The 57,671-nt window shown below is 44.4% G+C and carries 53 protein-coding genes and 1 tRNA gene (1 of these 54 cut by a window edge); 41 read left to right on the top strand and 13 right to left on the bottom strand.

Translation table 11 applies throughout. The annotated features are described in order from the left end of the window. From KSZ58_RS13825 to KSZ58_RS13820, 3 genes are all read left to right on the top strand, one after another. A protein-coding gene (locus tag KSZ58_RS13825) for a tetratricopeptide repeat protein (protein ID WP_233104395.1) crosses the window boundary here: on the top strand, positions 1 to 264 show its 3' end. The gene continues 396 nt to the left of window position 1, outside the view; the window shows 264 of its 660 coding nt (coding positions 397–660); its start codon lies off the left edge, out of view; its stop codon occupies positions 262 to 264. A 150-nt stretch (positions 265 to 414) separates the two neighbouring features. Continuing rightward, positions 415 to 540: a hypothetical protein gene (locus KSZ58_RS23230; protein ID WP_257269167.1), complete on the top strand. Its 126-nt coding sequence runs from the start codon at positions 415 to 417 to the stop codon at positions 538 to 540. A 400-nt stretch (positions 541 to 940) separates the two neighbouring features. Next, positions 941 to 1,996: an ABC transporter ATP-binding protein gene (locus KSZ58_RS13820; RefSeq protein ID WP_009270904.1), complete on the top strand. Its 1,056-nt coding sequence runs from the start codon at positions 941 to 943 to the stop codon at positions 1,994 to 1,996. Positions 1,997 to 2,112: 116 nt separating this feature from the next. Here KSZ58_RS13820 and KSZ58_RS13815 read toward each other — a convergent pair. Then, positions 2,113 to 2,188: transfer RNA gene (locus KSZ58_RS13815), tRNA-Ala, on the bottom strand. A 287-nt stretch (positions 2,189 to 2,475) separates the two neighbouring features. After that, positions 2,476 to 2,715 (bottom strand): hypothetical protein, encoded by a 240-nt coding sequence (locus tag KSZ58_RS13810; protein ID WP_040014112.1) that lies wholly within the window; start codon positions 2,713 to 2,715, stop codon positions 2,476 to 2,478. A 196-nt stretch (positions 2,716 to 2,911) separates the two neighbouring features. Between KSZ58_RS13810 and KSZ58_RS13805 the strand changes: the two genes are divergently transcribed. Then, the gene (locus KSZ58_RS13805; RefSeq protein ID WP_009270903.1) at positions 2,912 to 3,601 is read left to right on the top strand and encodes an AzlC family ABC transporter permease; all 690 of its coding nucleotides are present in this window, start codon (positions 2,912 to 2,914) and stop codon (positions 3,599 to 3,601) included. After that, the gene (locus tag KSZ58_RS13800) at positions 3,598 to 3,930 is read left to right on the top strand and encodes a branched-chain amino acid transporter permease (protein WP_009270902.1); all 333 of its coding nucleotides are present in this window, start codon (positions 3,598 to 3,600) and stop codon (positions 3,928 to 3,930) included. The genes KSZ58_RS13805 and KSZ58_RS13800 overlap by 4 nt, the downstream gene beginning before the upstream one ends. 343 nt (positions 3,931 to 4,273) lie before the next feature. On the opposite strand, the gene KSZ58_RS13795 is transcribed toward KSZ58_RS13800, so the two are convergent. Continuing rightward, a complete protein-coding gene (locus KSZ58_RS13795; RefSeq protein WP_054344390.1) occupies positions 4,274 to 5,152 on the bottom strand; it encodes a LysR family transcriptional regulator in 879 nt (292 codons plus the stop codon). A 245-nt stretch (positions 5,153 to 5,397) separates the two neighbouring features. Between KSZ58_RS13795 and serC the strand changes: the two genes are divergently transcribed. The 3 genes from serC to KSZ58_RS13780 all read left to right on the top strand — a co-directional run bounded on the left by serC (position 5,398) and on the right by KSZ58_RS13780 (position 10,317). Continuing rightward, positions 5,398 to 6,483, top strand: a complete 1,086-nt coding sequence (gene serC / locus KSZ58_RS13790; RefSeq protein ID WP_009270901.1) for a 3-phosphoserine/phosphohydroxythreonine transaminase — start codon at positions 5,398 to 5,400, stop codon at positions 6,481 to 6,483. An 11-nt stretch (positions 6,484 to 6,494) separates the two neighbouring features. Next, complete coding sequence (locus KSZ58_RS13785) at positions 6,495 to 7,661, top strand: phosphoglycerate dehydrogenase (protein WP_008816881.1); 1,167 nt, start codon at positions 6,495 to 6,497, stop codon at positions 7,659 to 7,661. Between the two features lie 442 nt (positions 7,662 to 8,103). Further along, positions 8,104 to 10,317: a DNA topoisomerase gene (locus KSZ58_RS13780; RefSeq protein WP_008816880.1), complete on the top strand. Its 2,214-nt coding sequence runs from the start codon at positions 8,104 to 8,106 to the stop codon at positions 10,315 to 10,317. A gap of 81 nt (positions 10,318 to 10,398) precedes the next feature. Here KSZ58_RS13780 and KSZ58_RS13775 read toward each other — a convergent pair whose 3' ends face one another. Further along, on the bottom strand, positions 10,399 to 10,560 hold the full coding sequence (locus KSZ58_RS13775) for a hypothetical protein (protein WP_008816879.1): 162 nt from the start codon (positions 10,558 to 10,560) through the stop codon (positions 10,399 to 10,401). Positions 10,561 to 10,667: 107 nt separating this feature from the next. On the opposite strand from KSZ58_RS13775, the gene KSZ58_RS13770 reads away from it, so the two are divergent. The 8 genes from KSZ58_RS13770 (at position 10,668) to KSZ58_RS13735 (ending at position 19,890) form a co-directional block, all read left to right on the top strand. Further along, complete coding sequence (locus KSZ58_RS13770) at positions 10,668 to 11,438, top strand: HAD-IIB family hydrolase (RefSeq protein WP_002609439.1); 771 nt, start codon at positions 10,668 to 10,670, stop codon at positions 11,436 to 11,438. A gap of 387 nt (positions 11,439 to 11,825) precedes the next feature. Next, the gene (locus KSZ58_RS13765; protein WP_008816877.1) at positions 11,826 to 12,164 is read left to right on the top strand and encodes a PadR family transcriptional regulator; all 339 of its coding nucleotides are present in this window, start codon (positions 11,826 to 11,828) and stop codon (positions 12,162 to 12,164) included. Next, positions 12,154 to 12,837, top strand: coding sequence for a hypothetical protein (locus KSZ58_RS13760; protein WP_008816876.1), 684 nt, complete (start codon positions 12,154 to 12,156; stop codon positions 12,835 to 12,837). Before KSZ58_RS13765 ends, KSZ58_RS13760 begins: the two co-directional genes overlap by 11 nt. 667 nt (positions 12,838 to 13,504) lie before the next feature. Continuing rightward, positions 13,505 to 14,905, top strand: a complete 1,401-nt coding sequence (gene cdaA / locus KSZ58_RS13755) for a diadenylate cyclase CdaA (RefSeq protein ID WP_008816875.1) — start codon at positions 13,505 to 13,507, stop codon at positions 14,903 to 14,905. Next, positions 14,905 to 16,287, top strand: a complete 1,383-nt coding sequence (locus tag KSZ58_RS13750; protein WP_002609444.1) for a YbbR-like domain-containing protein — start codon at positions 14,905 to 14,907, stop codon at positions 16,285 to 16,287. Before cdaA ends, KSZ58_RS13750 begins: the two co-directional genes overlap by 1 nt. A 19-nt stretch (positions 16,288 to 16,306) precedes the next feature. Beyond that, positions 16,307 to 17,641 (top strand): phosphoglucosamine mutase, encoded by a 1,335-nt coding sequence (gene glmM, locus KSZ58_RS13745; RefSeq protein WP_009270900.1) that lies wholly within the window; start codon positions 16,307 to 16,309, stop codon positions 17,639 to 17,641. Between the two features lie 189 nt (positions 17,642 to 17,830). After that, on the top strand, positions 17,831 to 18,490 hold the full coding sequence (locus KSZ58_RS13740; RefSeq protein ID WP_002609458.1) for a response regulator transcription factor: 660 nt from the start codon (positions 17,831 to 17,833) through the stop codon (positions 18,488 to 18,490). Further along, a complete protein-coding gene (locus KSZ58_RS13735; protein ID WP_002609460.1) occupies positions 18,490 to 19,890 on the top strand; it encodes a HAMP domain-containing sensor histidine kinase in 1,401 nt (466 codons plus the stop codon). The genes KSZ58_RS13740 and KSZ58_RS13735 overlap by 1 nt, the downstream gene beginning before the upstream one ends. A 446-nt stretch (positions 19,891 to 20,336) precedes the next feature. Here the strand turns inward: KSZ58_RS13735 and KSZ58_RS13730 are convergent, their stop codons facing one another. Together KSZ58_RS13730 and KSZ58_RS13725 are read right to left on the bottom strand one after the other, a co-directional pair. After that, positions 20,337 to 21,794, bottom strand: a complete 1,458-nt coding sequence (locus KSZ58_RS13730) for an arylsulfatase (RefSeq protein WP_008816872.1) — start codon at positions 21,792 to 21,794, stop codon at positions 20,337 to 20,339. Between the two features lie 142 nt (positions 21,795 to 21,936). Beyond that, complete coding sequence (locus KSZ58_RS13725; protein ID WP_008816871.1) at positions 21,937 to 22,338, bottom strand: hypothetical protein; 402 nt, start codon at positions 22,336 to 22,338, stop codon at positions 21,937 to 21,939. A 555-nt stretch (positions 22,339 to 22,893) separates the two neighbouring features. On the opposite strand from KSZ58_RS13725, the gene KSZ58_RS13720 reads away from it, so the two are divergent. The 8 genes from KSZ58_RS13720 to KSZ58_RS13685 all read left to right on the top strand — a co-directional run bounded on the left by KSZ58_RS13720 (position 22,894) and on the right by KSZ58_RS13685 (position 31,400). Then, on the top strand, positions 22,894 to 24,228 hold the full coding sequence (locus KSZ58_RS13720; RefSeq protein ID WP_008816870.1) for a carbohydrate ABC transporter substrate-binding protein: 1,335 nt from the start codon (positions 22,894 to 22,896) through the stop codon (positions 24,226 to 24,228). A gap of 73 nt (positions 24,229 to 24,301) precedes the next feature. After that, complete coding sequence (locus KSZ58_RS13715) at positions 24,302 to 25,183, top strand: carbohydrate ABC transporter permease (RefSeq protein ID WP_002609468.1); 882 nt, start codon at positions 24,302 to 24,304, stop codon at positions 25,181 to 25,183. A gap of 12 nt (positions 25,184 to 25,195) precedes the next feature. Beyond that, positions 25,196 to 26,062 (top strand): carbohydrate ABC transporter permease, encoded by an 867-nt coding sequence (locus KSZ58_RS13710; protein ID WP_002609469.1) that lies wholly within the window; start codon positions 25,196 to 25,198, stop codon positions 26,060 to 26,062. Between the two features lie 13 nt (positions 26,063 to 26,075). Then, entirely contained in the window at positions 26,076 to 28,247 is a 2,172-nt protein-coding gene (gnpA, locus tag KSZ58_RS13705; RefSeq protein ID WP_009270899.1) for a 1,3-beta-galactosyl-N-acetylhexosamine phosphorylase, read from the top strand. Next, entirely contained in the window at positions 28,247 to 28,417 is a 171-nt protein-coding gene (locus KSZ58_RS13700; protein ID WP_002609472.1) for a hypothetical protein, read from the top strand. Before gnpA ends, KSZ58_RS13700 begins: the two co-directional genes overlap by 1 nt. Positions 28,418 to 28,432: 15 nt before the next feature. Further along, a complete protein-coding gene (locus tag KSZ58_RS13695; RefSeq protein ID WP_009270898.1) occupies positions 28,433 to 29,524 on the top strand; it encodes an ABC transporter ATP-binding protein in 1,092 nt (363 codons plus the stop codon). A gap of 340 nt (positions 29,525 to 29,864) precedes the next feature. Beyond that, on the top strand, positions 29,865 to 30,320 hold the full coding sequence (locus tag KSZ58_RS13690) for a hypothetical protein (RefSeq protein WP_009270897.1): 456 nt from the start codon (positions 29,865 to 29,867) through the stop codon (positions 30,318 to 30,320). 462 nt (positions 30,321 to 30,782) lie between these two features. Further along, positions 30,783 to 31,400 carry a GNAT family N-acetyltransferase gene (locus KSZ58_RS13685; protein ID WP_008816866.1) on the top strand — a complete coding sequence of 206 codons (618 nt, stop codon included), beginning with the start codon at positions 30,783 to 30,785 and terminating at the stop codon, positions 31,398 to 31,400. A 63-nt stretch (positions 31,401 to 31,463) separates the two neighbouring features. Here the strand turns inward: KSZ58_RS13685 and KSZ58_RS13680 are convergent, their stop codons facing one another. Continuing rightward, the gene (locus tag KSZ58_RS13680) at positions 31,464 to 32,258 is read right to left on the bottom strand and encodes a MerR family transcriptional regulator (protein WP_009270896.1); all 795 of its coding nucleotides are present in this window, start codon (positions 32,256 to 32,258) and stop codon (positions 31,464 to 31,466) included. A 63-nt stretch (positions 32,259 to 32,321) separates the two neighbouring features. Here KSZ58_RS13680 and KSZ58_RS13675 point away from each other — a divergent pair, with 63 nt between their 5' ends. Then, on the top strand, positions 32,322 to 33,656 hold the full coding sequence (locus KSZ58_RS13675; protein WP_009270895.1) for an MATE family efflux transporter: 1,335 nt from the start codon (positions 32,322 to 32,324) through the stop codon (positions 33,654 to 33,656). A gap of 352 nt (positions 33,657 to 34,008) precedes the next feature. On the opposite strand, the gene KSZ58_RS13670 is transcribed toward KSZ58_RS13675, so the two are convergent. Together KSZ58_RS13670 and KSZ58_RS13665 are read right to left on the bottom strand one after the other, a co-directional pair. Beyond that, positions 34,009 to 34,827 (bottom strand): sugar phosphate isomerase/epimerase family protein, encoded by an 819-nt coding sequence (locus tag KSZ58_RS13670; protein WP_008816863.1) that lies wholly within the window; start codon positions 34,825 to 34,827, stop codon positions 34,009 to 34,011. A 13-nt stretch (positions 34,828 to 34,840) separates the two neighbouring features. Beyond that, positions 34,841 to 35,596 carry a DeoR/GlpR family DNA-binding transcription regulator gene (locus tag KSZ58_RS13665; RefSeq protein WP_008816862.1) on the bottom strand — a complete coding sequence of 252 codons (756 nt, stop codon included), beginning with the start codon at positions 35,594 to 35,596 and terminating at the stop codon, positions 34,841 to 34,843. Positions 35,597 to 35,843: 247 nt separating this feature from the next. Between KSZ58_RS13665 and KSZ58_RS13660 the strand changes: the two genes are divergently transcribed. From KSZ58_RS13660 to KSZ58_RS13610, 11 genes are all read left to right on the top strand, one after another. Then, the gene (locus tag KSZ58_RS13660) at positions 35,844 to 36,266 is read left to right on the top strand and encodes a PTS sugar transporter subunit IIA (RefSeq protein WP_009270894.1); all 423 of its coding nucleotides are present in this window, start codon (positions 35,844 to 35,846) and stop codon (positions 36,264 to 36,266) included. Continuing rightward, positions 36,250 to 37,377, top strand: coding sequence for a 4-hydroxybutyrate dehydrogenase (locus KSZ58_RS13655; protein WP_227761364.1), 1,128 nt, complete (start codon positions 36,250 to 36,252; stop codon positions 37,375 to 37,377). Before KSZ58_RS13660 ends, KSZ58_RS13655 begins: the two co-directional genes overlap by 17 nt. Before the next feature lie 10 nt (positions 37,378 to 37,387). Continuing rightward, positions 37,388 to 37,873, top strand: coding sequence for a PTS sugar transporter subunit IIB (locus KSZ58_RS13650; RefSeq protein WP_008816859.1), 486 nt, complete (start codon positions 37,388 to 37,390; stop codon positions 37,871 to 37,873). A gap of 15 nt (positions 37,874 to 37,888) precedes the next feature. Next, positions 37,889 to 38,698, top strand: a complete 810-nt coding sequence (locus tag KSZ58_RS13645) for a PTS sugar transporter subunit IIC (protein WP_009270892.1) — start codon at positions 37,889 to 37,891, stop codon at positions 38,696 to 38,698. After that, positions 38,695 to 39,525 carry a PTS system mannose/fructose/sorbose family transporter subunit IID gene (locus tag KSZ58_RS13640; RefSeq protein ID WP_002609500.1) on the top strand — a complete coding sequence of 277 codons (831 nt, stop codon included), beginning with the start codon at positions 38,695 to 38,697 and terminating at the stop codon, positions 39,523 to 39,525. Before KSZ58_RS13645 ends, KSZ58_RS13640 begins: the two co-directional genes overlap by 4 nt. Positions 39,526 to 39,569: 44 nt before the next feature. Beyond that, positions 39,570 to 40,211, top strand: coding sequence for an aspartate/glutamate racemase family protein (locus KSZ58_RS13635; RefSeq protein WP_009270891.1), 642 nt, complete (start codon positions 39,570 to 39,572; stop codon positions 40,209 to 40,211). Positions 40,212 to 40,233: 22 nt separating this feature from the next. Continuing rightward, complete coding sequence (locus tag KSZ58_RS13630) at positions 40,234 to 40,614, top strand: cupin domain-containing protein (protein WP_008816855.1); 381 nt, start codon at positions 40,234 to 40,236, stop codon at positions 40,612 to 40,614. A gap of 11 nt (positions 40,615 to 40,625) precedes the next feature. Continuing rightward, entirely contained in the window at positions 40,626 to 41,468 is an 843-nt protein-coding gene (locus tag KSZ58_RS13625) for a class II fructose-bisphosphate aldolase (protein ID WP_009270890.1), read from the top strand. Positions 41,469 to 41,569: 101 nt separating this feature from the next. Further along, on the top strand, positions 41,570 to 42,820 hold the full coding sequence (otnK, locus tag KSZ58_RS13620; protein WP_009270889.1) for a 3-oxo-tetronate kinase: 1,251 nt from the start codon (positions 41,570 to 41,572) through the stop codon (positions 42,818 to 42,820). Then, positions 42,813 to 43,427: a class II aldolase/adducin family protein gene (locus KSZ58_RS13615; RefSeq protein ID WP_009270888.1), complete on the top strand. Its 615-nt coding sequence runs from the start codon at positions 42,813 to 42,815 to the stop codon at positions 43,425 to 43,427. Before otnK ends, KSZ58_RS13615 begins: the two co-directional genes overlap by 8 nt. Before the next feature lie 13 nt (positions 43,428 to 43,440). Next, positions 43,441 to 44,121: a hypothetical protein gene (locus tag KSZ58_RS13610; protein ID WP_224727308.1), complete on the top strand. Its 681-nt coding sequence runs from the start codon at positions 43,441 to 43,443 to the stop codon at positions 44,119 to 44,121. Positions 44,122 to 44,277: 156 nt separating this feature from the next. Here KSZ58_RS13610 and KSZ58_RS13605 read toward each other — a convergent pair whose 3' ends face one another. Continuing rightward, positions 44,278 to 44,760: an HD domain-containing protein gene (locus tag KSZ58_RS13605; RefSeq protein WP_065531964.1), complete on the bottom strand. Its 483-nt coding sequence runs from the start codon at positions 44,758 to 44,760 to the stop codon at positions 44,278 to 44,280. Between the two features lie 99 nt (positions 44,761 to 44,859). Then, positions 44,860 to 45,060: a cold-shock protein gene (locus tag KSZ58_RS13600; protein ID WP_002609517.1), complete on the bottom strand. Its 201-nt coding sequence runs from the start codon at positions 45,058 to 45,060 to the stop codon at positions 44,860 to 44,862. A 302-nt stretch (positions 45,061 to 45,362) separates the two neighbouring features. On the opposite strand from KSZ58_RS13600, the gene KSZ58_RS13595 reads away from it, so the two are divergent. Together KSZ58_RS13595 and KSZ58_RS13590 are read left to right on the top strand one after the other, a co-directional pair. After that, on the top strand, positions 45,363 to 46,808 hold the full coding sequence (locus KSZ58_RS13595; protein WP_021420468.1) for a leucine-rich repeat domain-containing protein: 1,446 nt from the start codon (positions 45,363 to 45,365) through the stop codon (positions 46,806 to 46,808). 430 nt (positions 46,809 to 47,238) lie between these two features. After that, positions 47,239 to 48,210 carry a serine hydrolase gene (locus KSZ58_RS13590; RefSeq protein ID WP_009270884.1) on the top strand — a complete coding sequence of 324 codons (972 nt, stop codon included), beginning with the start codon at positions 47,239 to 47,241 and terminating at the stop codon, positions 48,208 to 48,210. A 191-nt stretch (positions 48,211 to 48,401) separates the two neighbouring features. Here KSZ58_RS13590 and pepF read toward each other — a convergent pair whose 3' ends face one another. Both pepF and KSZ58_RS13580 read right to left on the bottom strand, forming a co-directional pair. Next, entirely contained in the window at positions 48,402 to 50,171 is a 1,770-nt protein-coding gene (pepF, locus tag KSZ58_RS13585) for an oligoendopeptidase F (protein ID WP_009270883.1), read from the bottom strand. A 79-nt stretch (positions 50,172 to 50,250) separates the two neighbouring features. Continuing rightward, positions 50,251 to 53,070, bottom strand: a complete 2,820-nt coding sequence (locus KSZ58_RS13580; protein WP_009270882.1) for a glucosaminidase domain-containing protein — start codon at positions 53,068 to 53,070, stop codon at positions 50,251 to 50,253. Between the two features lie 344 nt (positions 53,071 to 53,414). On the opposite strand from KSZ58_RS13580, the gene KSZ58_RS13575 reads away from it, so the two are divergent. From KSZ58_RS13575 to KSZ58_RS13565, 3 genes are all read left to right on the top strand, one after another. Then, positions 53,415 to 53,678, top strand: coding sequence for a metal-sensing transcriptional repressor (locus KSZ58_RS13575; RefSeq protein WP_008816846.1), 264 nt, complete (start codon positions 53,415 to 53,417; stop codon positions 53,676 to 53,678). A gap of 16 nt (positions 53,679 to 53,694) precedes the next feature. After that, positions 53,695 to 56,322: a heavy metal translocating P-type ATPase gene (locus KSZ58_RS13570; RefSeq protein WP_009270881.1), complete on the top strand. Its 2,628-nt coding sequence runs from the start codon at positions 53,695 to 53,697 to the stop codon at positions 56,320 to 56,322. 198 nt (positions 56,323 to 56,520) lie between these two features. Beyond that, positions 56,521 to 57,159 (top strand): hypothetical protein, encoded by a 639-nt coding sequence (locus KSZ58_RS13565; RefSeq protein ID WP_009270880.1) that lies wholly within the window; start codon positions 56,521 to 56,523, stop codon positions 57,157 to 57,159. Positions 57,160 to 57,671: the final 512 nt, after the last annotated feature.

Here is a 57,671-nt window from a genome sequence, read left to right as displayed (position 1 = left end):
ATTCCGAAACTTAGCGATTCTAATCTTCGAAAATCCCCCATAAACTTAAGAGTGATGTATAAGTATTTTACACTTCCATCTACTGTACCTGCTTTTGTAAAACAAAATTATATATTCAAAAAAGTGTTACCATATTTATATGATGATGAAATAATAGATATTTTTAGATTTGAAGTAACGAAATTAATAGAGGTTACAAATCAATATAAGCAATTACATATATTTGATGTAAGAATTAGAGAAAATAAAGCAAATGTAAGTTGATGCTTTTGTTAAAAAAACTGTTTTATCACAATATTTTTTGTTTTCAATTAACTCAATTCTATTTTATTGAAACCTTCTCTTAATTCGTTTATCATATGCATGTCCTAGATGATATGCATATGATCAAATGATTTAACTGTAGGTTATAAAATGAAGAAATTTTTAATAGCTGGTATTTGTGGTTTGAGTTTAGTTTGTTCATGTTTTTTCGCACTTGATACAAAACCAAATCCTAAAGTTGCCGGTTCAGGCGGAAATGTAAATGTGAGAGTATAAGAAAACTACTTCTTTTCATAAGAAGTTTTTTCTTTTACAGCCCGAGTTGACGATTTTCTTGAAAAACTGTGATAATCGCCAAAATTTTTATTAAATGTCAACTTACATGAAATCCATTGTATAAATTCACTATTTCTAGTAACATATAGGTGTCTTGAAGAGGGTGGGCTTCGAGACACTGGGGATCACTTCGGTGATCATATGGGAATCGTATTGATGGAGATTGTGAAAATGGTCTTCCCCAAGCCCGTTTATTCTCATGTACACTCTTAGTAAATAAACTGATACTGTTTACAAAATCAATACGAATGGGGGATTACAAGAACAGCAGCTTTGCTCGACAAGGTTGCTTTTTTTGTTTTCTTCGGCTACACTTAATGTGGAATATGGAGAGATGTGCATGAGTAAACTCTTATTGAAAAATATAACAAAATCCTATGGGGATATTAAGGCAGTACGCGATTTTCATCTCGAGCTCTCGGAAAAAAGCTTTATTGTGCTTGCAGGTCCATCCGGGTGTGGGAAAACGACATTGCTTCAGCTTGTCGCAGGATTTCTGACTCCGGATTCAGGAGAAATATATATTGATGATCAGCTTGTCAATCAGAAAACACCTGCTCAGAGAAGTATCTCCATGGTATTTCAGGAAGCTGCATTGTTTCCTCATATGAGTGTTTTGGAGAACATAACCTTCGGTCTTGCTCACAGCGGAATGAAGCAGCAGGATATAAAGGAAGCTGTCTATCAGATATGTGAAGTGCTGGGTATCTGTGACTTACTGGAACGCAAAGCGCGTGATTTATCAGGTGGGCAAAAACAGCGTTGTGCGATTGCCCGTGCACTCATAAGAAAACCATCGTTGTTTCTGATGGATGAGCCTCTGAGTTCTCTGGATGCGAGACTTAAGACACAGCTTCGAATTGAAATTGCGCAGCTGTATCAGAAAAACAGTGCCACCTTTCTCTATGTAACACATGATCAAATGGAAGCAATGACACTGGCGGATATTCTGATTATTATGAAGGATGGAGAGATTCAGCAAATGGGAAATCCGATTGCCATTTATCAAAATCCAATCAATCTGTTTACTGCCTCTTTTTTAGGTGTATATGATATCAATCAGTTTACAGCAGTCCTTGCACAAGGGGAGCTTTTCTTTCATGAGCAGAAGATACCATGGCTGTCAGATGATAAAAATCTTTCCGTAATACTGGCGGTGCGTTGTGAACATGTCATTGAGGTATCAACTGGTGGTATATGCGGCAGCATTGTATTGGTTGAACAGTCCGGTGAGCAGGTGTATTATCATATCCAATATGAAGAGGGAGTCGTTATTATGAAGTCAGATACTTCCCATATCCATCAGCGCATGGAGAATATCCGGTTCTGGATTGACTGGGAATATGTACTTCTGTTTGATGCCTGTACGCAAAATCGTATATATAAGATGAAATAAAAAAGCCGTATTCCCGTATTTTCTCCTGTTGAAGGATGTGGAATCGGCTTATTTTTTTATACCATTTAAACAAAGCACAAAAAAAGATTCCGTTAGGAATCTCTTCTGATCTATCATGGTGGAGCGTATCGGGATCGAACCGATGACCCCCTGCGTGCAAAGCAGGTGCTCTCCCAGCTGAGCTAACACCCCATCTCGATTGCTTAATAAATATATCATGCAGCAGATAGCCTTGTCAATGCTTTTTTTGATTTTTTTGATAAAATGATAAACGGAATCGTATCGATTACCAAGGAATCCCTGAAAGTCAAAGCGATCCTTTACTTGCAAGGAAGCTTTGTTTTTTTGTTTTTATCTATATGCTCTATCATTAAATAAAAGCAGTTTTTCACATAAAGTTATTATGGATTATTTGAAGCTTTGATTTAATTTTTTATTTCCTCCAGTGTATGACAGTAAACATAAGGCTGAAGATTTGTTCAATCTGCTCTGCTGTAAGGTATACAGCCGCGGTAAGCGGATATCATGAAGCTTGGTTTCCAACTGTCGGCTTCGAAAGTAACATGAGCCTTCCACTCTGCTTTTTTGATTCCTCTTTTTCCCTTCCTCTCTACCTTCTGCTTAAAACCTTTTATGATTCCTTCTTCCATCTCCTCTTTAAAGCTGTCCTCCAAGCCATAGCGGTAACGTGTATGCAAAGGTAGGTATGTAATCTGCATTCATAAGCATACAGCTTCCATGCTTTATACGATTCGTGATAGTTTGGCTACCATCCAGTCAGTGTGTTCCCTGCAAGACGGACAACTGTAAATAAGCAGACTGCATGCTTATGATATATCCGTAAAAAGAATAGGGGATTGCAAGCGAAAGAGAAATCGTCTAAAATATAAGAAAACTTTTGAGGGGTGATGTTGTATGAAAATAGCAAAGGAGGCACTGCGGCTCAGCTTTCCTGTGATGGTCGGCTATGTATTCCTGGGAATCGCTTTCGGTATTCTCTGCCAGCAGCAGGGCTATTCCATGCTCTGGGCGTTTTTGATCAGTCTGAGTGTGTATGCCGGAAGTATGCAGTTTGTTTTACTGACATTCTTTCATGCCGGATTTTCACTTGTGGAGGTAGCACTGGTTGCACTTACCGTAAATGCAAGGCAGCTGTTTTATGGTCTTTCATTTCTGAAGAGCTTTCCGGCGATGGGAAAGAAACGCTGGTATATGATGTTTTCCCTGACAGATGAAACCTATTCCTTATTGTGTGCAATTCCGAATAAGGAAAGCAGAGAGGGGAAACAGCTGATGTTCTGTATATCGTTATTTGATCAGCTGTATTGGATAATAGGTTCCGTACTCGGTGCAACCATCGGCTCTCTGCTCGCCTTTGATACCACGGGAATCGATTTTGCAATGACAGCTTTGTTTACTGTCATCTTTGTGGAGCAGTGGCTGGCAGCGAAGCAGCATGGTGCTGTCTATATCGCAATAGCCGCGATTCTCATTTCCACTGCGCTGTTTCAGTTATCTAACTTTCTGCTGCCGGCGCTCATACTGCTGGTCATTCTGCTTGTCATCTTTCAGGACAAGGTGGAAAAAAAGGAGGATGTATCATGATAGGTATTACGGATAGCCTGCTGATTATCGCAGTTGCGGCAGTTTGCACCTTTCTGACACGTGCGCTTCCCTTTATGATATTCAAGAACGCAGAAGCACTCCCACGGAAAATTGTATATCTGGGGAATGTGCTGCCTATGGCGATCATGCTCTGTCTGATTATCTACTGTGTACGCAATACGAGTTTTTTTCAATATCCGTACGGTCTGCCGGAGCTGCTGGGAATCGGGAGTGTCGTACTTCTTCATGTGTGGAAACGCAATAATATGATCAGTATCATCGGGGGAACCCTGCTTTATATGGTGCTGGTACAGCTGGTGTTTGTATAGCTTTGAAGGATGCTTTGAACCACTAAAAACGTAATGATAAGGAAAGGCGTGTTCCGTATTGATGGATTCTGTACAGGGACACCCTTTTTCCGTGAAACAGTGAAAGCTGTGTGTGCTTTAGAAATGGGACACAGACACATCACATTTTACAGTTATAAGCCGCAGATCTTCAGGGAAATTTCTTATACCGCGCTTTGTTTACGCAGTTTTACCACACAGAGCAGTCTGATCTTTTGGCTTCTGGATATCCGTCACGGTATGAAAATTCTGTCAGGTAACGAAGCACGGTGTCAGGGTGCTGAGCAAGTATGAAAAACTCAAATAAAAAAAGCCATGACAATCATCATGGCCGGCACACAGATGCAAAGAAGGCGTCATATTGTTCCTTGAATACCGAATCCTTCAGTGTAATGTAATTAAATTCATGGAGAATATGGAAATCATACAGGTCGATCACTTCCAGTTCTCCTTTTTCTATCTCTTCTCTTGCGGCGGCTTCATACAGAAAGCTGATTCCCTGATTGTTTCTGACGAGCGTTTTGATAGCCTGTACATTGCCGATTTCAATCACCCTCTGAAAGGAGGCAATGGATAAATTGATTTCCTGCATGCCGCGCTCCAGTATTTCTCTGGTACCACTGCCATCTTCCCGAACAATCAGTGTTTCCTGCACCAGATCCTTCAAACAGCGTACCTCCTTTTGCAAGGTATAATGCTTTCCTTTTACCGCAACATAGCGCTCCTGCGACAGCAGCTTCCAGTCATAGGTCTGCTTTGGAAAATATCCCTCAACAAAGGCGAAGCCGATATCCCCGCTGTTCAGCATCTGTAAAAGGGTTGCTGTGTTTTCCACAATCATGCACAAAGAGGTCTCCGTATGCTCAGCGAGAAAGCTGTTCAAGCGCTGTGGCAGGATAAACTCCCCAATCGTCAGCGTGGCACCAAAGCGCAGGGCGGGTGTTTTCTGATTCTGCTTCAGCAGACTGCGGATCATTTTCTCATCCGCAACCATGGTACGCACTTTCTCAGCCAGCAGCTTACCCTGAGCCGTCAGATTCAACTGCTTTCCGTCATAAAAAAACAATTTGCAGTCATATTCCTTTTCCATATATTTGATATGCTGCGAAACCGCAGGCTGTGTAATGCATAAGATATCCGCAGCCTTCGTATAATTTAATGTTTCAGACAGCGTAAGGAATGTATATAAACGAAAATCCAGCATGTTCTCATCTCCCAATTTCTGTAAGGTAAGTATACCACGAATAAAAGAAGAGCGAAAGAAAAACAGGTGTCTTTAATATGTGTACAGATGTACTTGTTTTGTTTACGTTGAGAAAACTCTTTCATAAATGTTACATCAATTTTTCATTTTAACTTTCATTTTATTTCATTTGTGCTATAATAGTGCTTACTAACAGAAAAACATGCTGTTGGATGAAGTATAAGAGGAAAGGAAGGTGCCTGATTATGGCCGAAAACAGAATTTACAATTTTTCAGCTGGTCCATCCATGCTGCCACTGGAGGTGTTGAAAAAAGCGCAATCGCAGATGCTGAATTACGAGGAAAGTGGCATGTCGGTTATGGAAATGAGTCATCGATCCAAAGCCTATGATGCGATAATTACAAAAACACAGGAACGAATGCGTTCCATCATGAATATACCGGATAACTATAAAGTTTTGTTCCTGCAGGGAGGAGCAACCTCTCAGTTTTCCATGGTTCCCCTGAATCTGCTGCAGAAGGGTACGGCAGATTATATCGTGACCGGATATTTTGCAAATAAGGCGTATGCGGAAGCAAAAAAATACGGGGAAATCGTTCTTGCAGGATCCAGCAAGGATGCGGATTATTCCTATATACCCGCACAGCAGGAGCTGCAGCTGAATAAGGATGCAGATTATGTATATCTGTGTGCGAACAATACGATTTACGGTACCGAATGGAAATATGTTCCGGAAACGAACGGTGTGCCGATTGTTGCCGATATGTCCAGTGACATCCTGTCCAAGCCGGTGGATGTATCCAAATTCGGCATCATTTTTGCCGGAGCACAGAAAAATATGGGGTGTGCCGGTCTGACAGTCGCAATCGTTCGTGAAGATTTGATCGGACATGCAAAGGATTTCACACCGGTGATGATGGACTATGCTCCCCTTGCCGACAAGGATTCCATGTACAACACACCGCCGACCTATGCAATTTATATTTTGGGGCTGGTGCTGGAATGGATTGAACAAATGGGCGGACTCGAGGTCATGCAGAAGCGAAATGAAGAAAAGGCGAAGCTGCTGTATGACTATCTGGATAACAGTGCTTTCTATACAACCACCGTACGCAGGGAGGATCGCTCTTTGATGAATGTAACCTTCCGTGCACCGAATGCAGAGCTGGATGCGTTGTTTGCCAAGGAAAGTGCCGCAGCCGGTATGAGCAATCTGAAGGGGCACCGTGCAGTTGGCGGAATGCGTGCATCTATCTACAATGCCATGCCGCTGGAGGGTGTGCAGACACTGATTGCATTTATGAAAAAATTTGAAGAGGAACATAAATAAGGGAGATAATTATGAAAATAAAGCTGTTTAATAAAATTGCGGATGCCGGAATCAATCAGTTTGATCCGATTGCATATGAATTTTCTGAGGATTTTGACACGTATGATGCCATTATGGTGCGTAGTGCGAAGCTGCACGATGTGGAATTTCCCGCCGATCTGAAATGTATAGCCAGAGCCGGAGCAGGGGTAAACAACATACCGCTGGATCGCTGCAGTGAACAGGGAATTGTCGTTTTCAATACGCCGGGGGCCAATGCCAATGCCGTGAAGGAGCTGGTAATGGCAGGACTGCTGATGTCCTCCCGTAAGATTACAAAGGGCATCGAATGGGTCAAGACTCTGGAGGGTGACGATATTTCCAAGGCTGTGGAAAAAGGAAAAAGCAATTTTGTCGGTCCGGAAATTGCAGGTAAAAAGCTGGGCGTTATCGGACTTGGTGCGATTGGCGTACTGGTTGCCAATGCCGCAGCCGCTATGGATATGGAGGTTTTCGGATATGATCCGTTCATCTCTGTAAAAGCCGCCTGGACCTTAAAGGCAAGGGTGCACCATGTACAGAATCTGAAGCAGATTTTTGAGGAATGCGATTATATAACCGTACACGTTCCATTCAGTGATAAAACCGCAAATATCATTGATGCGGAAGCGATTGCGGCAATGAAGAGCGATGTGCGTGTGCTGAATTTTGCACGCGGCGGTCTGATCGATGATGAGGCGATGATGAAGGCGATGGATGAAGGAAAGATTGCAGCCTATGTAACGGATTTCCCGACAAAGGAGCTGTTGCAATATGAACAGGTGATCGGAGTTCCTCACCTTGGGGCCTCCACTCCGGAAAGTGAAGAAAACTGTGCGGTTATGGCTGCCAATGAAATCATGGAGTATCTGGAAACGGGAAATATTACCCATTCTGTGAATCTTCCGGATATGCAGCTTGCACAGGAATGCAAATACAGAATCTGCATTATCAATAAGAATGTGCCGAATGTGGTCGGTGCCATTACCACGGCACTTGCCAATGTCGGTGTGAATATCGAAAATATGGCAAATAAGGGGAAAAAGGATTATGCATATATGATCCTTGATACCAATGATGAAGTCAGTGAAGAACTGATGGAACGACTGCGCAGCCGGGAAGGCATTATCAATGCGCGTTTGATTACTGCAAAGGCATAACGCAACGAAAAGCACCTCAATGAAATGAACCCCAAAGCTTGAACAGTCAAAGGAAAGGGATTCGCTTCACAAGGTGCCTTTTTTTTAGTTTCTTTTAAAAGGTATAAACAGAAAAAAATATGATTTTCGTTACAGGAGATGTCAGTACAGACTATCGATGACCTCACTGTAAGCTTTCATAGGCTGTCAAAGTATACAGGGAGTGTAGCATACTGGAGATGACGTTCGCTGATTACAGGAGATATCCTGCTGATAGCAGCTGCTTTTCCATACGAATTGCTGATGAGCTTGCTTGCTTTTCTTATTATATATACAGATTATCTTTTATGTACAGGTTATCGTCTCATTGCCAGTCACCCTGATTTGAAAAATATTAGAAATTTTCAGAGAATTCTGATATAATTCTATGTATTTGTTTAGGATCGTGCAAAGGAGGAATTCGATGCGTTCTTTGATCATTGCGGAAAAGCCGGAGCTGGGTAGAGCGATTGCGGCTGCGATTGACGGCAGCGGTAAGGAAGTCCGCGGCGTCATACGTAAGCAGAATGTCATTATCACCTGGGCATACGGACACCTTCTGCGCCTGTGTGAACCGGATGAGTATGATGGGAAATATAAAAAATGGAAAAAAGAGGATCTTCCGATCTGCTTTGAAAACTGGAAGCTGGTTCCCGATGGAAATAAAAAGGACCGTGTGGAACAGATTATGGCACTGATGCAGGAGTGTGACCAGATCATCCATGCAGGTGACCCGGATGATGAGGGACAGTTTCTGATTGACGAAATTCTGGATTACGCACAAAATGAAAAGCCGGTCAAACGGGTATATATCAATGACAATACGCCGGCAAATATCAAAAAGGCCTTTCATGATCTGATCGATAATGATGAAAAACTGCGTGCTGTGGGTAGAAGCGCCTATGCCCGTGCAGTTGCGGATTATGTAGTGGGAATCAATTATTCCCGCCTGTTTTCCCTGCTTTTGCGAAGAAAAGGCATGAGCGTGGGACGTGTGCAGAGTCCAACGCTGGGATTGATCGTCATGCGTGATGAGGCCATTGATCATCATGTGAAGCAGAAATATTATGAGCTGCATACCGGTGGACATATCGCAGAGCCCGATACATCCATCCGCTTTCAGCTGAAGCCGAAAAGTGATCTGCTGGATGATGGAAAGCATATTCTGCATCGCAATATCATGGAGGATATGGAACGTGATATCATGGCCAAGCCGGATCAGAAGGTGAAAATCGATGAGAAATTCATGGATGTGAAGCCGCCGCTGCCCTTTAACCTTGCGAAGCTGCAGGCACATATGAATGCCAGATATGGCTTTGATCTGAGCAAAACGGACCAGATTACCCAGACACTGCGTGACCGCTATCAGGCCATTACCTATAATCGAAGTGACTCTCAGTATTTAAAGGAAGAGCATTTTCAGGAGGCTGACAAGGTGCTGCCGCATGTCATGAGCAAGCTGAATGAGCAGTATCCGGTGGATTACAAGCTGCATTCCGAATGCTTTAACGACAAATATGTGACGGCACATCATGCCATTATTCCAACCATGTCGGATTTCAATATCGCGCAGCTGCTTCCGGATGAGCGAAGGGTGTATGAGGAAATCTGCCGGTACTACATCATGCAGTTTCTGCCGCCGATTCGTAAACGGCAGCTGAGTGCGATAATCAAAACGGAATATGGGGATTTGCGAGCGACCAGTACCTATGTGCTGGATGAGGGCTATAAGAAATATTTTACGCCGGAGAAGGAGGACAGCCAGGAGGAGGAAGAGGATGACAGCCGCTTCGATTTGCCGAAGGGCACCTATCCGATACAGCTGGTAAGCAGTGAACTACAGGAAAAGGAAACCAATCCGCCGAAGCGCTATACCCAAGCCAGTCTGATCCGGGATATGACCAGTATTGCCAAATATGTACAGGATAAGGAAATCAAGGATATTCTGAAGAAGAAGGATAAGGATAAAAAGGGAGAGAACGGATCGATCGGAACAAGTGCGACCCGCTCACAGATCGTGGAGACGCTGATCAAACGCCGGTATGTGGAAATGAAGGGGAAAAACATTATCTCTACTCAGCTGGGAAAGGACTTTTACCACCTGCTGCCGGAGGAGATCAAAAAGCCGGATCTGACCGCAAAATGGTGGGTGATTCAGGAGGATATCAAGGAAGGCAATGCCGATGTGAAAACCCTGGTGGACAGTGTGCTGGAAGCCTTTGTGCCGCATTTGAAAAAGGATTACTCCCATCTTCGTGTATCCGGTGAGGTGGAAATCGACGATGATCGCAAGGCGGTCGGTATCTGTCCTGTCTGTGGGAATAAAATTGTTGAAAACAGCAAGGGCTTTGGCTGTGTGAATTATCGCAACGGCTGTAAATTCGCTTTGTGGAAGGAGGACCGTTTTTTTCAGTCGATTGAAAAAGAGGTAACCCTACCCATGGCGGAAAAGCTGTTGAAGGATAAATATTGCCTGGTGAAGCTGAAAGAGGGCGAGCAGGAAATCATTAAGGTGCTGCAGCTGGGTGTCAGAAACGGACGGGCAGTCTACCGTCTGGTGGATGTGCCGAAAAAGGATACGTCCGCAAAACAGTCCGATGCAGAAGCAGCCCTTCATGCGGAGCAGAAGAAGACATAAAAAAATTCCCACAATCTCATAAAGAGAATGGGAATTTTTTTTCTTATACCATTGTATAAGTTCTACAGAGCCGAACAGATACTACTGTTCTTCGTAGTAGCATCCTTCTTCCTGTGAAGGAGGAAAACGTCTGCCCTTTTCAACGTCTACGTCACCGTACATTTCATTGCCATCTTTGTCATAGCATGTGTATTTGCCGGTTTTTTCGCAGTTCATTCCTGGGCGGTATTTCTTCTGTGCCATTTCTAACACCTCCTGATAGTAGTATGGGAAAAGCTTATGAATCTTATACATAAACATTGTTTTTTTATTGAAACTTGGTAAAATGAATGTAGATGGAGGATATGCGTATGAAAATTCTGGCTAGTGATTATGATGGGACTCTTCGAACAGAGGAGCTGGTTGATATAAATGATGTCCATGCGATACATGAATTTCGTGCAGCGGGAAACATGTTCGGTCTGGTTACGGGAAGAAGTATGGAGTCCATACAGACGGAGATTCAAAAAAATAAGATAGAATTTGATTTCATTGTGGCAAATAACGGCGGTGTGATCTATGACCGTGATTTTCAACGTCTGCAGGTGCTGTATATGGATTTCAACAAGGCGCTGGATATCATCGCATATATCAAAACCCTGGATTGTGTATCGTATGTTATCAATGACGGCTTCCACCGGTTTAAATTTTCCGTGGATGAGAATCAGATTGATCATAAATACGGCAATATGCCGGATACAAACGAGCATGAGGAGGAGGTATTGGACCGCGGGAAGATATCCCAGCTGGTTGTTTCCCTGAACGACACCATGCTTGCGGAGGAGATCAGTCATTACATCAATACGAACTTTAAGGGCTATGCTGTTGCCTATGTGAATGTGAACTGTGTGGATATCGTGCCGGAGGGTGTTTCCAAGGCAGAGGGACTGTATTTCATCGAACAGCATCTTGGTCTGGAGCATGATGCCATCTATGCCATCGGAGACTCCTTTAATGATATTCCCATGATTGAGGAATTTCACGGCTGTGCCATGATGCATGCAAGAAGTGCAATCGTGGAGCCGGCAGAGCATGTGTTTATCAGTATTGAGGAATGCATTGCATTTCTGATGAAGCTGTAACAAGAAGACAGCGGCAGGAGCTTTCTTTATATTATATATAAGACAATTGCTTGCATCTGAAAGGGCATCTCATATGCTCTTTTTTTGTGGACTATGGATGATGTTATAGGATTGATACTGTGCAATCTCTGCCTTTACAGCGTAAAAATATAGCAGGGGGAAGACGGTATGATCTGCATTTCTCAATTTGACAATAAAACTTGTACCTATGCTAAATACCCATATGTAGGTTATGAAAATGTATATGTAACTTTCCTAGTGGAATAGGAATGCATATATGCATGCATAGAGATGCTTCTGCCTTCACGATTCCTGTTGACTCTCCACTACCTTGTGGTACAATATAGATGAAGGAAGTACCTTGTGTCGTAAAGTAGAGGTGAGTCCATGTACGATAAAACACAGCTCATGCGAGGGAGTCTGGAGGGCTGTATCCTGAAAATCATTGAACAGCATATGACCTATGGCTATGAAATCCTCATGAATATGAAGGAAGCCGGCTGGATTGATGTCACAGAAGGAACGCTGTATCCGATTTTGCTGCGGCTGGAAAAGCTGCACTATATCCGTGCGGAAAAAAGGGATTCTCCACTGGGACCCAGGCGCAAATATTATCAGATCACAGCAGAAGGCCGCGTGTATCTTCGGGATTTTTATACGGAATGGAGTAAGCTGGCAAAAACGATCGACAAGCTGTTTGAAGGAGGTGTGAACGATGACCGGTAATGAATATAACGACAAAGCAAATCTCAACCATGAATACATGATCGTATATCAGGATATGCTGCGCTATCTGAGCAGTAAGGACATTTCCCTGCTGGTCGCAAGGGATATTCGAGACGATATTCTGGCTATGGCACTGGAAAGTCAAACGCGCGGACTCAAGGTAGAGGAGGCATTTGGCGATTATCAGAAATTTTGTGATGCCGTCTGTGCGAATGCGGTACAGGAAACACGGCTGGAAAAGCTGCTGCGCTGGTGGAGGCTGCTGTCCTCCCTTTTGGTATTGTGGGCGCTGCTTGATGTTATCGGAATCGGAATCGATGAGAGCGAATATGTGAAAAACGGTATGCTGTTTGTGTCATGGAAGACCATCATGTTTTATATCATGCTCATTCTAGGAAGCACTGTGCTAGTACAATGGCATAACCGGCGCAGCTTTCATCGTATTCTGGGCGCATGGTACACATATTTGATCGCATATGGCGTTTTAGCTGTGGGTTTCAAATTTGTTCTCTACCTACTCAGTTCCTGCTTTCATGTTTCCACAGGGATGCTTTCCATACCACTGTGGCTGCTTGCGCTTCTGGCGATTAGCTGTATTCTATCCTGGATTGCCTATCATTTTCTATTAGAAAAGCAGTTTCGTTTATATCGGGGGATGCAGGAGGAAGCGTAACGCTGCACAACCTCAAGCCATGCGTGAATTGCTGCATGTCAATATGTATGACAGCAGGAGTATGTATCCAAAGAAAAAAGGGTACGCTTTCTGGTGGATACGCAAAGCTTAAGGATCATAATAAATGGCGCCCGATAATCAGCGGTACCGTGTTTTGCAGCGGAGGGCTTCACAGAGGATCATAAGTTTTGGGGGTGTCCGATGCAGCAATCCACCGGGTGAGGCAGAAGGTAGCTGCAGGTTTTTCGGCGTTGCGCTTAGGGATTGTAAACTGTGTCTTTCTGAAGGTGTGCTACACCTTGGATTATGATGCTACAGAGCACTGTACCAGTTTCATGAGGGATGCAGTCCTCCTTGATGATTTTAAAGCAGTTTTTCCTACATGGTATAGGATACATCCTGTATCTGATACGGTATGCGATCGAGAGCGCCCTGTGTCTTTCTTACAGTCAGGAATATAAGGCGGCTGTATGATGGTGTCAGGTTGTGTCGAGGAAGTATGCATTCCGTATCAGATTTTTCTGTTTTTATTCCAGCTTCTTTTATATCAATAAAAAACGGGCCTTTCAGAACGGAAAATGCTTCTGAAAGGCTTAACCAACATCAGAAAACTATAGGTAGACGAAGCACTTTGTGCTATAATATAAAATACGAGAGGAGTGTTTTTATGCTCAATTATTTCACTTTGAACAATTTACGGGAATTGATTCAGCAGCTGCTGGACATTGCCTGTGTCTGGGCACTTGTCTATTACTGCCTGAAAATCGTGAAAAACAATTCGCGTACCATCCAGATATTCAAGGGGGTACTGCTCATAGTCATTATACGTTCCGCTGCCAGCTTTCTGGGACTTCACACCGTCGCAAATCTTGCGGATTCCATCATGAATTGGGGTGTGGTTGCGGTCATCATTATCTTCCAGCCGGAAATTCGTAGTATTCTGGAGAAAATCGGTAAAACCAATGTGTTTTCCCGTATTTCCACGCTGACGATCAATGAACGTGAAAATCTGGTGGATGAGCTGGTCAAGGCCTGTGCGGAAATGTCGAAGACTAAGACCGGTGCCCTGATATCCATCGAACAGGGACATTCTCTCAGTGACTATATCAAAACCGGGACACCGATGAATTCCGTTGTATCCAGCGAGCTGCTCTGTTCCATTTTCCAATACGGAACGCCGCTGCATGATGGTGCCGTGATCATTCAGGGTGTGAAAATCGCCTGTGCGGCTGCCTATTTTCCACCAACGACCAGAGAGCTTCCGACAAGCTACGGAGCAAGACATCGCGCTGCGGTGGGAATCAGCGAAATCACCGATTCCATCACCATTGTCGTGAGTGAGGAAACAGGTAATATTTCCATAGCGGAGGGTGGTAAGCTGACCGTAATTTCCGAAGCGAGTCTGCGGGAATTCTTAATGAATGTTGTCTGTAAGCAGCAAAGCACTGCCGTGCATGACAATCAGGAGGAGCCTGCCGAGCAGGTCAGCACACCGCCGCCTTACGACGGTAAGAAGCCGGGCGTATTTGCGCATTACTTTAAGGGGAAAAACAAGCGGACAAAGAAGGAAGCGGCAGACAAGCGTTATACAAAAAAGAAAAAGAGCGAAGAACAGGATAAGAAGGAAAAGGATGTTGTTGTCGTTGAACAGGAAGTGGATCGACTGCATATCGAGGACCTCACACAGAAACAGGATGAGAAGCTGGACGCCCTGTTTGAAAATATCGTAACCGACTCGGAGAAGAAGGAAGAATCGGCTGCGGAAGCGGATGAACCAAAGCCGAAGAAGCGAAAAACGGCAGTAAGGAAAAAGCCGGCTGCCGCTGTAAAAGAGGAATCACAAAAAGCGGCAGAGGAAACGAAGCCTGTGAAAAAAACACGCCGTAAGAAAAAAGCAGAACCGAAGAAGGAGCCGCCGAAAGAGCAAACAGGGAAAACCATTATGACGAATATGGCAAGTGATCTGTTTAATGATGTTATTGAACCTGAGGCGATCGTTCTGCATTATGTGAAAGCGGATGAGGATGAAGAAACTCCTGAGAAAGCTAAAGAAAGGAGAGATTCCTAATGGCAAAGAAAAAAAAGAAAACACAATTAAGCTCGGAAGGTAAGACCGAACTGGCCAAGGCGATTGCCGAAAAGAGTCAGACGTTTGCCAGAACCTATGCAAATGTGGAAATCAAGGTCGGCAAGTTCTTTCGCTGGATCAGCGGATGGCTGGATAAGCTGCTGTTTAATCAGAAGCACGGCAAGGTCGTTGCGCTGATACTGGCTATTTTGTTTTACGTGACCTTTAATTCCCAGGGGGCGAACTTTCTCGAGAATGTGAAGAGTGCTGAGGATCTGGGCGAATTTCCGGTATCTCAGGTCTTATCAAATCAGGCCTATGAGGTAAGCGGTCTGCCGGAGACGGTCAAGGTGCGCATCATCGGAGATCTGACGGATATCAAGAGCGTTAAACAGCAGAAGAATTTCAAGGTGATAGCGAATATGACCGATCTGACCGAGGGCACGCATGAGGTGAAGCTGACAACGGAGGCGATGCCTGCGCGTGTGGAGGTTGTGCTGGAGCCTTCCACCGTCGTTGTTACGATAAAGAAGAAATCCATACGGCGTTTTACCGTCGGCTATGACTTCGTCAACCGCCAGCAGATGGATTCCATATATGACCTGGGGGAACCGCAGCTGCAGCAGGGTGAGGTTCTGGTTCGCTCCGATAGCGATACCCTGGATAAAATTGCATTTGTAAAAGCACTGATCAAGGTGGATAAGGATGTGAAAACAGATTTTGAAACCAAAGCGAACATCGTTGCATATGATGCAGATGGAAACCTTATGAAGGTGGACATTATACCGGATACACTGAAAGCCAGTGTCAAGGTAACCAAACCAAGCAAAGACGTACCGATCACACTGAATCCAACCGGTGTGATTCCAAATGATAAATCAATAGAATCCTATAAGCTGGATAAGGATCATGTGACAATCTATGCGAAGCAGTCTGTGCTCGATAACATTAACGAGATACCGATTACCATACCGGCCTCTACACTGACGAGCGATCGTGAGATTTCCATGCCGATCATTATGCCGAACGGTGTAACGAAGATTTCCAGCAATATTGCCAACATCTCCATCAAGCTGACGGATACGAAGGAGCGGGTCATCAGGGATGTGCCGATTGCCTTTAAAAACAGCATTGACGGACTGAATTTCACGGTTGCGCAGGGAAGCTCCTCCAGTGTAGATGTAACGGTCAAGGGAGCGAAGGATATCATCAGCAAAATCAAGAAAGAGGAGCTGCAGGTGTATGTCGATCTTTCAAAGATTGAGAAGGCAGGTACGTATGAACAGCCTTTGATCGTAGAGGGCAAGAACAAGCTGGCAACCTACGTATTGAAGAATGGTAGTGTTAAGGTGACTGCGACAGGCAGTGTAGCCGACGAATAGGAAAGGATGAGTAACACATATGGGAAAATATTTTGGAACAGATGGTGCCAGAGGACGCGCCAATGATACGCTGACACTGGATATGGCGGTAAAAATCGGACAGTACCTGGGATGGTACTATGGAAAAAACCGTCATGCGAAAATTCTGATTGGAAAGGATACACGGCTTTCGAGCGATATGTTTGAAATGGGTCTGGCAGCTGGTGCCACATCCTGCGGAGCAAGTGTATATCTGCTGGGAGTCTGCCCGACTCCTGCGGTTTCCTGTCTGATTCAGAAGGAGCATTTCGACTGTGGAATCATGGTTTCCGCCAGTCATAATCCATTCCATGACAACGGTATTAAGCTGTTTAATGGAGACGGCTGTAAAATGAATCCAGAGATTGAGGTGGAGGTTGAGAAATATATCGACAACGAAGTGTCAATCGAAGTTGCACACAATGAGAAAATCGGAAGTGTGATCGAATGGGAGGAAGGTCTGGAGCTGTACGAATCCTGGCTGAAGGAAATTGTTCCGATGGATCTAACTGGCATGAACATTCTGCTGGACCTTGCCAACGGAAGTGCAACAAGCTGTGCTGCGGAAACCTTAAGCGAGCTGGGGGCAACCGTTGAGGTGATTCATTCTGCGCCAAACGGTATCAATATCAATACCAAATGCGGTTCCACACATCCCGAGGAGCTGCAGAGTATGATGAAGGAAGGCAATTACCATGTCGGTTTTGCCTTTGACGGAGATGCGGATCGTCTGATTGCTGTTGATGAGGACGGAAACCTGATTGATGGCGACCACACGATGTATATCTGCGGATGCTATATGTACGATAAGGGAATTCTGCACGATGATGTCGTTGTGACCACGGTGATGAGCAACCTTGGTCTGTATCACGCACTGAAGGCCAAGGGTCTGAAATATGAGCAGACGGCTGTCGGTGACAAATATGTGTTTGAATGTATGAAGGAGCATGACTATTCCATCGGCGGTGAGCAGAGCGGACATATCATCTTTCATGCTCATGCGAATACCGGAGACGGTCTTCTGACTGCGATGAAGCTGCTGGAAATTATGGTGGATACAAAGAAATCCCTGAAGGAGCTGTGTGCAGATCTGTTTATCTATCCGCAGCTGCTGATCAATACGCCGGTACATGACAAGCATGCCGCTCTGGAGGATAAGGAGCTGCTTGCGGCAGTGGATGCAGTAGCGCAGGAGCTTGGTGACGAGGGAAGAATCCTTGTTCGTCCTAGTGGGACAGAACCGCTGGTGCGCGTTATGGTGGAAGCCAAAACCGATGCACTGTGTGCGGAATATGTAAACCGTATTGTGGATTTCATTAAAGAAAAAGGACTATAACATATTGTGTGAAAGGCTCTTCCCTTTGGGGGAGTCTTTTTACGTTTCCCGGGAAATGTCGAGAAATGTCGGAAATTGAGTGGAAACACAGCGGCAAATGTGAGAAATCCATGTGAAAAGCAGCTACTTTGAAAAATAGCTTTTTTTTTCACATAATTTAGTCTAAAATAGGGGTATGAGGTGATGTTAATGAAGAAAGTAATCTGCGTTGTCGAGGATGAAAAGGCCATCAACGACCTGGTGAATCAGTATTTAAAAAAGGAAGGCTATGAAGTACGTTCTTATTATACATATGAAGAAGCAAGTGCGCATGTAATGGATGATGATGTGCATTTATGGATTCTGGATATCATGCTGGATGACAAGAGCGGTTTTGATCTGATTGAGGAAATCCGCCTTCAGGGGAGGGATATCCCTGTTATTTTCATGTCTGCCAGAGATAAGGAATTTGACCGTATCATCGGTTTGGAAAAAGGAAGCGATGACTATATCACGAAGCCCTTTTCCCCAAAGGAGCTGGTGCTGCGCGTAAACAATGTCATCAAGCGCGTCTATAAGGATGACAACAACCGGATTATGGTGGACGGCTATGAGCTGGATGAGGAACAGCGCAAGGTGTTTGATCACGGTGTGGAAATCGATCTGACAACCAAGGAATTTGATCTGCTGATGCTGTTTATCAAAAACAAGGGAATGGCGTTCAACCGGGATAAGATTCTGACCAGTGTATGGGAGGAAAATTATTTCGGAAGTGACCGTGTTGTGGATGATACGCTGCGAAGACTGCGTAAGAAGCTTCCGAATCTGAACATTCATACCATTTACGGTTACGGATACCGTTTAGGATAATGAAGCGTTTTAATGAATTTGTCAAGCGGCTGTCACTGACACAGCAGCTGTTTGCCCTAATCTTTTTCTTTGTCACATTTTTTGCGGTCTTCTTCTTTGTCTACATCAACGGCAATGTGACCACCGTGATACGTGAACAGATGTATGGTACTCTGGATTCGACGCTGCAAAGCTGGGCTATGAGTGATAGTACCAATGATGAACAGCGCCAGCTGATCAACTCCGCAGCCGGTATCGATATTTTTATGGTGCGGGTGGATAAGACGCTGGATGGTGCCACGCATGTTACGCTGGCAGGTAAAAACACCTCGGATATGGATTTGAACAGCTCCGAATGGAAAGCCATTGCACAGGACATTCTGAGTATCAATGCCCGTTATACGGCAGGCGATAAGATTCATCACGGGATCGTGAAGAAGGTCAGCGGAGATCGGGATTCCTACTACAGTATTTACAAGGTGGCAGATGACCAGCTGCTGGTTAGCAAGATGTACAGCGACAATATGGGCAAGCTGGAGAACTCACTGATTAACAGCGTTGTCTATATCACGGTGATAGTTGTCGGCTTCTTCTTCATCATTATGATGATGTGGGTACTGACGCTGATTCACCCCCTGAATCAGATACGAAACTATATCGAACGTGTCAAGCTTGGCAAGGATGCGGACCTGCGTGTAAACCGGCGGGATGAGATCGGTGAACTGGCGGATGCACTTGTAAGCATGCGGGAAGAGCTGCGCAAGCAGGAAAAGACGAAGGAAGAAATGATTCACAATATTTCCCATGACCTGAAAACACCGATTGCGACGATCAAAAGCTACGGCGAAAGTATTAAGGACGGTATTTATCCGTATGATACACTGGAGAAAAGCGTCGATGTTATTATTGAAAATGCCGACCGGCTGGAACAGAAGGTACATTCCCTGCTGTTCATGAACCGCGTGGAATATCTGATTTCTCAGGATTGTGAGGGAATCGGCTCCAATATGGAGGAAATCGTGGAAACGGTTGTGCAGAACACCAGATTCATCCGCTCGGATATTCAGATCCTGACAAATCTGGAGGAGGTTTACTTTGATGGACTGGCAGAGCCGTGGCGCGTAGTCGTGGAGAATATTATTGAAAATGCATTGCGGTATGCGAAAACAACGATTGATATCCATCTGAGTGAGGAAGAGGGTCTGACCATTTCCAATGACGGACCTTGTATGGATGAGGATCGCCTGAAGGTGCTGTTTAAGCCGTATGAGATGGGAAAGGGCGGAAAATTCGGTCTGGGTCTGTCGATTGTGGCAAAGGTTGTCAGTGCCAATGGCTATGAGGTTGTCGGAGAGAATATGGCAGAGGGAGTTATCTTCCGTATTTACAAGCCGAAAAATCCGGTGAAAAAAGGACGGTAGAAACGCTCGGATACCATGTGCTTCAGTTTTCATGCGTAGGAAAGCTGGAAAATGTCTGTGATGATATCGAAGTTCTTACTCAATTGAGGGTAAATTTAAAACAGGGAGAATGTAACACTATTGTAATTATCAATAGAAGTTGAATTCTCCCTTTTCCAACACCTAAAGTAAGAAGGAACCCATATCGGCGCAGACCTTCTTGGTTGTTATCCGTACAATGGAATACCCTACTCTTGTCTACTCATGCTTTGTACAGGAGGCTGCCTGTGCTTTCCATTCATATGCATGCCGCGCCTGTTTTTTTATTGTGGCTGCTTTGGCTCTTGGACTTTATCATGAGGGTGAGGTCTTCAAGGTAAACAGATATGCAGCACGTTATCCATCATACCGCTGTATGTATCAACAGCAAGTTGCCCAGGGCATAAAAAAACCGCAGTTTCCTGCGGTTAGTAATCATGCACATTCTGTAGAATGTCCTGTGCCTTGCGGCAGATCAGTCTGGTGCCGTCGCTAAACCCTTCCTCTCGATTCTCTAGTGTTTGAATGAGGATGCCACGAAGCTCGCTTATACGTGACTGATACTCCTCATCCAGGATGGCGTTGTGTGTTTCCTGCGGATCCCGGCTCAGGTCAAAATACTGTTCCTCGCCTGTTTCACTGTACCAGATAAATTTATCCTGTTGAGTGACGATATAATGATTGGAGAGCTTATCGTGAAAGCTGTGTTCTCCGTGCAGATAGCTTCGCACAGATTCGGCTTCCTGCAGGATACAGCCTTTCAAAGAGCATCCATCCACCGTATCAGGGATTTGCAGCCCGCACAGATCCAGCAGCGTCGGCATGACATCGCGCAGCTCCGTAATGCCATTGATAGTATGTGGTACGATATCCGCTATATGCTTACCGATATGCACAAGGAACGGAATATGGGTGCTTCCTTCATATGGAAAGACCTTGCGCCATAAATTATGGTCAAACAGCATCTCTCCGTGATCACTGGTAAACAGGATGATGGTATCGTCATAGACGCCGTCTTCCTTCAGCGTAGTCAGGATGCGGCCCAGCTGATGGTCGACATGGGTGATTGCCGCATAGTAGCCGGCCATGGCATCCTTTCGCATAGCAGCATCACAGCAGCCGTATATGGAGTCTGAAATTCTGCCAGCCGCACCTGCTCCGTTTTGCGGATCCCAGTCACCGCTAGCCGGTGAGCGCAGCTCTTTATCCTTATACATATCAAAATATGCTTTAGGAGGATCTAATGGCTGATGCGGACGAACAAAGGAGGACATGAGGAAAAACGGCCGGGTGCGATCCCGTGTTTTTAAAAAGCGAATACTTTTATCTGCAACCCAGTTGGTCGGATGCAGGCGCTCTTCATAAATCCAGGGATGCGTTACCCAGGAATTGCATTCCGCTCCGCTGGTATTGATGTCTGCATCTTCTCCCAGCACATTGCGCAGATCCTGCAAATAATCATCACTGACATCCTGATGCATCCAGTGCGGGATATTCAGGCTGCGATAACAGCCCAGATAACCGTCGTGGAGCTGCAGATTCTGAAAGCCGCAGGTCAGTCTTGGAGGATGTACATGCATCTTGCCTATGCACTGCGTCTGATAGCCGCTGTTTGAAAATTCCTCAGCCATATAATGCTGATAACGCCACTCCACCTCGTCAAGATAACCGACGCGTCCATGCCGCTTTTGACTTCTTCCCGTCATCAGGGCGGCCCGTGCGGGGATACAGCTTGGCGTGGCTGAATAAGCATGGGAGAAAAAGACACCATCCGCAGCCAGGGAGTCCAGATAAGGGGTTTTAACATCCGGATGGTTCGCAAAGGATAAAGCATCCCCGCGAAACTGATCACAGACAATCAATAGTACGTTCACATTCTGTTTCATAATTTCACCTTCTAACGTTCATTATATAGGAAAGAGTGGAAAAAGGAAATGTGTAACGTTCTTTGTGGCAATTATATGAAAAAACTGGACAAGAAACCTGCAGGTTGAAAAAGGTATCCTCTGCGGATACCGTATGATAATACTATGAAACAGGATGAATTTTTGAAATGGCGCCTTTGATAACATCACAGAGAGTAAAGCCGGCGTACACCATGGTCAATCCCCGAGCAAAGTCACTGACCAGAAGGATGGAGAATACCGGGAGAAGCTGATTCCCACTGAAAAAGCTGTAAACGTACGAGCCGAAAAGAATGAGGTTTACAAGCTCAATTCCATAGCGTATACGGGGCTGTATCGCTTGATAACAGTGATACAGGAGGAATACGGAGATACCAGTCAGAAGAAATACAGTGCTGAAGACGAGATAGTACTCGGTGAAATCATATGTTTGCATCATGTTCTTATAGGCGGTATGAATAGGATATTGAGATAACAGCATCAGATACGGATATAGAAGATAATAGAGATAGCTGGCGTACTTCATGAAAATCCCTCCTCTCTATCTATAGTATAGCACGATTTTGACACAAAAATAAAAAATGGGAAAAATGGAAACCGGAGGGTGTGGAATGTCGTGCGAAAAAGCGGCTATGCTTTTGTGCAGCCTGCTGACTGTATGTTTTCTGACAAACAATTTGTCACCTGATTTCTGATTGTTGCTAGCCTGCTCTTTCATCATGTACAGCTATTTTATAAGTACTGACTTCATATACAGCATCAATAAAAAGGAATTTAATTTATATGTAGTTCTTGTAAATTGGTATTTCTTGTTAAAATTTCTTGTATTTTTGTTTGTATCGAAGAATAACTGTATGAATACTATTTATTTTCTTCGATTTATCTTATATAATGATGGTTGTCTTTGAATGTAAAGAAATGTAAAAAACGTGATTTCTGAAAAGATTTACAGTTTCTTGCATTTTATTGTTTGAAAAGCAATATCTATAAAAAACAGAACAATATATGCATTGCATAAAACGCTTACATTCAGTAATATTTAGGTATGGAAAACATATCCAGATGAAGGAGGAAATTCATTATGAAAAAAATGGTAGCACTTGCTTGTGTAGGGTTAATGGCCGCAAGCGTTGTTACAGGCTGCAGCAGCAAGAAGGATGATGCATCTTCTGGCAGTGACGGCGAAAAACGTATCGTTAAATTTGATGCGTTCTCTGGAGGAAACGGTGAAGAAGTTTGGAAGGAAATGGCGAAGGCATTCGAAGCAAAAAATAAAGATGTCAAGATTGAGCTTCGTTTTGAGAAGGACTTACCAGCAGTTCTGAACAAGGAAAACAGCAAAGGGGAATATTCCGATATCGTTTATTACAACCTGGGACAGCAGAGCCAGTTTACAGAAACGCAGCTGAACAGCAAGAAGGTGGAAGACATCTCTGATGTATTCGCAGATGAAAATGTTAAGAAAAACATCAATCCGGATTTCGTAAACAACCCGGTATCTCAGTTCTATGGTGACGGCAAAAATTATCTGGCACCAATCATGTATACACCTGGTGGTTTATATTACAATGCAAACCTGGTTGGCGAAGGAAAGAAATATGAAATTCCTCAGACCTGGGATGATATGTTCAAGCTTGGTGACCAGCTGAAAGAAGAAGGCAAGATTTCTCTGTTTACCTATGCACAGGCAGGATATCTGGATAACACAATCCTTTCTGTTATTCAGGAAGCCGGCGGACAGGAGCTGCTGAGTAAGTTATTAAACTATGATGCTGAGGCTTGGAACTCAAAAGAAGGTAAGATGGTTACCGATACGATTGGACGTCTTGTAAAAGATTACATGGAACCAAATACGGTTGCGAATGCAAACGTAAAAGACGGATTCACAAAGAACCAGCAGGCTGTTATCGACGGTAAGGCTCTGTTTATGCCAAACGGAAGCTGGGTAGTTGCTGAAATGGAAGAAACAACTCCAAAAGACTTCAAATGGGGCGTAAGCGCAGTACCTGCACTGACAAAAGACGGAAAGAAAGCCATCACGACCTTTACAGAGCAGTGCTGGATTCCTTCTGAAGCTAAAAACAAGGATGACGCAAAAGCATTTCTGAAATTCATCTATTCTGAGGAAGGCGCAAACATCATGCTGAAATATAACTGTGTTGTACCTGTTAACGGTATTACAGATAAGCTGACAGGCGTTAACAAAGAACTGTACAATGTATACAATGACGAGAATGTTACTGCAGTTATCGGCGCATTTGCACCATTTGACTCTGCAGCTATCCCTGATGTAGACATGAAGAAGGTATTATGTTTCACAGCTGATGATATCAATACTGGTAAGACTACTGCTGAAAAGTGGAACAGTGAATTAGTGAAAACTTGGAAAACGATTAGTGAGCATCCAGTAAAATAAATTTGTGAGCATGATTTATTGAACTAGCAGTGAGCGAATCGCTCACTGCTTTTTAGAAAAGGAGGGTTAAGTAATGAATAAAAAGAAAGCACAGAGAAGATTTGTCTTTGCCTGTCTGGCACCGGCCGTTATTCTTGTGATTCTCTTTATGGTGATTCCTACCTTCAACGTATTCCGTTACTCTCTGTACGGGAAAACGGGAATCGTCGGCGATGCCCCGTTTGTAGGATTGAACAACTTTAAAATTTTATTTACCGATTCACGTTTTATTGAATCCATGCAGAACATGATTCTGATCATTGTGATGGTGACGCTGTTTACCGTCGTACTTGCTGTTCTGTTTGCGACCTTGCTGACAAGAGAAGAATTCAAAGGGAAAAACTTCTTCCGTGTCATCTTCTACATTCCTAATATTTTAAGTATTGTTGTTATTGCCGGTATCTTCTCGGCAATTTATGCACCGGATAACGGTCTGCTGAACAGCTTCCTTGAAATGATCGGACTCGGTATGCTGCAGAAGCAGTGGATGGGAGATTCCGGTATCATATTGTATTCCATCATCTTTGCACTGGTGTGGCAGGCAATCGGCTACTACATGGTTATGTATATGGCCAGCATGTCCTCCATTCCGGAAAATCTGTATGAGGCGGCTGCTCTGGAAGGGGCAGGAAAGGTAAAGCAGTTCTTCATGATCACATTACCGCTGATCTGGAACAATATCCGAACGACACTGACCTTCTTCGTTATTTCCACGATCAATCTAAGCTTCATGTTCATTCAGATCAATACGAATGGAGATCTTGGAAGTGAAGTACCGCTGAATTATATGTACAACAAGGCATTTGGAGGAAATTATTCCTATGGTATGGCAATCGGTGTCATCACCTTTATCTTCTCCTTCGCCCTGTCCGGTTTACTGAACAAAATCACAGAACGTGATGTTCTGGAATTCTAGGAGGTGTGAGCTATGAATAAGAAAAAAATGTCCTCTCATGCCTGGTATAAGATATTCGTCTACGTGGCGATGATCGTATTCGCCATCAGCATCATCGTTCCGGTTGCCTGGGTATTTCTGTCCAGTGTGAAATCACAGCTGGATCTGGTTGGCGATCCATGGTCCATGCCGACGCAGTTTCTCTGGAGTAACTTCGTTGATGCGATGGAAAAGGCCCGCATGGGAGAGTATTTCATCAATTCCGTATTTGTCACCGTGCTCGGTCTGATTTTCCTGCTGGTGCTGGCACTGCCTGCATCCTATGTTCTGGCAAGATATCCGTTCAAGGGCAAGAAGTTCTTCAATGCCCTGTTTATGGCAGGACTGTTTGTCAATGTAAACTATATTGTGCTGCCGATTTATCTGATGCTGTTTCAGGCGGATCAGCTGCTCGGTGTGGAGGTGTTCCTGAATAATAAGGTCATGCTGGCACTGGTGAATGCAGCTACCAGTCTTCCGTTCACGATTTATCTGCTGAGCGGCTACTTCAAGACGCTGCCGAAGGCGTATGAGGAAGCAGCACTGATTGACGGCTGCGGCTATTTTAAAACCATGACGAAAATCATGATTCCCATGGCCAGACCAAGTATCATCACCGTTATTCTGTTCCAGTTCCTGGCATTCTGGAATGAATATATCATGGCGTTCACCTTGATGGATAAGGACAATGCGACACTGGCTGTCGGATTAAAATTCCTGATGGCGGATCAGCGTTCACAGGCGAATTACGGTGTCATGTATGCCGGTCTTGTTATCGTTATGGTACCAACATTGATTCTGTACATCTGTGTACAGAAGAAACTGACCCAGGGTATGAGCCTTGGAGGTCTGAAAGATTAGGAGCTACACGACTATGAAAAAAACATTCGGCAGAGTAACATTGCCTGGAGAAAGCAATTTTCTGGAAGAAACAAAGGATTTGCTGGAACGCTGGGGTGCGGATGCGATCCGTGACAGCGACGGCACAAAGCTTGATGAAGGAATCCGGAATCTGGATGCAAAGATATATACCACGTATTTCGTAGCCAGAGGACATAATGAATTCGCTGAACAGCACATGGAGGAATGCCAGCAGATCTATCTGATGAGCGCATATACACTGGCAGCCGGTGAAGATGTTCGAATTGCATTTGCGGCGGAATACTTCGATCAGCAGGTTACACCGGATTATGACCATGATCCCAAGCAGTGGTGGGAGGTTATCGACCGTACCAGCGGAGCTGTGGTTGCAGCAGATGACTGGGAGCTGGATCAAAAGCATCATACGGTTATTGTGCATCATGCACAGCCGTTCCATGAATATACCGTCAGCTTTCTGGCCTATATCCTCTGGGATCCGACGCAGATGTATAATCACATCACCAATGACTGGGGTGACAAGCCTCATGAAATACCGTTTGATGTACGCAAGCCCTACAGCAGGGACTATGTTGTGGAATATTTGAAACACTGGCTGCAGGAGGAAGAAAACAAGCGCTGTGATATCGTACGATTCACAACCTTCTTCTATCACTTCACGTTGATTTTCAATCAGCATGCGAAGGAAAAATTCGTTGACTGGTGCGGCTATGGTGCCAGCGTATCGACAGAAGCGATACTGGCATTCGAACAGGAGTTGGGCTATCGCCTGCGTCCGGAGGTATTTGTCCAAAACGGTTATTATAACTCCACGTTCTGTGTTCCGACAAAGGAATACCGTGATTATATCGATTTTACACAGCGCTTCGTAAGCGAACGAGCAAAAGAGCTGGTGGATCTGGTGCATGAAGCCGGCAAGGAAGCAATGATGTTTCTCGGTGATAACTGGATCGGTACCGAGCCGTATGGCGCATATTTTCCTTCCATCGGTTTGGATGCCGTGGTCGGCAGTGTCGGCGGCGGTGCAACCCTTCGTCTGATTTCCGATATACCCGGTGTGAAATATCATGAAGGACGATTCCTTCCGTATTTCTTCCCGGATACCTTCCATGAAGGAAATGATCCGGTCATCGAAGCGGTGGACAACTGGCTGAGTGCCAGACGTGCCATCATGCGCAAGCCAATCGACCGTATCGGTTATGGCGGTTATCCAAGCCTTGCCTACAAGTTCCCGAAATTTGTGGAATACATCGAAAAGGTATGTGAGGAATTCCGTCAGATTTATGATATCGTCCATGAACAGACACCATACTGCGGATTGAAGGTAGCCATACTCAATCACTGGGGAGCGCTGCGCAGCTGGCATGCCTATATGGTGGCGCATGGTCTGTACTGCAAACAGATTTATTCCTATAACGGAATGCTGGAATCCTTGAGCGGAGCCAGTGTGGATGTTACCTTTATCAGCTTTGACGAGCTGCTGGAGCATGGCATTCCAGCGGATATTGATGTTATCATCAATGCGGGAGATGCAAATACGGCATTCTCCGGTGGAGATATATGGAAAAATGAAATGCTGGTTAGCATGCTGCGGGCATGGGTATACAGCGGACATGGTCTGGTTGGTATCGGAGAGCCGACAGCCTGTGAGCATGGCGGACGTTTCTTCCAGCTGGCAGATGCATTCGGTGTGGATAAGGAGCTTGGCTTCACACTGCATACGGACAAATATTTCCATACACCGGCAGACAGTCACTTCATAACAGAGGATGTTGTGGAGCCGCTGGATTTCGGTGAAGGAATGAAGAATATCTATGCGCTGTATGAGGATACGGAAATCATCGCATATAACGATGGCGAAGTGAACATGGCAGCCCATGCGTATGGAAAAGGACGCTGTGTATATATTGCAGGACTTCCATACAGCACCCAGAATACGAGAATCCTGCTGCGTGCCCTCTATTATGCGGCATGCAAGGAGGAAGCATTCAAGAAATGGTATGCGGACAACCTGTATTGTGAGGTTCACGCATATCCGCAGTCAAAGCAGTATGCGATTTTGAATAATACAAATGAAATCCAGGAAACCGGTGTGTATGACGGAGAAGGTAACTGCAAACATGTCACACTGCAGCCTGGGGAAATACGATGGATGGTGATGAAATAATGGAAACCAATATTGTGAAGAATATCATCATGGCAGTTCTGTTCTTTGTGTTCCTTGGCATGATCGTCATCGGACAGAAAACCGTTGGTTTGGGAAATCTGGGATTGGAGATTGCCGGACTGGCCGGACTGCTCGCAGAGCTGTATGTATACAATCGAAAGTACAAATAAGAAGGAGGAAGTAAAATGGCAGATTTATCATTAAGACATATAGATAAGATCTATGATAATAATGTACAGGCCGTTTTTGATTTCAATCTGGAAATCAAGGATAAGGAGTTCATTGTATTCGTAGGTCCGTCCGGATGTGGAAAATCAACAACTCTGCGTATGATTGCAGGACTGGAGGATATCTCCGCCGGGGAATTTTATATCGATGACAAGCTGATGAATGATGTAGAACCAAAGGATCGTGACATTGCCATGGTCTTCCAGTCCTACGCATTGTATCCGCATATGAGTGTTTATGATAATATGGCGTTTGGTCTGAAGCTGAAAAAGACGCCGAAGGAAGAAATCGACAAGCGTGTACGGGAAGCTGCCCGTATACTGGAAATTGAAGACTATCTGGATCGTAAGCCGAAAGCATTATCCGGCGGTCAGCGTCAGCGTGTTGCGCTGGGGCGTGCCATCGTCCGCAATGCGAAGGTTTTCCTGATGGATGAACCACTGTCCAATCTGGATGCGAAGCTGCGTGTACAGATGAGAAGTGAAATCATCAAGCTGCATGAGCGCATCAATGCGACAACGATTTATGTAACCCATGATCAGACAGAGGCGATGACCATGGCGGATCGCATTGTTGTGATGAAGGCCGGTTATATCCAGCAGATCGGTACACCAAAGGAAATTTACAACAATCCGAAGAATATGTTTGTTGCAGGATTCCTGGGAGCACCTGCGACCAACTTCCTGCAGGGAACCTATCAGGGAAATGCGTTTATCTGTAACGATCAGCGCATCGAAATGCCGGATATGTTCCGCGAGGCTATGAAGCCGTATGACGGCAAAGAGGTTGTCATGGGTATCCGTCCGGAGGATCTGCATGGCGAAGGCATTGTTGCGGACACCTATCCTACCTCACATTTCATGTTCGATGTTGAGGTCAGTGAATTGCTCGGTCATGAGTTTATCCTGCACGGACGCTTTGGAAAACAGCGTCTGGAGGCAAAGGTAGCGGCCCGCATTGAAGCAAGACCGCATGAGGATATCGAGCTGGCTATGGATCTTAGCAAGGTTCATTTCTTCGATAAGGAAACAGAAGAAACAATTATTTAGGTTCTTTCATCCCTTACGGGGTGCAGGCATTCCACATAGACGCCGTTCAGTGCAATCGTCCCTCCTCTTTCAGATACGTTGTACGGTGAAGCCTCCATATCATGCAGTATCTGGCAGCCGGATATCGTATGGTATGGCGGTGTATGGGAATGTATAAAGAATAGGAAAGAAAGATGCTTTCTTTCCTCATGGAAAGGAAATCGCTGCAAGACCGGTATTTCATCACAGGTATCGGTCTTTTTTTAGTTTTCCACCAAATGTGGAAAACAATGTGGGAAAGTGGAAAACTGCTTTATAGGCAGTATATATCGTGGTATTCTAATAGAAAGAAGGTGATGATGTGGGAAAGCTACCCCCGATAGCAAAGGTATATGAGGCATACAGTGCATTGGCAGATGACCGTATTGTAGTGAAGGAGCAGGAGGCGCTTGTTGACAGCAGCGATTATGCAAAGACGTATACTGTCAGATTTCATGATGATGAGGTTTCAAGCAATGACAATGCGACCGTTTGGCAGCATTATCCAGGCTATCCTATTCTGGCAGTATGGATGAAGCTGGGAATTCTTTCTGTGAACTGGAATATCCTACCTGCCTTTGCCGGAATCAACTGGAAAAAACGCAACACTGAGCATAAAAACCGTTATGAGGAAGTCATAGAAGAATTCCTTTCGGAATGTGAAGAGCAGGGCTATGCTTGCGAGGATATACGCAGCTGTATGCAGGAAACACTGGAAGCAGTTGCTAAGCTTTCTTATACGATAAAGGGCAACAGAGCCCCTATGATACGTAAATGAATGAAAACAGCAGCCGGTACATGACTGCTGTTTTTCTTTGTGATCTCTTCATGATTTGTATAGCGATGAAACAGCGCTAAATCAGATGAGATATCCAGTATTCGACATAGTAAAAAAAACAGCTGTTTCAGTTATCCTCATTCATAGGAAAGAACTACTTTTTCACTCGGAAGCATAGCAGCAGAAACAATAGGACAAGAACACCGTAAAAGCTTGATCATAATCGGAAGGAGGAGTATCTCGAAAAATTCGTTCGGCACCTCCTTTTCCTATTCAGTGTATAGTGTACAGTAGGTGGAAAGTCTCAGAACTGAATCTGGAAATAGTCTTAGCGCTAAAGTGGCATACTAGCCGTCCGAATACACAAAAAATCGGCATGTTTCTTCTTGACTTTACAGTTACTGGATACTTTAAGATGATTCTACACCTGATCGAATGAAGGATAAAGGAGAAGTGAACATCATGAACAAAACTGTCGATATTCGTAGATTTTACGAGGAGGATGCACTTGCTCTGGAGGATGTGATACGCAAAACCTGGAAATATGATGCATTCTGTTCTTCTGAAACAGCAGCCAGACTGGCACATGTATATTTGTACTCCTGTCTAGCCAATCAGACCTTCACTGCCGTGGCGATCGTTGACGGAAAGCCCTGTGGTATACATATACAGAAGCACCGCTGTCCGTTTTCCCTGAAGCTGCAAAGCCTTCTTGCTATTGTGCATCTGCTTATAACAAGAGAAGGCAGAGAAATCTGTTCCTTTTACGGGAAGATTCGGAATGTTGATCAGGTGCTGTTAGACGGTAGCGGGAAAACCTATGGTGGAGAATTGTCATTCTTCGTCCTGGATGAAGCTGTGCGTGGTCTGGGAATCGGCAAACAGCTCTATGCAGCTGCGCTTACTTATATGCGTCAGGAGAATATTCAAAGCTTTTATCTACTATATACAGACAGTAGCTGTAATTACGGCTTTTATGAGCACCGTGGAATGCAGCGAAGAGGAGAAATAGAGATGGTTGTGAAGCTGGCCGGACAACAGGCACCGATGAAGTTCTTCCTGTATGACATTACCTGCTAAAGGAAAAGACGATAAGAAAAGCCGTACAAAGCTGTGTGCCCTGTACAGTTTTATACCAATAATCTATATATTTTCCAATTCGATTTGCAGCTGCGTGATATATTCCTCCTGCACACGGGTCTCATGCGTATCGATAACGAAGAATTCCATAATATGGCGTCCAATGGCATATCCGTTTTCATCACAGTATTTCAGCATCCTTTTTAAATGCTCATGCGCTTTATCGCGTGCACCCTGATAATAAAGATTCAAATAGGTTCCGGCAGGCAGTGTGAATTCCCAGTCCTGCAGGGATTCCCCCGCAATGAAAACAGAGGAAGCGTGAATATGTTCACGATCAGATACATCCAGAAAGAAGCCGGTATTAAAATTTGCAATCGTATAAATGTTTTTTTCGTATTCCTTTGATAGCTTCATCAGCTGATATTCCACATCATCATGAACAGCATCCGTTTTTAAGGCTACACATTTGCGCTGAGGCAGGCGCATCAGCTCTATCGCCTCCATCGGCAGCTGCTGACACGCTTTTAGTGACGCCTTGCGATGCAGAATATCAACCTTTAGCTGATAAAGCTCCTGAATCTTCTGATTGATGATGCGCTCTTCTTCCTCCATGAAGGAAAGACTGTTGGCGATGGTTCGGTTCTCCAGATAGTCCTGAATACTTTTCATGGAAAACCCCAGATTACGAAGATCGCGAATCACATTCAGACGATGAATATCACTGGTGGTATACTGGCGGTAGTTGTTTTTGTCCCGCATGGGATGAAGAATACCAAGCTCTTCATAATAACGCAGGGAATCCTGTCCGATGTTGTATAATTTTGAAATTTCATTGATTTTATAGTATGTTTTCATATTTACCTCTTGACTCTGGTATTATACCAGGGTTTATGATATCTATGCAAGTGAGGTTATAATATGAATCATAAAAAGCAGTTTTTTAAATTTGTAATTCCCAGCGTGGTATCCATGCTGGTCTTCAATCTGTATACGATGGTGGACGGTATTTACGTAGCTCGTTTTGTTGGCGAGCATGCACTTTCCGCAGTGAATATCTCCATGCCATATGTCAATTTCATCTTTGCATTTTCCATTCTCTTCTCTGTTGGAACGAGTACAGTTGTAGCCATCTTCCGTGGAGAAAACAATATGAAAAGCGCAAATGAAACATTCACGAGGAACACGATTTTTCTGACCGTCTGTGCCTTGATCATCACTTTGCTGGCGCTGGTATTTCAAAATGAACTTGCCCTGTTTCTGGGAGCCAGTGAAGTAACATTGCCCTATGTCCATGATTATCTTGGCGTGCTGATCTGGTTTACGTTTTTCTTTATCGTATCCTATTCCATGGAGGTGCTTGTCAAAACGGATGGATTCCCAAAGCTGGCAACTGCGGCTGTATCGGTTGGTGCGGTGACGAATATCGTCATGGACTATGTGCTGGTCGTGCATGTGGGGATGGGGATTCGGGGAGCAGCGATTGCGACCGGTCTGTCCCAGGTTTTGACATTTACCGTGTTTACCATTCATTTTCTTGGGAAAAGAGGGACGATTCACTGGTGTAAAACAACGATGGACTTATCGGTTTACAAGCGTATTATTCCCATCGGGACTGCGGATTTTATCACCGAGCTGTCTGCCGGTACGATTATTTTTCTGTTCAATCATGCAATTTTAAAGCATATCGGAGATAACGGAGTGGTGACCTATACTGTTATCACGTATATCTACAATATTGTCATGATGACCTTTACGGGAATATCACAGGGGATGCAGCCACTGGTCAGCTTTTACCGAGGGCGCCGGGAGGAAAACACCTGCCGTTTATTCCTGCGCTATGCCCTGTACTCCACGTTTGCGATGTCAATGCTGGCGCTGGCAATCTGTCTGTTTATGACACCGGCTCTTGTTTCGATTTTCATTGATGCATCACGAGCCGAGCTGTTCACCTATACTGTTCATGCCTTTCGCATTTATTCTCTGTGCTATCTGGTAATCGGCTATAATATCGTATGCAGCGGTTATTTTGCGGCTGTGGAGAAAAGCGGCTATTCCTTTGCCATATCGCTGCTGCGCGGCTTTGTGCTGATTGCGGCATCTATATGGATTATGGGAGAGCTGTTTCAGGGTGAAGGAATCTGGTATGCAACGCTTGTATGTGAAAGCAGTACACTGGTGGTCAGTATATGGTGTATGCTGCGCAGCCAGAAAAAGGCACAGATACATGGGGAACAGGCACTGCAACAGATATAGGAAGGATTTGAAAGTCAGAAAGAGTCTTTGCACAGGCTATTCGCAGTTAACCCTGCAATATTCTAAAAAAAACAGCTTCCTACCAGTTATGAGCAAAAAAAGGTATTCCAGCCGATTGACAATAGAGCGGAATACCCTTTTTTTCATAGATATCTGTATTGCTATGTAAATCATTCTTTTTCTTTCTTCGTTTTACAGCACTGCACAGACACAACATCCTCTGATCGCTTTACCATCTTATAAGTATACATTTCTTGCTGTGCTTGACTCTTCGTAGAAATTGATGCATACGGTATTCATATTTCATCAGAGAATGAAAAAAATTTAGGAACCTAGAAAAAGGTGAGCTCTATCAAAGAGAAGGTGTACGGGATAATGGATGTTTGATTTCTGCCTCGTATAACGCCTCCCTTATAATAGATACCGAGGCAGCCCCTGTTTCTGGGAAATCCGCATCAAAGGCTTCCACGGAAATCGTGTTATCATATCCCACGGATTGCAGAAATACACAGAGATCTTTTACATAGGGTAAATCCTTTTCAAATAAGAAATATCGTTGCAGTCCTTGATCCCAAGAATTGATATGAACATGTCTTATCTCATCAAAGCACATGCGGCTGTCTGCATACTGTTCACCGGCGTTTATCGCATGATATACATCATATACCAGCTTCAGATTTGGTGAATGGATATGCTGTACAGTTTGATAGCACTCCTGCGTATGATTACCAAAATTACATTCTTTCGGATGCAGCGCTTCATACAATATCGTGATATCATAGGAGCTTGCTTTCCTAGCCGCCGTATATAGAAAATATTCCATTTCCCGTGTTGCAAGCCCATAATCATACTCCGATGGTATCATTCTGGCTTTTGGAGCGCCGATACCGATGTTTTTTATATGAAGCTGTGAGGCTCTTTCCAATAATATATCCAAATAAGCACTCCAGACCTCCTCCTGTGCGGATGGGCCAATCAAGGGCGTCTGCTCATCTGCAAAAGCACTGAGGCCCAATACCGGAATACCCGGATGCAAAATTTCCTTACGTTTTAGTTTCCATAGCTCCGTATCCATTTTCATAATTTCTTTTGCGGATAATTCAACATAATCGTATCCGAATTCCTTTGCCAGGGGTATGTCCTTTGTGGCAATACAGCAGCCTATGTTCATACGGTGCTCCTCCTTATGCAATGATGAGCTGTGTGCTGCCAGCTGCGCAGTATTCTACAAAATGCTTTGGTACAGATCCGGATGTGATAATTTTATCGAAGTCCTCGATATTGGCGAAGGTTCTTAAGGAAGTTCGATCAAATTTGGATGAATCGGTCAGTAGAAAATTCTCCTGACTTCTTTTCATCATGCTTGTTTTAATAATTGTTTCCGCATTATCCGGATTTGTAGCACCACCCTGTATGGTTAATCCGGTTGTGGCTAGAAAAGCTTTATTTACATTTAAAGAATTCAGATAATCCCAGTCATACACGTTTATGAGGGAACAGGAAGAATGCTTCAATCTTGATCCTACAACAATCAAGTCCCAGTTCACGACCTCGATCACCTTTGTAATAACATAGATGTTGTTTGTAACGATTGTTAAATGAAAATCCCTGTGCAGATAATCTGTCAACAAGGAAGTGGTGGATCCTGAATCAATGTACAGCAGGTCATTATCATTCACCAGTGCTGCAGCGTATTTCGCAATTCTTTGCTTTTCCTCGATATGTGAGGCGATTCTGCTTTGAAAGGTGCTGTCCTTTTTCCTAGCCAGGCTGACGCCGCCATAAAATTTCTTAACCAGGTTTTCCTCTGCTAATTCATTGATATCTCTTCGTGCAGTATTCATCGATATAGCAAATTTATCAGCTATATCCTTTAATGTTCGGTAATCTGTATCACTTAAATACTCTATAATCTCTTTTTTTCTTTGGCTGTTTATCATATGCAATCCTTCCCTCCAGCTTATAAATGATATAAATTTATGCATTTGCTGAGTATATTATATCAAACCGATATGAAAATAACAACAATTTACCTATAAAATAACCAAATTCATTCTTCATAATACCAATTTATCCAAAATATGAAAATAAAAAATAACAAAAATAACAATAAAATACTAAAAATATGTTGAAATTGTTGTTAAGTTGTGGTTATATAGATGTATAAAGTGGACGAGAGGTGATGAAATGAAAAGGATTTTATTAACGTCGCATGGCAGATTAGCTTCCGGATTAAAGGATACCTTGGAGTTTTTCCTGGGACAATCAGAAATGATTGCTGCGGTAGATGCTTATGTAGACACTTCCAGTGATTATCTGCAACAGCTCCAGAGGTTTGTGGATTCTGCAGAAGTGGGGAAAGCGATCATATTCACGGATATCTATGGAGGAAGTGTGAATCAGCAGGTTAGTGCAATGGTAATGGAAAGCGGAAAGGATATTCCGATTGTTACCGGTATGAATCTGCCGATTGTTTTATCAGCGGCTATGACCGATGATAGTTTAACTGCTGAACGGATGGAAAGCATGCTGAAGGAATGTCAGTTGCAGCTTGTGAAGATGTCCTCATGCGAGACAAAGGAAGGTGATGAGGATGAATTCTTCGCATGAGACAAAGCTGCATCTGCTATTTCGTATGAAAGGGGAAATCTATCAGGAAGCTGATCTGAACATCTGTTTGAAGAACTTAAAGCTGCAGGAAACTGATTTGGTAATCACGAGTAATTCCCAGATGAAAAAAATCAAAGAGACAAATGCATTGGGAAAGGCTGTTCTTCTGAATATGGATGCGTACGGTACGAAGGAGCCTAAAGAGGAATGGGTGGATGACATATTAAAAGTAGCAAATGCGTATCCATACGAGCGAATAATCGCAATCGGCGGTGGTACTGTGATTGATGTTTCAAAGCTTTGTGTATTCGGTGATGACCGATCCGTACAGGAATTGTACAGCGATAAAAGAGAAGTACGCAAAACGCGGGAGCTGATTGCTTTGCCGACAACCTGTGGAACCGGAAGTGAGGTAACCAATGTTTCCGTTGTGGAATTTCCTTCCCTGCACAGTAAGCTTGGACTGCAGATGGATGCACTGTTCCCGGATAAAGCGATTCTGATTGGAGAACTGCTGACCTCGCTGCCGTATAAGACATTTGCACTCACATCCATCGATGCATTGGCACATGCGATTGAGGCTTTGCTTTCACCCAAGGCAAACCCCTATACAGATATGTATGCTAGAAGCGCGATTTCAGGTATTGTGGAAAATCTGCAGGAGACACGAAAAACAAAGAAGCTCCCTCAGGATATGCAGAAAAGTCTGATCTGTGCCAATATGGCGGGAGTCGCTTTCAGTATAGCGGGATGTGCCACCATGCATGCACTGTCCTTTCCTTTGGGTGCGAACTGTCAGCTTGCCCATGGAGAAGCAGTCTATGCCGTATTTGCACAGACTCTGCAATACTATCAAAAAAAGAATATACCACTATACAAGCTTGAAAATGCTTTGAAGGATCTGCCAGCAGATATTTCTTCTGTTTCAGGACTACAAAAGTTGTTATCTGAAATCTATCCATGTCCGGATTTCAAAGCATTGGGGATCGATGAGGGGATTTGTGACACATGGGCAGTCAGCGTGTATGAAAAGCAACAGCGGCTGCTTGTCAATTCACCCTGCGTATTAAACAGCAATGATTTAGCAGCGATTTATAAAAGCTGCATCTAAGGAGGAACGTATGATAATTCAAATTCGAGTAGATGATCGTTTGATTCATGGGCAGATAGCAGTCGTATGGTCAAAGTATTTCGCTACCAATCATCTGGTAGTGGCAAATGATCAGGCGGCAAAAAATGAGGTACAGCAGATGACATTGAAAATGGCAACTCCAAATGGCGTGAAGGTTTTAATTCGCAGTGTTGATGATGCCATCAAGGTGTTTAATAATCCCAAATCTGAGACTGTTAAGATGTTTGTCTTAACCAATAGTATTCAGGATGCTTTGAAAATCGCTACCAATTGCAAGGTGGAATCGATAAATGTAGCGAATGTCGGACGCTTTGAAGCAGCATCGGAAAAGAAGCAGCTGAATGCGGATGTCGGCTGTACACCAAAGGAATTGGAAGCATTGAAAGAAATCGCCAAGCTTGATATGGAAACCATTCACTGGGTTATACCGACAAATCCTAAAATCAGTGTGAAAAAGCTGCTGGAAAACAATTAAAGGAGGGAATTGAATATGTTAAACGTCGCTTTATTATCTGCATTGTCATATTTCATCTGTTATGCCGGAAACTGGATGTTTGGTCAAAGCATGTCAGACAGACCAATCTTTATCGGGGCGGTTACAGGACTCTTGCTTGGGGATTTGCAACAGGGGCTGATTATCGGGGCAACACTGGAGGCTGTATTTATGGGGTCTGTCAATATCGGTGGACAGATATCAGCAGATCATTCTGCGGCAACCGTATTTGCGGTAGCCTTCGCAACCAACGCCACACTGGATCCGGAGGCAGCCTTGACAATTGCTGTACCTATCGGAATTCTGATGGGATTTGTAACGATGTTTGTAAATAATATTTTCCTGACTGTATTCACAACCTTAATGGATAAATGGGCACTCGAGGGAAATGAAAGAGGACTTCTCATCTACTTGAACTTTGGCGTCTGGCTGGCTAAAAATCTGTTCTTTGCTGCTATCGTATTCTTCGGTGTATATGTCGGCTACAATGCAGTTGAAGCATTTGTGGATTCCATCCCGGATGTTGTCATGACCGGCCTTACCGTTTGCGGACAGCTGCTTCCGGCAGTCGGTCTGGCTTTGCTGATGAAAATGATCTGGACAAAGGAAATCGGTATTTATTATCTGCTCGGCTTCGTTATGTTTATCTATATGAAACTGCCAATCATCGCGATTGCAGTCATCGGTATCGTTATCGTGGTAGCGACAGCCATGCGTGATTTTGAAATCAATAGAATGAAACAGCACCCAATCGCATGTGCTGACAAAAATGATTCAAATGAGGAACTGGAGGATTTCTTACAATGAAACTGACAAATAATTTATCAAGAGAAGATAAGAAAATGATCAATTCCATTTGCTGGCGTTCACTGAATGCACATTGTTCAAGGGTAGGCGGACAGGCCAGACAGATGGCGATCGGATTTTTGTGGCAGATTATGCCGGCACTGAACCGTTATTATAAAGATCAGCCGGAAAAGAAAAAAGAAGCACTTTACCGTCATGTTCAATTTTGTAACGTATCCAATGCTATCTATCCGTTCCTGGCTGGACTGGTTGCTTCCATGGAAAAAGAAAACAGTGAAGTAGATGACTTTGATACAAGCTCCATCGTCGCAATCAAAGCAGCGCTTATGGGGCCGCTGGCAGGAATCGGAGATTCCCTGCTGTTCAGTGTCGTACGTGTCATTGCGGCAGGTATTGGTATCAGCTTTGCTTTGCAGGGTTCTATCCTTGGACCGATTCTCTTCTTTCTGATTTATAACGGCTGTACGATGGCATTGCGCTTCTCTTTGGGATATGTCGGCTTTATCAGTGGTTCCAGCTTTATCACAAATATGTATCAGAATGGTACCTTAAAGATATTGACAAAATGCGCCGGTATACTTGGTCTGATTATGGTTGGTGCAATGACAGCATCTACTGTAAAATTTACAACAGCGATTTCCATTCCAATTCCTGGCGGAGAAGCGGTCGCATTACAGTCCTCCTTGGATACCTTGTTTTTAGGACTTGTTCCGCTCCTGCTGACATTCGGCTGTAAAAAGCTGCTTGATAAAAATGTAAACATCAACTGGATTATGGTTGGAATCTTTGTTCTTTCCCTGCTAATGGCAGCGGTGCATATCGTTTAGACTTCAAAATGAAATATTCATGACGATAAAAGGAGGAAACCTATATGCGAAAGAAATTGACGATTCTGCACACCACCCTTGCGACAACCACAACGATACCTGCAATGATACGGGAGCTTTATCCGGATGAATTTGATATTGTAAACGTGTTGGATGATTCTTTACTAAACGATATAAAGTGCAGCGGGAGAATGAGTGCATCCGTAATAGAGCGATTTATTCAATATACATGTATTGCGAAAAACAATGGCAGCGATGCGTTTTTACTGGCTTGTTCTTCGCTTGGCAAAGCAGCGGATATCGCCAGAGAGCTTCTGGATATACCGCTATATAAAATCGATGAGCCAATGGCAGATCAAGCGGTGGAGTCAGGAAATAACATCCTCGTTCTGGGAACGGTGAAAAGTACGCTGGAGCCGACATCCGATTTGATTAGAAGCAAGCGGAAGTCACAGGAGCAAAGTGTCACCTGTATCCTGATACCCGATGTGTTTGAACTATATGAAATTGACAGAGAACGGCATGATCAAAAAATCGCAGAAGTGATACAGGAGCACTGGAATACATATGATGTGATCGTACTGGCGCAGGCAAGTATGGCGAATGCGATACAGTATATCACGCAGGGCAGAGAGAAAATAGTAACGAGTCTGCCATTGGGTCTTAAGCAGCTGCAGGAGATATGAGTAGGGAAAGCGAGGAGTCTGTATGGAGTATATAAATAAAAATAGCATCACCGTGGATGCACTTTGCGGACGTGGACTGATACGCGCAGTTGGTAAAAACAGCTGCTTTGACAGCGATAAAATGACAGTGGGATATGCGTTATACAAAAAAGAGTATGGCATCATGGAGCCGCATGCACATGCAGAGGAAACCGTGATCATCACAAAGTCGGTGAACGGGTATGTATCCTGGGGGAGTGATGCGCATCATTTGCAAAGAACCATTGCATTAGAGGAGGGGATGATTCTGCATATTCCGGAAAATGAGTGGCATGCTTTCCACTATGATGAAGGTGGATGCGTAGAAATCGTCTTTATATATGGCCAGGGTGATAACTGCAGGCCAGAGGATAACGAAAGGTAAGGGTGCTTATTATGTTAGTTACAATGAAAGAAATACTCGATCATGCAAAGAAAGGAGGCTATGGTGTTACTGCCCCCAATGTACAAAGTGAGGATACGGTAAGGGCTGTACTGGAGGTGGCTGAGGAATACCATGCGCCCATGATTGTAGATGTCAATGCGTTTATTCACACGGATCTTCCCTGGTTTATACATATGATACGAGACCTTGCGGAAAAGGTGTCAGTACCTGTCGCAATCAATCTGGATCATGGAAAATCCTATGAGGATATCATGCTCGGTATCAATTCCGGGTTTACATCTATCATGGTTGATCGTTCCAGCCTATCCTATGAAGAAAATGTGGAACAGACGAAGGAAGTCGTAAAAATGTGCAAACCGCTGGGAATCAGTGTAGAGGCCGAGCTGGGGCATGTCGGTATGGGAAACAATTATGCTGTAGACGGTGTCAATAATCTTACCGTTCCAAAAGAAGCGGCAGATTTTATCAAGGAAACCGGTGTGGATTGTCTGGCAGTTGCCATAGGAACCGCACATGGACGCTACACGGGAACACCACATATTGACTTCGAGCGATTAAAGCAGCTCGTTGAAGCATGTGGAGAAACACCGCTTGTCCTGCATGGCGGAAGTGGAACGGGGGATGAGAATCTCAGAAAAGCAGTTCGATCAGGAATTCAGAAGGTTAATCTGGCTACTGAGCTGATCGTTGCAGGAAAAGAGGAGCTGGAAGACTTCATCAAGGATCCGAATTTTGATAAATGGAAGCTGATACCTGCCTTCAAAAAAGGGTATAAGGATCGTCTGGCTCATTACGTTGAATTGTTTGATCAGGCTGGAAAGGCCTGGGGGTAAAGGAAGCGTACAGCAGTTCCCGCAGTATGGAAGTTGTTCCTGAACCGGGAACTGTTTCCTGTAAACGGGAACTTATCCTCTTACCGAAAAAGGAGCTATATATGGAAATGAAAAATATAAAAATCGGTGTTATCGCAGACGATTTTACAGGTGCGGGGGATGCGGCCAGCTTTTTAGAAAAAAGCGGTGCTGAAACCATAATGTACAACGCAGTTCCAAACGAGCTGCAGGTGTGTGATGCGGCTGTTATCGCTTTGAAAACAAGGAGCGTTTCTCCCCATGAGGCTGTTGCGGAAGCAAAAAAGGCTGTTGATTTCCTCAAGGAAAACGGATGTGAACGAATATATTTTAAATACTGCTCAACCTTTGATTCCACTCCTCAGGGGAATATCGGAGTCGTAGCTGATTTCTTGTTGGAATATCTGGCACAGCCCTTTACAATTCTATGCCCCTCCTTACCAGTGAATCATCGCATAGTAAAGGATGGAAATTTGTACGTCAATGGTGAAAAATTAAGTGATAGTCCGTTGAAAAATCATCCCCTGAATCCAATGTGGGATTCCTATATCCCCAATCTGATGAAGCCACAAAGCAAATACCCCTGCTTTATTATGCGGCAGAAGGAGCTTTGTGAGGGAGAATGGAAACAAACGATCCATGCGTTAAAATGCGAATATGAGAAGTTTTATATCGTACCGGATTATGAAACAGAGCAGGATGGAAAACGGATAGCGGAAGCGTTTAAGGATCTGCCTGTTCTTACCGGCGGCTCCGGGCTGCTTGCCCATGTCTTACAGAACGATGCTTTTTTGCATTCGGAAAAAAATCAGATACGGAAGCACGGGCGGACGATTCTGCTATGTGGAAGCTGCTCGGCTGCGACCAGATGTCAAATTGAGTATTTTCGAAAGCATCAAGGCTGCTGTTATCCTGTAAATGCAAACCGTGTGATGAATAAAGAGCTTACCGCACAGGATATTCTGACATATGCAAACCAACAGACACAGCCGGTGCTGATTTACAGTGATGCGGTGGAACGGGATATGCGAAAGCTAAAAAAGGATGAAGCCTTCTATCAAGCATCGAAATGTATAGAACAGATCATGGGGGAGATTAGCAGCGCTGCTTTGGCGTGCGGATATGAACGTATCGTAGTTGCGGGCGGAGAAACCTCCGGAGCTGTCATGCAGCAGCTGGGCTTTGATGGATTTTATATCGGAAAAAGTGTTGATCCCGGTGTTCCTGAACTGATTCCATTGAAGAATGAGCGTCTTACTCTTATTCTGAAATCCGGTAATTTCGGTGCAGAGGATTTCTTCATCAAGGCAATAGGAGGGAACACACATGAGTGAATTACAGGAAAAGCTGGATGCCGCTATCTGGAGTGCGCATACCTTGTTTCAAAAAGGACTTGTTGGAGGCTCGACAGGAAATATCAGCTTTCTCCATGAACATCGTATGTATATTTCAAGGAGCGGAAGCTGTTTTGGAAGATTGCGGCAGGAAGACTTCGCACAGGTGGATATGCAGGGGACTATTCTGTATGGAAAGCCAAGCAAGGAATATCCCATGCATTTGGCATTGTATCAAGAAAGCGAGGCGTATAAGGCGGTGATTCACACACACAGCTTTTATGCTACCGTACTGTCCTGTTATGCAGATGCGGAGTCTCATGTCAGGAACCTGTTTGCATATACTCCTTATCTGTTTATGCAAACAAAAGGAAATATCCCATGTGTTGCGTATGCGCCGCCGGGAAGTGATGCACTGTTTTGTCATTTCAAGGATAAAACGAAGACAAAACCGAAGATATTGCTGTTGAAACATCACGGAATCGTGGCAGGAGCAGAAGATGTGTATCATGCGTTTGATCTTATTGAAGAAATGGAAAGCAGTGCCCATGTATATGCGATGCTGAAAAGCTGTCCGGATGAGGATATCGATTTCATACCTCATTAGCTTACGGGCATATATGGCTAACGCTTGGAAATTAGAGCAATTCATAGAAATGCTGCTTGGTGTTACAGGGGTAGCTCTGGGACTTTCATTCATGATGAAATCCGGTCTTGGACAAACTGCATTGACAGCCTTTCTGCAATGTATTTCACTTATCAGTGGTATGAAAAGCGGCACACTTCTTATGTGCTTTTATCTGCTATGTGTTTTATTGCAGCTGCTGATACAGCGGAAGGACTTTGATAAGCTTCAGGTTTTACAGCTACCGGTGTGCTGGATTCAGGGAATTATCATCAATCTCACCTGCTATGATATAGCGTTTCTTGCGGATATTCGCCCTGTATCGTATCCTATGCAATGGGTGTTTCTGGCAGTGGGGATGATCCTTGTGTCCTTTGGTGTTGCGCTTACCATGGCTGCTGATCTTGTGAAACAGCCGTTTGAACAGTTGATTGTCGTGATTTCAAAAAAATATAAAAAGCCCTTCAATTTTCTGCGCTGCGGTGCAGATGCTGTCTTCATCACCTGCAGTCTGCTGCTTGTTGCTGTGTTTTCCCTGGATTTTACAATGCTGCGCGAAGGTACCTGGATCAGTATGCTTGTTTTGGGGAATACCATGGCTGTCTCCTTTCCTCTCATGCAGAAATGCTCTATCTGTTACCGACGAAAGAATGAAAAAAAAGAGGTGAGCTTATAGAGCAGCAGTATGAGGAAAGCCGCAGCTGTCCTGAATACAGAATTGTAGCTTAAAAACGGAACAATTAGGGAAAATTAGAAAAGGAAAAGGAGTATGCAAGGGACATCCCCTGTGAATACTCCTTTTTACGCGTAATCTGCTTGCAGATATAGACAGCTATTTTTCTACCTGTGCACAATTCAAATCCTCCAGCAGATAAAACAGCCGTACCTTGTCTTTTTCCGATAACTCAATTTTCGGGTTATACAGATAATGCTGCAAAACATCCGCATCCTTCAGCAGCTCTGAAATCGGTCCGTCATGCCGGTTCATTTTATCGGAATGCACCGATATAACATGGGTCAGTATCCGGATTTCCTCTTCACTGAATACCTCCATCTTCCCCAGCAGCAGCTTCGCATATTCCGCACTGCGCTGTGCATGACCCAGATGCGGACAATTCTGGGCGTAAAGTGCTATATCATGCAGCATGGCGGCAATACAGCACAGCTCCACATCCAGCTTTCGCAAAGTGGCCAGCATGGCTGCAGCCTGTGCAACACCGTACGTGTGGATATATGCAAATTTGCGTTCCTCTTCCTTGACAAGCTTTTGAATGACGGCATCCGTTTGTTCACGGATAAGTTCTAAGCGATCCATGACATCACATCCTTTCTTCTATTGTATCATTTCCGTACAGGATATGCACAGTCAAAAAAAAGGATCATGCACGAGGTCATGATCCAAGAACGGTTTTGCTTACGCTACAGTTACGTTAGCAGCCTGCTGTCCACGATCGCTTTCAACAACGTCGAAGTTTACAGCCTGTCCTTCTTCCAGTGTACGGAATCCGTCGCTCTGGATGCTTGAGTAATGAACGAAGATGTCCTTACCTTCATCAGAAGTGATGAATCCATAACCTTTTTCTGCATTAAACCATTTTACTTTACCTGTACTCATTTTAGTACCTCCTATACGTGTGTCAATAAGAAGCCCTCCAATGTATAAAAAAATCACAAAACTGGATATTCGTACATTGAAACACATAAATACAATTCCAGACTTGTGAAATCATAATTATTGCTTTTTATTACTCTTAAACAATATCACTTTCAAAACCGAAAGTCAATCATTATTTCGTGAATTGGAAGGATTTGTTTTTCTCTTTTTTCATGATTCATGTTTTTTTGTGTAAGCTGTTTCAGATTTTAATCTTTTGGGGTATAATATAGGCATACAAGAAAAGAAACGGAGGAATGTTTATGATCATACAGGATGAAATGCTGCGAGCTGCAATCGCCAGAACCCTGCAGATCGAGGAAGCGGATATCACAGAAAAAAAGCTGGAAGAGCTGATGACACTCTCTGCCAGAAGCAGTGGAATTATCTCTCTGGAAGGACTGCAATATGCGGTTAATCTGAAGTATCTGGACCTTTGCGGAAATGCCATTGAGGATCTGACACCGATCCGTGATTTGCGGGAGATTGAAGTTTTGAATCTGTCCAAGAATATGCTGCGTGACATTCAGGCGCTGAGGGAATTCCGGCAGCTGCTGCGGCTGGACATTTCACGCAATAACCTGTATACGATGGATATCAGTGCACTGGCCGGCATGATCAATCTGGAAGAATTGAATCTGGAACGCAGCAAGGTGGACAATCTGGTATATCTGGAAAATGTCAAGAAGCTGAAGAAGCTGTATGTCGGAATTGAAAACGGACCGTTCCCGCTCAGTATTCTCGGTATGCTGGATGAGCTGAAGGAGCTTCATATGAACAAGATGTGGCTGTATGACATTGCCGATCTGACCTATTTGAAGCACATTGAGGTTTTGGATGTATCGACCAATCTGTTCTGTGATTTATCTCCGTTGCAGTATATGAAGGATTCCCTGCGCAATCTGAATATTTCAAATTGTGAATATCTGCGTGATTTAAGTATATTGGAGGAATTTCCGAATCTGGAGGTCCTTGATATCTCCTTTGATCATATTAAGGATTTCTCATTCCTGAAGAAGCTGAAGAATTTAAAGGATCTTCGTGCTACGCAGAGCGGACTTTGTGATTTGCGTAATCTGAAGGGCCTGATCAGGATGGAGAAGCTGGATATCAGTGAAAACCGTGTGGAGCATACGGAAATTTTAAAAGAAATGAAGCTGCTTCGCTATTTTAAAGCCAGCTGCTGTTTCCTGAAGGACATCGACTTTTTGAAGAATGCAAAGGATCTGGTAGAGCTGAATGTCTTCAACAATCATATCAAGCATATCGAGGTTTTAAAGGGCTGTGAGCATATGACAACCCTGGATGTCGGAAACAACGATATTCGCAGTATTGATTCTCTTGAGGATATGATCAATTTGGAATGTCTGGGGCTTTCCCACAACAATATTTCTGATCTGACGCCATTAAAGGATTTAACCAATCTGAGTACGATTGATTTATACAACAATGTCATTACAGATCTTTCACCGCTGAAGAAGCTGATCAATTTAAGCTCCCTGCGGCTGGATCACAATGGCGTAATGGATTTATCCCCGCTGGAGGAATGTATATATCTGAGCTCCCTGACATTGAAGGCGAATTATGTAACAGATGTGACACCGCTGACCAGACTGAAGAATCTGTATGAGCTTCGTCTGGATGAAAACCCAATCGAGGATATCACAGTTCTTGAGGATATGGAATACTACGAGAAATTCTCATATTGAGACAGTCTGAAAAAATGTAAATTTCTTTGCTTTTGATTATGAATGAAGGCCTGCGTGTATACTGCTGTGTACCACAGGCTTTTCTGTGCTCATAAGCAGATAAAAGCTGCTGCGTCTTGTGAAACGGAGTTGAGGGAAAACGCTGTACATCTTTTCCTTTGCATAGCAAGGCAAAAAGAGAATATGGTTCTACTAAAGCCTTGTGTAGAGAGGGAAGGAGGCGTAAGCTAAAAGAGATCTGCACAATTGAAAAAAGGATATCTTCATAAGGCTTTTATCACTTGAAAACGTGCGAGATTCGTTGATAAGCTAACGAAATACCAGCCTATGAGCTCTGTATTTGTGCAGCCGAAGCTTTCTGCATTATCCCCCTTGACCTTCCCCTGAGGGAAAACTGTAAGATATAGGCAGAAACTGCGGAGGTAATTGCATGGAACAGATGAAAATAACAGAAATGGAAGCATTGATCAACAGGAATTACAAGAATATTTGTGGGATGAATGTATTAAAAAACGGTGTGTCCGTGTATGAAGCATACTTTCAGGGATGTACTTCCGAAAGCAGAATGCATGTGTATTCCGTGACCAAAAGTATTGTATCCATATTGCTGGGAATCGCAATGGATGAAGGGTACATTGTGGATGTGTCGCAAAGGGTTCTGGATTTTTTTCCGGAGTATGCAGCCCGGGAGAAAGAGTATGCAAAGGGTGAAGTAACACTGGAGGATGTCATCACCATGACAGCGGCATATAAATATAGAATTCCACCCTATATAAAATATTTTACAAGTGATGACTGGCTGCGGTTTTCACTGGAGCAGCTGAAGGGAAGGGGCGGGAAATTCCGTTATACACCGCTGATTGGACCGGATATTCTGACTGGTATTTTACAAAAGACAACCGGACAATCTGTGCTTGCTTTTGCACGTGAGAAATTATTTGCCCCGCTGCGAATTTCTGTGGAAAAGGAACTGATATTTAAAGATAAGGAAGAACAGATGGCATTCAATCAGTCAGCCTCCATCAGCGGTTGGGCAGCAGACGCAAAGGGACTGCAATCCGCAGGCTGGGGACTGGCGTTATCGGCAAAGGAAATGGCAGATATCGGGCAGCTGTATTTGAATGGCGGTGTATGGGAAGGAAAACAGCTGGTATCAAAGCACTGGATTGAGGAAAGCACAAAGGAGCACAGCCGCTGGAAAAAACGCAATCTGCCATACGGCTATTTATGGTGGATCGATGAGCAGAAAGACGGATTTGCGGCAATGGGGGATGGAGGAAACATTATTTATGTGAATACCGGAGAACAACTGGTTGTATCCCTCATGTGCAGATTTGATCCTAAAGCAAAAGACAGCATGGATTTGATTAAACAGCAGATCGAACCGATATTTAGAAAGTAAAGCAAAGCAGAGGCAAGCAGAAATAGAACAGCGATACAGTAAAAGAAAAGAATGCAAAATCCTTACGGACGCTTACCATCCAAAGGTTCTGCATTCTTTTTCAGCTACATGGATAATATTTGTTAAGCTATCGGTACAGCCGCAGGGGAACATCAAGGCTTCCCTGCAATAGTTGCCCTGTTATAAAGGGATTATCGTTTTACCTTCATCAGTTCACTGAATTCATCCAGTGTTTTTTCGAAAAAGGTGAAGGCATCGTCGTAGATACTGTCCACTCTCGGGTCAACACCGGCATGGATCAGCTCATCCAGCGGTGACTCGCTGCCACCCTTGGTGAGAAACTCCAGATACTCCGTTGTATCTCCGGCAAGTATCTTCTTCGCAAAGCTCAATGCCACCGACATACCCAAGGTATATTTATATACATAGAAATTGAAATAAAAGTGCGGTATGTAGTAACAATGATAGCGCTGCAGATCATCCACCTCAACAGCATCCCCGTAATACTGCCTGGACAGCTCCATGTACAGGGAGGTCAGCTTCTGTGAGGAAACTGCTTCTTTGTTTTCCAGCATGGCATACAGCTGCTTTTCGAATTCTGCGTACATCGGCTGCCGATATAGCGTGCCGACAAGCTGATTCAGCAGATTGGAAAGAAGATATGCTTTCTCTTCCTCACTATCGCTGTGATCCAGCAGATAACGGTTCAACAGAATCTCATTCACAGTGGATGCCACTTCGGCAACAAAAATCGTATACTGAGAAAGCATTGGCCGGTTATGGTGACGGGAATACCAGGAGTGCATGGAATGTCCCAGCTCATGCGCCAGCGTGCTCAGGGAAGGATAATCGTTTGTGAAATTGGTCAGTACATACGGGCGGGAATCATAGGTCCCCCCGGAATATGCTCCACCCTGTTTACCTGCACATGGCAGAAAGTCGATCCAGCGCTCCTCTCTTGCCTGATCCAGCAGTTGCACATAGTCTTCGCCAAGCGGTGCAAGGGCATGCTTGAGAATATCGAAGCTTTCATCGATGGAATAGGTGATATCCACCGCATCCACCAGTGGTATCTGAATATCGTACACATGCTGAACAGCAAGTCCGCTGACCTGCTTGCGAACCGCAAAGTAACGGTGAATGCCATTGATGTATTTTTCATTTGCCATGAAAAGCACCTTGTCAAACAGCGACCGGTCAACGCCGTCTTCAAACAGGGAGGCTTCCAGAGCATTGGAGAAATTGCGTAAACCGGCTTCGAATATCTGTCCCCTGGCATGCCCGCTCAACAGATTCATAAACACATTCTGATAGGTTTTATAGGCGGTGAAAAAATGTTCAAAGGCTTCCTTACGTACTCTTGGGTCACGGTTTTTCAGGAACTGCTGATAGGTTCCTTCATTCAGGAATTCCTCTTTTCCATCCACCAGAACAGGCTCGAACTGCAAACGGAAGCTTTCAAAGGTTTCCTGTGGATTGCGGATCAGCTCGCCCGCCTGTGCAAGCAAAGCCTCCTGTTCTTCATTCAGCCGGTGTGGAATCGTACGGAATACCTCTTCCATCGGGTAGCGGAAGTCCCGACAGTCATCCTCCAGCAGCCATTGCTCAATTTGTTCCCTGTTTTGAATCAGAAGTAAAGGCAGATTGGATAATGCCTGATTCACCTGCTGATACAGGGTATAGCTGCGTGCCAGATTTTCCTGGTTCTGCATATTTTCAGGGTCGACATCACTGCTCATCTTAGCATAGCTGATAAGATTATCCAGATAGCGCTCCAGTGTTTCCTGATGCTCCATAAAGCTGATGAAGCTGGCTCTGTCATCCGCAAGGGATGAGAGTGCAGCCTGCAATAATTTGATTTCCTTTTGTGCCAGTGCAAACTGAGCTTCAAAGGCCTCCTGATTTTCAAAGAGAAAGCGCAGATCCCAGGTCAGCTGTGAATCTATTTCGTTACGTTTCATGTATGATCACCTCATATAGTATTGTATGTCAAAAAAAAAGAAATCACAAGGAGGCGTGTGATTTCTTCCGTTTTCTTTCCTACAGCATATCATCTTCATCTTTTTTGTACTGCGATTTTTCCGTTCCTGCCTTCTTCCACGGCTTTTTCAGACGCAGATTCGGATGCCGTCTGCGGTATACAAAGAGTGTGAGGAACAGACATACAAGCAGTGCCAGCAGCAGACATGGCAACAGGACATAGCGAAGGATATAGTTCTTTCCGTTCAAGGCGATCGTATTCACCTCTGCAATATCGTCTGCTTCCTGTATGCTGCGCTGGTTTGCGGATACCAGAACATAGCTGCCAAGCTTTTCCGTTGTAAAGCGGATGCGGCTTTTACTTTGCTCGGTGGGAATCTGATAGACATCCTGCCCATCCACATAATATATATGATAGCGTTTGTTTTTGCTGTCCTTCGGCTTTTTGATAGAGAAGACAGCCTCCTGCTTCAGCTTCAGGGAGGAGAAATCATCCGTTCCTTCAATAGAGAAGGTTTCTTCAACAGTGGTTCCGTTTGCCCGGGCTACTTTTTTTGCAAGTGCCTGCTGCTCCTCATCTATGGAATCCTTTACCTTGAGGACAATCGTTTTTGGCAGGAAGGTATTGAGGAAACCGGTTTCCTGTATCCGTGCCATGGATAAGCCGGATACCTGCAGATCATGGCTGTCATCCTTAATGATGACACTGTAGCGGGGCTTCAGATTCTCCTGCAGTATCCGGTCGATAAGACGGATCTGCTCATTTGCGAGCGGTGTGAGAGGGAATGCAGTGACATCCTTGCGGAGCTGCTCCAGCTCCTGCAGAGCCTCCTCGTTTAAATCCGTTTTCCCGTCGTACAGCTTAATGACTGCCGCAGCTCGCTGCTGCATGTTTTCCTGCTTTTTCGTCAGCTCGTCGGATACCCTGATTTCATAATTCAGCGTACAGCCGGCATAGGTCACCTTCAGTGTTTTGGTTCCTGTCTTTTTGCTGGAGAAGCCCTCCACCATATCGGTGGTCATGGAAACCTCCTTACTTGTACCATCCGCAAAATCCACGCGGATTCTGCCATCACTGACATCGAGGGATTCATTTAAATCATAGGTGGTAAGCGGCATCTGTGTCAGCACAATCTGCTTGACATCCCTGTATGTTGCCTTGTAGGTCAACGGTTCCCCTGCGGGCTTTAGCTGTATATCCCAGGAAGAAAAGAGGGCATGATCCTTAACCGGTGCCTGGATCACCGGTGTCTTTCCGGTTTCCACCTGCAGGGTGATTTTCTTATCATTGGGATAAAATGTTCCGCCGTTCGCATCAAAGGTGATATCCACATAGGCTTTATCCTGTATGTGCTTGCTGTTGAGCACTGTGGAAACATCTTCTGCCTTCACGAAGCCATAGCTGTTTTTGAAATTGTAGCTTCCTTCCTGCTGCTTCTGCTCTTTGTCAAGGGAAGGGTCGCTTTGTACCCGATACCAGACGCCATCCCTGTTCTCCAGCTTTTCCAGCAGAATCAGGGCTGCATCATAGCCTTTTTTGATGCTGTATACGGCATCACTTTTTTTATCAGCGTTTTTATATATGGAAACACCGGTATTTTTCACGATACCAAGCGCATAGCGGTTGTGATCCCTGTCCCCCATGGCGTGATCCATTTCATAAAAGTACTGGGCTGCTTTTTCTCCCCAGTAGGGATCGGATGCGTAAGATACATTCATACCGCCTGCCTTGTTTCCGAAGAAGCCGCCGTGAAACTGAAACTGGCTGGGATTCATATACGCATTGGACAGGTAATGCAGGGCATGGGAGTATACGCTGCCTGAGGTGCTGGCATAGCGGGAGGCATTTTCCTCAACAGCGGAATCATAGGCAGCATGTCCGAACAGATTGTTGCGGGTGTAGGCGAGATAGCTTCTTCCCAGAGCACTTTCATTCTCCGCCAGTGAAAGCATCATCAGCGCATTTGCCCCGAATTGATTCTGATACTGGAAAAATGCAGCTTCCGCCTGTAAAAGCAAAGATTGCGTTAAAACATCATGGATATAGTTATCCTTATCGTAAAAGCCGGTTATTGTATGACGCAGAGCCAGCGTATCCTTCAGATACCGGTCCACATCCTTTTGTGAATAGGCACTGGTGGATCGATGATTCAGATACTGATAATAATTATAATAGGGGGCATTGGCATTCACCGCATGAGAAAAGCTGCTGTTTCGGTAATCTTCGATCATCATAGCGTAATCATCATAGAAATAATGGGTATCATAGCTATAGTAGGTAACGCCCTCCTTTAGCTGCTGCGGAGCGTTTCCCAGCTGCAGGATATTGTCATAGGCAGCGGTTGCGAGTGAGGATTTCAGCTGATGCTGCAGAGTGTTGTTTTTTACCGTAAATGAGGAAACATTGGGAACCTGCTCAATCGGATAGATGGTGACATCGGCTGCATCTGCCCATCCGGTAACACCGGACAAACGAAACTTTACCTTTTGTGTTCCGGGATTGTATTCCAGAAATGCCGCGTCAATGCCATAACAGCCGTTGGTATAGCCCTCTTCACCATTTTCATCATTTGTGTAGGTAATGTTCAGCGTGCAGTCTTTGGCTGTCGCAAATTCCACAACGCCCTGCTCCAGACTCAGGAAGCTGCTGCCATAGGTGATTGCGAGATTGTCATAGCTGCGTTTACGAAGTGTATAGAGAACTTTTGCCCTGGCATAGGTGTCACAGTCCTCAAGGATTGTATAGGTACCATCCTTTTCCACACTGACAATGTGATATGTTCCATCATCCTGCAGCGTCTTTTCACTGGCTGATACCGGAGTAAGGGATGCCGTGATCAAAAGGCTCAGCATAAGGATGTACAGTTTTTTCTTAATCATGTCGATAACCTCCACACATGTCTTTATTATATCGTACAATCGTGTGCAGGACATGTGAAAGTATAGAAATATATTGAAATTGTAAGATTTCATAATGCATATTTTATGAAAGGATAGCATAGATAGGATCCTTGTTAAATGCCTGCTCAAAGAGGATGCGTGATTGGAATAGGAATACAGGAACGCTTGATTGCTACGCTCAGAAAGCGGCATGCGGACATAAGCAGGTGGTATTCCGCCATCCTCTTCAACAAAGGAATTCATAAAGGCATAGGAGTTGACAGCAGAAAAGGCAGCTACTATAATAGGAATGTACCAGGGCACCCCCTGGGGGAGGTGAGAGGATGAACGATGAACGTAAAAAAGCACTTCAGAAGATAAAGACTGCACGCGGTCAGCTGGATGGTATCATTCGCATGATGGAAGAAGGACGCTATTGTATCGATATATCAAATCAGATTTCAGCATCGACGGCTCTGCTGAAAAAAGCAAATCAGCATATTCTGAGCGGACATTTGCACAGCTGTGTACTGACTGCTATTGAAGAAAGGGATGCAGAGGAAAAGGTCAGCGAAATCGAAGCTGTAATTGCGGCACTGCTGAAATAGAAGGAAGGAAAATCTTATGAACAAGACATATAGAATAGAAGGGATGCACTGCTCAGCATGTGCAGCCTCGGTAGAAAAAATATTGAAGCGTCAGCCGGCGGTAGAGGATGCTTCCGTAAATCTGGTTATGGAAGAAGCGGTGGTCAGCTTCACGGACGGCTTTGACGAAAAAGCGGCCATGCAGGCTGTGGAAAAGGGCGGCTTTCATATGAAGGAGCGCGATGCTGCCAAGCAGCAGACCTATCGTGTTGAGGGCATGCATTGTGCCGCCTGCAGTGCAGCTGTAGAGCGGGTATTAAACCGCTTTGAGGAAATTGAGCAGGCGAGTGTGAATCTGGTAATGAATACCGTGCGCATTACATTTACGAAAAAGAATTTCGAGGCGTGGGCAGCGGCAGTGAAAAAGGCCGGCTTCACGCTGCTGGAGGAAGCGAAGAAGACATATCGCATCGATGTGGATGGAATGACCTGTTCGTCCTGCAGCGCAGCGCTGGAGCATGCATTGAATAAAGCGGAAGGAATATCCGCTGTCAGCATCAACCTTGTCACAAATACGGCAACAGTGGAAGCAGACCCGCATAAAATCAAGCTGTCGGAGATTCTGGCAATTATTCAGAATACCGGGTATCACGGCACGCTTCATGTGGAGCGAAAGGAAGAAGCTGTGAAAAAGGATTCTACATCCATAAAAATTTATACCACCCTGGCTCTGGCCTTTATCCTTTTGTATATCGGTATGTCGCATATGCTGGGCAATATCCGGCTGCCGCTGCCGGATATCATTCATTATGACACACATCCCTTTCATTTTGCGCTCATCCAATTTCTTCTTGCGACAGTGATTCTCCTTCTGGGACGTCATTTCTTTACCAGAGGGTTTACAGCATTATTCCACAAGGCGCCCAATATGGATACGCTGGTGGCGGTTGGTACAGGGAGCGCCTATCTGTATTCCCTGTATTCTCTGATTTCCATTCTGCAGGGCAATCTGCATGCCGTTCACAGCCTGTATTTTGAATCTGCCGGTGTCGTTGTGGCGCTGGTGCAGTTTGGAAAGCATCTGGAAAGCATTTCGAAGAAGAAATCCACAGGGGCGATTTCTGCACTGCTGCAGCTGCGTCCAAGCAATGCGACATTGCTGAGAGACGGGAAAGAGGTGGAAATTCAGGCAGAGGAAATCACGATCGGTGATCTGCTTGTGGTAAAGCCGGGAGAGCATATTCCGGTAGACGGTATCTTAAAGGAAGGACATGCGAGTGTGGATGAAAGCATGCTGACGGGGGAAAGTATGCCGGTTTCCAAGCAGCAGGGGGATGCATTGATCCAGGGGACGATTGCACTGGATGCCAGAATCGTGATGGAATGCAATGCGGTTGAGGAGGATACCACACTTGCGAAAATCATCCGTATGGTCGAGGAGGCACAGGGCAAAAAGGCGCCGATTGCACGTATTGCGGATAAGATTTCCCTGTATTTCGTGCCAACGGTTATGGCGATTGCCTTTGTAGCAGTACTGCTCTGGTATCTTTCCACACAGGATTTTGCCTTTGCGCTGACGATCTTTGTCAGTGTGCTGGTTATCGCCTGCCCGTGTGCGCTTGGTCTGGCAACACCGACCGCCATCATGGTGGGAACCGGAAAGGCGGCACAGTTCGGTATCTTTATGAAGAGTGGAGAGGCACTGGAAACAGCGAGCAGTATTGATACAATTGTGTTTGATAAAACCGGAACACTGACAATCGGTAAGCCGGTTGTAACCGATATCGCAGCCAAGGATGAGCAAAAGCTTCTTTCCATTGCGGCATCTCTGGAGGCAGGAAGCCGTCACCCGCTGGCAACGGCTATTCTGGAAAAAGCGAGGGAAGAAAATATCAGCGGTTCTGCGTTAACGCATATTGAAACACATAACGGGCGCGGTCTCAGCGGTATTCGGGATGATACGACATGGTATGCGGGAAGCCGCACCTTTCTGGAGCTGGCAGGAGCTTCCTGTGATGCATATGCCGCACAGGAGCTGGCCTGGCTGCAGCAGGGAAAAACAGTCGTATGGATCGGCACGTCTTCTCATATATATGGGATTATTGCCATTGCAGATCAGCTGAAGCCGCAGACGAAAGATGTCATACGACGTCTTCGTCAACAGCAAATCGATGTGGTCATGCTGACAGGCGATAATGAAATCACAGCGGCAGCGATTGCGGAAGCCGCAGGAATCGAACATGTGATAGCACAGGTACTTCCAGATCAAAAGGGGGAGGAGGTCAAAAAGCTGCAGGCACAGGGGAAAGTCGTTGCCATGGTCGGGGACGGCATCAACGATGCAGTCGCTCTGACACAAAGCGAGGTCGGCATTGCCATCGGAAGCGGCAGTGATGTTGCGGTGGAGAGTGCTGACATCGTATTGGTGAAGGATAATATTCAGGATGTGGAGACGGCAATCCGTTTATCTAAGGCAGTTATACGCAATATCAAGCAGAATCTGTTCTGGGCATTCTTCTACAATACGCTGGGTATCCCGATTGCGGCCGGTGTGCTGCATCTGTTTGGCGGACCGCTGCTGTCTCCGGTATTCGCAGGTGCTGCGATGGCGTTCAGCTCAGTGAGCGTTGTCAGCAATGCGCTTCGCCTTCGTAACTTTACATGAGCTTATACAAAATGCTTTTATCATACGAATGACTATATGCTCTGCCATGAATGCAGTATCTGCTGTCAAGGCTTTCAGCCGCAATCAAAAAAGACATCGCTGTATAGGAATTTTAATTTTTATGCAGAAAATGAAAATTTTAAGTGAAAAAGGCGACAAGATATAGTACAATAATCTTAATGAAAACTGAGGTGTACTATGGACTATAAAATTATTATATTGGCCGTCGTTATTACAATCGTACTGATTGTCGGCACGCAGGTATGGAAGCAGAGTATTTTGAAGAAGCTGTTAAAGCATATGCAGCAGGGTGATTTCAATGCGTATTTCAAGCTTCTGGATTCTCTTCCCTGCAAGTATTTCTATCCTCCGTTCAACCGTGAATATATGCGTTTAAACGGCTATATCATGAAAGCGGATAAGAAAAAAATCGAAGAGTGCTTTGAATTGATTCTGAGCATGCGGATGAATAAAAAGCAGGAGCTGGATGTTGTCATAAAAGCATTTTATTACTATCTGGACGAGGATAGCAAAAAGAAATGTAAAACATTGCTGGAGCGTATGAAAAAGATTGCGGATGAGAGCATTACTCAGGAGTGTCAGGTCATCTATGATATTCTGCTGGAAGAAAAGACCAGCTATATCGATGATATGGAGGAACAGCTGAAGAATGAAGAGCTGCAGGAAGCGCAGAAGGGTATGTTCCACTATATGCTGGCGCTGCAGTACAGCTATTTGAAGGATGAAAAGAAAAAGAAGGAACATCTGCAGGCGGCGTCAAAGGATCTTAAGGGAACTCCGTATGAGATGAAAATCAACCAGTTGATGAAAAAATAGGAAAGCAGCAATTGTGTATCTCTTCTTATTTTATGTAAAAGTGATAGATAGAGAGATTTCTTGAATGCCGAATACCGTCATTTCTGAAATCTCTTTTTCATATTGCGTATGGAACGTTATATCACCGCTGAAGGACATGCAGAGGGCTATTTGTTGAGTAGAATGAATTACAATTACAAAATACATCTTAAGAGAGGATATAAGCTATACGATTCATTTTAAAGTAAAAAAGAGGACCGTGTTAAAATTTATAAAATTAGAAACTACCGAGAATTACCCGGTAGTTCGTAAAGTAGGATAAAGAAATATTCAAAGAGCCTTGACACACTATAACCTTGACATGAGTTTATTCGCAGGCTGATCTGTAATATAAGTATAATTGGAAATATGTGAGCTTCATAGTTTAAGGTTTTGTACATTTCACTTCATATCACGCTGTAAAAATAATCAAGTTGATACATGATAGGAAAGGGATAAATTTTGTTCTCTGCTTATCAAGGAGGTTCTTTCTG

Source organism: Erysipelatoclostridium sp. DFI.2.3, assembly GCF_019132535.1.
GTDB classification, from domain to species: Bacteria; Bacillota_I; Bacilli_A; order Erysipelotrichales; family Erysipelotrichaceae; genus Clostridium_AQ; species Clostridium_AQ innocuum.
This window is presented reverse-complemented; position numbering and strand designations above follow the sequence as displayed.

Bases quoted from the DNA above. Each gene is read 5' to 3' on its own strand.
- KSZ58_RS23230 (WP_257269167.1), top strand. From the start codon at position 415: ATGAAGAAATTTTTAATAGCTGGTATTTGTGGTTTGAGTTTAGTTTGT.
- KSZ58_RS13820 (WP_009270904.1), top strand. From the start codon at position 941: ATGAGTAAACTCTTATTGAAAAATATAACAAAATCCTATGGGGATATT.
- KSZ58_RS13810 (WP_040014112.1), bottom strand. From the start codon at position 2,715: ATGCAGATTACATACCTACCTTTGCATACACGTTACCGCTATGGCTTG.
- KSZ58_RS13805 (WP_009270903.1), top strand. From the start codon at position 2,912: ATGAAAATAGCAAAGGAGGCACTGCGGCTCAGCTTTCCTGTGATGGTC.
- KSZ58_RS13800 (WP_009270902.1), top strand. From the start codon at position 3,598: ATGATAGGTATTACGGATAGCCTGCTGATTATCGCAGTTGCGGCAGTT.
- KSZ58_RS13795 (WP_054344390.1), bottom strand. From the start codon at position 5,152: ATGCTGGATTTTCGTTTATATACATTCCTTACGCTGTCTGAAACATTA.
- serC (WP_009270901.1), top strand. From the start codon at position 5,398: ATGGCCGAAAACAGAATTTACAATTTTTCAGCTGGTCCATCCATGCTG.
- KSZ58_RS13785 (WP_008816881.1), top strand. From the start codon at position 6,495: ATGAAAATAAAGCTGTTTAATAAAATTGCGGATGCCGGAATCAATCAG.
- KSZ58_RS13780 (WP_008816880.1), top strand. From the start codon at position 8,104: ATGCGTTCTTTGATCATTGCGGAAAAGCCGGAGCTGGGTAGAGCGATT.
- KSZ58_RS13775 (WP_008816879.1), bottom strand. From the start codon at position 10,560: ATGGCACAGAAGAAATACCGCCCAGGAATGAACTGCGAAAAAACCGGC.
- KSZ58_RS13770 (WP_002609439.1), top strand. From the start codon at position 10,668: ATGAAAATTCTGGCTAGTGATTATGATGGGACTCTTCGAACAGAGGAG.
- KSZ58_RS13765 (WP_008816877.1), top strand. From the start codon at position 11,826: ATGTACGATAAAACACAGCTCATGCGAGGGAGTCTGGAGGGCTGTATC.
- KSZ58_RS13760 (WP_008816876.1), top strand. From the start codon at position 12,154: ATGACCGGTAATGAATATAACGACAAAGCAAATCTCAACCATGAATAC.
- cdaA (WP_008816875.1), top strand. From the start codon at position 13,505: ATGCTCAATTATTTCACTTTGAACAATTTACGGGAATTGATTCAGCAG.
- KSZ58_RS13750 (WP_002609444.1), top strand. From the start codon at position 14,905: ATGGCAAAGAAAAAAAAGAAAACACAATTAAGCTCGGAAGGTAAGACC.
- glmM (WP_009270900.1), top strand. From the start codon at position 16,307: ATGGGAAAATATTTTGGAACAGATGGTGCCAGAGGACGCGCCAATGAT.
- KSZ58_RS13740 (WP_002609458.1), top strand. From the start codon at position 17,831: ATGAAGAAAGTAATCTGCGTTGTCGAGGATGAAAAGGCCATCAACGAC.
- KSZ58_RS13735 (WP_002609460.1), top strand. From the start codon at position 18,490: ATGAAGCGTTTTAATGAATTTGTCAAGCGGCTGTCACTGACACAGCAG.
- KSZ58_RS13730 (WP_008816872.1), bottom strand. From the start codon at position 21,794: ATGAAACAGAATGTGAACGTACTATTGATTGTCTGTGATCAGTTTCGC.
- KSZ58_RS13725 (WP_008816871.1), bottom strand. From the start codon at position 22,338: ATGAAGTACGCCAGCTATCTCTATTATCTTCTATATCCGTATCTGATG.
- KSZ58_RS13720 (WP_008816870.1), top strand. From the start codon at position 22,894: ATGAAAAAAATGGTAGCACTTGCTTGTGTAGGGTTAATGGCCGCAAGC.
- KSZ58_RS13715 (WP_002609468.1), top strand. From the start codon at position 24,302: ATGAATAAAAAGAAAGCACAGAGAAGATTTGTCTTTGCCTGTCTGGCA.
- KSZ58_RS13710 (WP_002609469.1), top strand. From the start codon at position 25,196: ATGAATAAGAAAAAAATGTCCTCTCATGCCTGGTATAAGATATTCGTC.
- gnpA (WP_009270899.1), top strand. From the start codon at position 26,076: ATGAAAAAAACATTCGGCAGAGTAACATTGCCTGGAGAAAGCAATTTT.
- KSZ58_RS13700 (WP_002609472.1), top strand. From the start codon at position 28,247: ATGGAAACCAATATTGTGAAGAATATCATCATGGCAGTTCTGTTCTTT.
- KSZ58_RS13695 (WP_009270898.1), top strand. From the start codon at position 28,433: ATGGCAGATTTATCATTAAGACATATAGATAAGATCTATGATAATAAT.
- KSZ58_RS13685 (WP_008816866.1), top strand. From the start codon at position 30,783: ATGAACAAAACTGTCGATATTCGTAGATTTTACGAGGAGGATGCACTT.
- KSZ58_RS13680 (WP_009270896.1), bottom strand. From the start codon at position 32,258: ATGAAAACATACTATAAAATCAATGAAATTTCAAAATTATACAACATC.
- KSZ58_RS13675 (WP_009270895.1), top strand. From the start codon at position 32,322: ATGAATCATAAAAAGCAGTTTTTTAAATTTGTAATTCCCAGCGTGGTA.
- KSZ58_RS13670 (WP_008816863.1), bottom strand. From the start codon at position 34,827: ATGAACATAGGCTGCTGTATTGCCACAAAGGACATACCCCTGGCAAAG.
- KSZ58_RS13665 (WP_008816862.1), bottom strand. From the start codon at position 35,596: ATGATAAACAGCCAAAGAAAAAAAGAGATTATAGAGTATTTAAGTGAT.
- KSZ58_RS13660 (WP_009270894.1), top strand. From the start codon at position 35,844: ATGAAAAGGATTTTATTAACGTCGCATGGCAGATTAGCTTCCGGATTA.
- KSZ58_RS13655 (WP_227761364.1), top strand. From the start codon at position 36,250: ATGAATTCTTCGCATGAGACAAAGCTGCATCTGCTATTTCGTATGAAA.
- KSZ58_RS13650 (WP_008816859.1), top strand. From the start codon at position 37,388: ATGATAATTCAAATTCGAGTAGATGATCGTTTGATTCATGGGCAGATA.
- KSZ58_RS13645 (WP_009270892.1), top strand. From the start codon at position 37,889: ATGTTAAACGTCGCTTTATTATCTGCATTGTCATATTTCATCTGTTAT.
- KSZ58_RS13640 (WP_002609500.1), top strand. From the start codon at position 38,695: ATGAAACTGACAAATAATTTATCAAGAGAAGATAAGAAAATGATCAAT.
- KSZ58_RS13635 (WP_009270891.1), top strand. From the start codon at position 39,570: ATGCGAAAGAAATTGACGATTCTGCACACCACCCTTGCGACAACCACA.
- KSZ58_RS13630 (WP_008816855.1), top strand. From the start codon at position 40,234: ATGGAGTATATAAATAAAAATAGCATCACCGTGGATGCACTTTGCGGA.
- KSZ58_RS13625 (WP_009270890.1), top strand. From the start codon at position 40,626: ATGTTAGTTACAATGAAAGAAATACTCGATCATGCAAAGAAAGGAGGC.
- otnK (WP_009270889.1), top strand. From the start codon at position 41,570: ATGGAAATGAAAAATATAAAAATCGGTGTTATCGCAGACGATTTTACA.
- KSZ58_RS13615 (WP_009270888.1), top strand. From the start codon at position 42,813: ATGAGTGAATTACAGGAAAAGCTGGATGCCGCTATCTGGAGTGCGCAT.
- KSZ58_RS13610 (WP_224727308.1), top strand. From the start codon at position 43,441: ATGGCTAACGCTTGGAAATTAGAGCAATTCATAGAAATGCTGCTTGGT.
- KSZ58_RS13605 (WP_065531964.1), bottom strand. From the start codon at position 44,760: ATGGATCGCTTAGAACTTATCCGTGAACAAACGGATGCCGTCATTCAA.
- KSZ58_RS13600 (WP_002609517.1), bottom strand. From the start codon at position 45,060: ATGAGTACAGGTAAAGTAAAATGGTTTAATGCAGAAAAAGGTTATGGA.
- KSZ58_RS13595 (WP_021420468.1), top strand. From the start codon at position 45,363: ATGATCATACAGGATGAAATGCTGCGAGCTGCAATCGCCAGAACCCTG.
- KSZ58_RS13590 (WP_009270884.1), top strand. From the start codon at position 47,239: ATGGAACAGATGAAAATAACAGAAATGGAAGCATTGATCAACAGGAAT.
- pepF (WP_009270883.1), bottom strand. From the start codon at position 50,171: ATGAAACGTAACGAAATAGATTCACAGCTGACCTGGGATCTGCGCTTT.
- KSZ58_RS13580 (WP_009270882.1), bottom strand. From the start codon at position 53,070: ATGATTAAGAAAAAACTGTACATCCTTATGCTGAGCCTTTTGATCACG.
- KSZ58_RS13575 (WP_008816846.1), top strand. From the start codon at position 53,415: ATGAACGATGAACGTAAAAAAGCACTTCAGAAGATAAAGACTGCACGC.
- KSZ58_RS13570 (WP_009270881.1), top strand. From the start codon at position 53,695: ATGAACAAGACATATAGAATAGAAGGGATGCACTGCTCAGCATGTGCA.
- KSZ58_RS13565 (WP_009270880.1), top strand. From the start codon at position 56,521: ATGGACTATAAAATTATTATATTGGCCGTCGTTATTACAATCGTACTG.